Origin of the sequence: Streptomyces sp. Ru62 (genome assembly GCF_002920615.1) — a bacterium.
Classification (GTDB): Bacteria; Actinomycetota; Actinomycetes; order Streptomycetales; family Streptomycetaceae; genus Streptomyces.
The window spans coordinates 1-56,348 of record NZ_PQSU01000044.1 but is presented as its reverse complement, the minus strand read 5'-3'; the positions used below and the strand labels follow the sequence as shown (position 1 = coordinate 56,348).

The following is a 56,348-nucleotide window of genomic DNA, read 5'->3' as shown; positions in this document are numbered from 1 at the left end:
GGAGGCCGTCCTCGGGCACTACCGGGCCGGCAAGCGGCCGGGCAGCTGGGGCGTCGTCGGCGACTCCACGGGCGGCTACTGCGCCCTCAAGCTCGCCATGCACCACCCGAACGTGTACGCGGCCGGCGCGGGCCTCTCGCCGTACTACAAGGCGCTGATCGACCCGACCACCGGTGACCTCTTCCACGGCGACGGCAAACTGCGGAACCGCGCCGACCTGTTCTGGCTGCTGGAGCACGACGAGGCGCCGGACACCTCGTTGCTCGTCACCAGCAGCAAGGTCGGCGAGCACAACTACAAGTCCACCATGAAGTTCATCCGGCAGGTCCAGGCCACGAATCTGACCCGGATCTCGTCGATCATCCTCGGCAGCGGCGGGCACAACTTCAACACCTGGCGGCGCGAGATCCCGCCGACGCTCCAGTGGCTCAGCGGACGGCTCACCGACCGCTGAGCCGTCCTGGCCCTGACGTCCCGTGAAGCCCACGGTGTGGCCGTGTTTTTACGGGGCGGGGGCCCACGATTCGCCTACGCGCGGTAAGTTTCTGGCCATGCCACGTGGACGCCACCGCCATTCCCCGCCTCTGCACCGGCTGTTGCCCCCGTCGGCGATCGCCGGCGTCTCCGTCGCCTGCGCGCTGGGTCCGTGGGCGTTCTCCGAGGTCACCGTGTTGCGCGCGCTGGCCGCGGCGGCCGCCGCGACGGCGGTCCTCGGCGCGGTCGTGATGCGCCGCTGGGACGCGCAGGCGGGCAAGCAGGTCGCCGAACTCACACGCGCGCGTGCGGGCGACGAGTGGCGGTTCGAGGAACGGGTCGCCGAACTGGAGACCGACCTGGAGGAGTCCCGCGAGCTGCGCGCGAAGCTGGAGCAGCGGCTGCGCGCCAAGCGGGCGGAGCTGGCGGGCCTGCGCAACGAGCACGCGGCCCTGCTGCGCCGGTACGCCACGGCGGAGACCGAGCGCGCCAGCGCCCTGGAGGGACGGCGGCTGCTGGAGATCGAGGCGGCGGTGCCCGAGCCGGAGCCCGCGCCTTCGTCGTCGCCCGCGCTGCCGCCGGCGCGCAGCGCCGAGCCCGCGGCCGCCGCGGGTCAGGAGGCGTCCGGCACCGAGGAGCGGCCGGCGGTGTTCTCGCCCGGGGGCGCCGAGCTGTACCGGCGGGCGCTGACGGCCATGGCGCGGTTCGACAGCGAGGGTCCGGGACAGGGGGAGGCCGGGGTCGAGACCGACGCCGAGACCGGTGCCGGGAAGGACGCCGAGGGGGACGAGCCCGGGGTGGCGGAGGTCCGGGGTGCGCGGCTTGAGCCCGCGGAGTCCGCTGCCGCTGCGGAGTCCACTGCCTCCGCGGAGTCCGCTGACGCCACCGGGTCCGCTGACGCTGGTGAGGCGGCCGATTCCGCCGGGTCCGTTGCCGTCGCGTCGCAGACGTCCGAGCCGGAGGCTCACTCGGCTCCCGAGGATGCCGCCGCGGAGGCCGCGGTCGCCAAAGGAGAACCCGCAGCGGACGGCGTGAAGGAGGGCGCCGGTCCGGCGCCGGCCACCGAACTCGCGCGTCCCGTGGGCCGGCCGCCCGCCGGGCACTTCACCGTGCCGACCGCGGTGGCCGTCGTACCGGCGGCGCCCGTGCGGCGCCCGGTGGTCGAGGGCGGCTTCGACTTCTTCGGCACCCAGAAGGGCGCGCCGAAGGCCACGCTGGACTCCGTGCAGAACGAGGACCTCGCCGATGTCGTCGGCCCCGAGGCGCTCGCCGTGCACAAGGCCGAGTCCGAGGCCGGGTTCAAGGCCGCCGACGCGCGCTCCCGGGGGGTCGGCCAGGTCATCGACCTGACCGCGCACGACGAGACCGAGCAGATCGACATCCAGGGGCTGCGCAGCGCGGCCTCCTGAGCCGACGTCAGCCGTACGGACCGAGCACCGGGCCCGGCCTTCCCACGAGGGGAGCCGGGCCCGAAGCGTCGGCCGAGGGGCCGGACCTGTCAGCCGGTGCGTGGGTCCCACGGGGTCGCGCCAGGGCAGCTCGTGTGTCGGTCCCACAGGGTCGCGCCAGGGGAGCTCGTGTGTCGGTGCCACGGGGCGTATCGGTCAGCCGGTGTGCAGGTCCGGTGGGTTGCGCCGGTCAGCCGGTGTGTCGGTCGCACGGGGGGCGCGCCGGTCAGCCCGTGTGCAGGTCCGCGGGGTAGCGCCGGTCAACCCGTCTGTCGGTCCCACGGGGCAGCGCCGGGCAGCCCGTGTGCCGTTCCGGTGGACGGTGCCGGTCAGCCGGTGGTCATCCAGCGGTCCGGGAGGGCGTCCCGGCGGCCCGTGCGGGATCTCTCCGCCTGCTCGTCCAGGAGCCGTGCGGCCTCCTCCGCGCCCCGGAGCCGGGCCGTCACGGTCTTGTTCGCGCCGGTGTCCACGCGGACGTCGGCGAGCCCCCAGCACCGCTCCCAGGGCCCCTGGGTGAGCCGTACGCTCTGCACCTTGGCGTGCGGGACGAGCGAGAGCCGGCGGCACAGCAGGCCGCTCCGGGCGGCGAACACCGCGCCGGTGACCGCGAGCCCGTGCCCGCGCCACCACAACGGCACGCACCACCGGGCCCGGCGCGGCACCCGCGACAGCTCCCGGGGCACGGTCACACCGGGCAGCACGCGCGCGACGACGGTTTCGGCGACCGCGCGCGGGGCGACGGGGATCAGCACGGAGTTGGCGGATCCGGCCACGTCCAGTTCCACCCGCACCCAGCCCGGCCACCGCCACAGCAGCGGCTCCACGATCCGCACGGTCTGGACCCGGCCGGGCGGCACCGTCTCGTGCGTACGGTCGAGCAGCCCGTGGTCGATGCGGAGCCCGTCCGGGGACTCGCTCACCGTCCAGTCGAACTCCGCGACGAACCGGCCCACGCTGCTCGCCCCGGCCGCGCCGACCAGGGGCAGGGCGGTCCCGACGACCGTCCACGGGCTGTGGGTGATGAGCCACAGCACGGTCGGGACCACCAGGGCGGCGCACAGCGAGCCCCAGGTGGCGCCGGTCAGCACCAGGGAGCGTGCCAGCACGCGCGGGGGCACGCGCAGCAGTACGCGCGCCGGTGCCTCTCCGACCTCGTGCGCCGTCTCGGGCGCGAAACCCGCCGCACGCGCGAGCAGTTCCGCGCGTAGGGCGCGCGCCTCCCGCTCGCCCAGGAAGGCCAGCTCGTCCTTGCGCTCGGCACCGACGACGTCGATCCGCAGCTTCGCGACGCCCGCCACGCGCGCGAGGAGCGGACGCGAGACGTCCACGGCCTGGACGCGCTCCAGCCGGATGTGCGCGGTGCGCCGGAACAACAGCCCGGTGCGTATGCGCAGTTCGGTGTCGGTGACCGCGTAATGCGTGAACCACCAGGACAGGAAGCCGTAGAGCCCGGCCGCCGGAACCAGTACCGCGAGCCCCAGCAGGAGCACGGTGCCGGTCAGCCGGTCGAGCTGTTCCTGCGCGCCGTTCGGGTCGTGCGCGGCCCAGCCGGCCAGTACGGCGAGCGGCGCCCACGCCCGGCGGAAGGGCGTGACCGGGTGCAGCCGGCGCTCGGTGACGGGCGGGCGCCGCGGTGTGCCGTCGTGAGGTACGCCGTCGTGAGGCGTCGCGCTGTCCGGTGTGCCGCCGGCCGGTGTGCCGTCGCCAGGTATGCCGTCGGTGCCGTCGGGGGAGGTCACAGCCCCGCCGATCGTGCCTCGCCCAGCTCGGTCAGCCGGTCACGCAGGCGTTCCGCCTCGGCCGGGTCGAGGCCGGGGATGGTCGCGTCGGTCGCGGCGGCGGCCGTGTGCAACTGCACCGTGGCCAGCCCGAAGCGCCGCTCCAGCGGTCCCGAGGTCACCTCCACCAGCTGCATCCGCCCGTACGGCACAACCGTCTCCTCACGCCACAGGACACCCCGGCTGATCAGCAGGTCGTCGGCGCGCTCGGCGTACCGCCACGAGCGCCAGTTGCGCTCCAGCAGCCACCAGCACCAGGCGGCGCACGCCGGCGGCAGCAGTGCCCAGGCCGCCCAGGCGGGCCCCGCGAGAAGGCCCGGGAGGAGCCCCGCGGCGAGCGTGAGCACCGCCGTCCACACCACCAGCAGCAGCCGGCGCACCCGTAGCAGCCCGGGCCGCAGCCCGCGCCACACCGGCCAGCCCGCCGGCGCTCCGGTCCCTCGAAGACTCCCCGTTTCCATGAGCCCAGCGTACGTAGGGGAAACTGGGCCCATGACTCCTACGACGGAGACCACGGTCGGTATCGGCGGCGCGGCGGAGAGCACCGACATGGTGCTCAACATCGGGCCCCAGCACCCGTCCACGCACGGTGTGCTGCGGCTCAGGCTCGTGCTGGACGGGGAGCGCATCGTGCGCGCCGAGCCGGTGATCGGCTACATGCACCGGGGCGCCGAGAAGCTCTTCGAGGCGCGCGACTACCGGCAGATCATCGTGCTCGCCAACCGCCACGACTGGCTGTCGGCGTTCTCGAACGAGCTGGGTGTCGTCCTCGCGGTGGAGCGGATGCTCGGCATGGAGGTCCCCGGGCGGGCGGTGTGGACGCGCACGCTGCTCGCCGAGCTGAACCGGGTGCTGAACCACCTGATGTTCCTCGGCTCCTACCCGCTGGAGCTGGGCGGGATCACGCCGGTGTTCTACGCGTTCCGGGAGCGCGAGGTGCTCCAGAACGTGATGGAGGAGGTCTCCGGCGGGCGCATGCACTACATGTTCAACCGCGTCGGCGGCCTCAAGGAGGACCTGCCGGCCGGCTGGACCGCACGCGCGCGTGAGGCCGTCGGCGCCGTGCGCTCGCGCATGGACGTCTTCGACGACCTGGTGCTCGGCAACGAGATCTTCCGGGGGCGCACCCGCGGGGTGGGCGTGCTGACCCCGGAGGCGGTGCACGCCTACGGCGTGAGCGGGCCCATCGCGCGCGCCTCGGGCGTCGACTTCGACCTGCGCCGCGACGAGCCGTACCTGGCCTACGGCGATCTCCAGGACACCCTGGAGGTCGTCACCCGGAGCGAGGGCGACTGCCTCGCCCGGTTCGAGGTCCTGCTGGCGCAGACCCACAACGCGCTGGACCTCGCCGACGCCTGCCTGGACCGGCTCGCCGAGCTCCCGCCCGGGCCGATCAACCAGCGGCTGCCGAAGGTGCTGAAGGCGCCCGAGGGGCACACGTACGCGTGGACCGAGAACCCGCTCGGCATCAACGGCTACTACCTGGTCAGCAAGGGCGACAAGACCCCGTACCGGCTGAAGCTGCGCTCGGCCTCGTACAACAACATCCAGGCGCTGACCGAACTGCTGCCGGGAACGCTGGTGGCGGACATGGTGGCGATCCTGGGGTCGATGTTCTTCGTGGTCGGCGACATCGACAAGTAGCGACAAGTGGTCGGCGACGTCGGCGAGCCGGGCTTCACCGCCCGGGCGCGTCCGGCGGGTCCGGCTCCAGGGGGTCCGGGATGCCGACCGGCTGGAGCAGCCAGCCGAAGTCGCCGAGGCCGCCCGGTGCCGTCAGCTCGGCTGCCTCACCGGCGCTCGCGAGGGCGCGCACATAGGCGGAGGGATCCGAGGAGGCGAGCGCGAGCGGGGGGCGTGCGCCGGTGATGTCGAGGGCGCGCAGAGCCGCGCGTTGCGTGAGCAGACGCGCGCTGGGAAGCTCCCGAGCCCTTGCGCGGGTCACCTGCGCCGTGTCAGGGGGCGTCTGCGCCGTGTGCAGGGGCGTCCGCACCGCGTCCGAGGGCGCCGGCGCCGTGCCGGAGGGCGTGTGCGCCGTACGGGCCGCCTCGGCGCACGCGTCCAGGGCCACATGGGCCGTGATGTCGCAGGAACCGTCCGGAACGGGTGCCGTCTCCCGGCCCTCGCGGAAGCCGGTGAGGGTGCCGAACGGGGGGCGCGCGTCCACCGTGTGCGCGTAGTCCACGGCCACCGCGAGCCCTCGCGCCACCCGGTCCACGGCCGACGCCCAGGCCCGGTCCCGGGGCAGCCCGATCTCCGCCCGCAGCCCCTGCTCGGCCGGCAGCGGCCACCAGCGCGCGAGCCAGTCGGCCGGCGCGCCCGTCACGGGCTCCCCGAGCCGCTCGGAGCCGTCCCGCGCGACGAGCACCAGCCGGGGCACGCCCGCGCAGTCCACCTCCACGACGTCCACGGGCACGTTGTCCAGCCACTCGTTGGCGAACAGCAGCCCGGTGACCGCGCCCGGGAGTTCGCTCAGCCAGGTGATCCGTTCGTCCAGGCCGGCCGGGCGGTCGGCGATCTCCACGGCGAACGCACGCACGCGTGCGGCCACATCGGCCGGCAGGGCGGCGAGCACCCCGCCGACCAGCTCCCCCCGTCCGGCGCCCATGTCGACGAAGTCCAGCACCGGGGGCCGCCCGAGCGCCGCGTCGACCCGGCACAGCAGCCGGGCCACGGCCCGCGCGAACAGTGGGGAGGCGTGCACCGACGTGCGGAAGTGGCCCGCCGGGCCCTCCGGGCGCCGGTAGAAACCGCCGGGCCCGTACAGGGCCGCCCCGGCCGCCGCGCGCCAGCCGCGCGGGGTGCTATCCGCGCCGTTCCGGCGGGAGTCCTCCGCCGTCGTCCCATCCGTCACCGCACCAGACTAGGCACACCGGTGATCACGGCATCCACCTTGGGGAGTACGCGCGCCGGGCGCGGATCGGTCCTTCGGTTGACCCCTGCACGCATCTGGTTTCCCTACTCTGGGTTACGTGCAGCGCCTCTATGACTTCCTCCGCCGCCACCCGACCTGGGTCGACTCCTTCTGGGCCGTCGTCCTGCTCGGGCTGTCCGCGCTGAGCGTGGTCAATCTGGACGGGGTGCGGGGCCACCACGGGACGATCCCCGGCGGGATGGCCGTGTCCGCCGTCCTGTGCGTGGTCGTGGCGCTGCGCCGCCGTTTCCCGGAGCCGATGCTGCTGCTCGCCCTCGTGACCGGGCTGGTGCAGCTGATCCTGGACATCGAGACGACCGTCGCCGACTTCGCCATGCTGGTGATCACCTACACGGTCGCGACGGTCGGCGCGCGCTGGGCCTCCAGACTGGCGCTCGCCGTCAGCCTCTGCGCGGCGAGCGTGGCCCAGATCCGCTGGCCGGCCGAGGACACCGGCTTCCTCGGACAGGCCGCCATAGCGGTCTTCCAGACGGTGCCCTTCGCCCTCGCCTGGGTCCTCGGCGACTCCATGCGCACCCGGCGGGCCTACTTCGCCCAGCTGGAGGAGCGCGCGGCCCGCCTGGAGAAGGAGCGCGAGGCGCAGGCGAAGGTCGCGGTCGCCGCCGAGCGCGCCCGGATCGCGCGCGAGCTGCACGACGTCGTCGCGCACAACGTGTCGGTGATGGTGGTGCAGGCCGACGGCGCCGCCTACGTCATGGACACCGCGCCCGACCAGGCGAAGAAGGCCCTGGAGACGATCTCCTCCACCGGCCGTCAGGCCCTGGCCGAGATGCGCCGCCTGCTGGGCGTGCTGCGCACCGGCGAGCACCAGGAGAGCGGGGAGTACGTCCCGCAGCCCGACGTCGAGCAGATCGACGACCTCATCGAGCAGTGCCGCAGCTCCGGCCTGCCGGTCGACTTCAAGGTGGAGGGCACCCCGCGGCCGCTGCCCAGCGGCGTGGAGCTGACCGCGTACCGGATCGTGCAGGAGGCGCTCACGAACACCCGCAAGCACGGCGGACCCGACGCGGGTGCGAGCGTCCGCCTGGTCTACTTCGACGACGGTCTCGGCCTGCTGGTCGAGGACGACGGCAAGGGCGCCCCGCACGAGCTGTACGAGGAGGGCGGCGCCGACGGGCAGGGCCACGGCCTGATCGGCATGCGGGAGCGTGTCGGCATGGTCGGCGGCACGCTGGACGCCGGCCCGCGCCCGGGCGGAGGATTCCGCATCAGCGCCCTGCTGCCGCTCAAACCGGCACACTGACCGCCCGATGATCCCGAACGGAAGAGGCCCGATGACGATCCGCGTGATGCTCGTCGACGACCAGGTGCTGCTGCGCACCGGGTTCCGGATGGTGCTCGCCGCCCAGCCGGACATGGAGGTCGTCGCGGAGGCGGGCGACGGCGTCGAAGCCCTCCAGGCGCTGCGGTCCACCGCCGTCGACGTCGTCCTCATGGACGTCCGGATGCCGAAGCTGGACGGTGTGGAGGCCACCCGGCGGATCTGCGCGGAGCCGGACGCGCCCAAGGTCCTCATCCTGACCACGTTCGACCTGGACGAGTACGCCTTCTCCGGGTTGAAGGCGGGCGCCTCCGGCTTCATGCTCAAGGACGTGCCGCCCGGTGATCTCCTCGCCGCCATCCGCGCCGTGTACAGCGGCGACGCGGTCGTGGCACCCTCCACCACCCGGCGTCTGCTGGACCGGTTCGCGCCGATGCTGCCCTCCGTCGGCAAGGGGCCCCAGCACAAGGAGCTGGAACGGCTCACCGAGCGGGAGCGCGAGGTCATGGTGCTGGTCGCGCAGGGCCTGTCCAACGGCGAGATAGCGGCCCGGCTGGTGCTGAGCGAGGCGACCGTGAAGACCCATGTGGGCCGCATCCTGACCAAGCTCGGTCTGCGCGACCGGGTGCAGGTGGTCGTGCTGGCGTACGAGACGGGGCTGGTGCGCGCCGGCGGCCACGGCTGACGGCGACGGCCCGGGCCTGCTTCCTCGGTGCGGGCCGCAGGGCCGAGCCCGCTTCCTCGGCGGGGGGCCGCACGGCCGGCCCCGTCTCCTCGGCGCGGGCCGCCGGCCCCGGGTCCCGCTGGCTCAGCGCAGGACGCCCTCGATGAAGTCGCTGCCCAGCCGGGCCACCGCGGACAGGACCAGCTGGTGCTGGACGTACCGGCCGCGGCGGCAGTCGGTGATCAGGCCCGCCTTCTTCAGCACCGTCAGGTGCCGGGATATCTCGGGCGCCGTCATGCCGTGCGCGTCGGCCAGTTCGCTCGTGGTGTGCGGGGCGCGCGCCAGGTGCCGGCACAGCCGCATCCGCACGGGGTGGGCCAGCGCCTCCAGCCGGCGCGTGAGCTGTTCCACGGAGGGCGCCTGCGGCCGGGGACCGCTCGCGGGGTAGGTGATCGAGGGCTGCCAGCCGTACCGGTTCAGAACCATCACGTGCGGCCAGCCGAGGCTGGTCGGCACCAGCACCAGGCCGCCGTCGCCGGTGGCGGTACGGCCCACCAGCAGCTTGTCGACCGTGACGAGCCCGGCCTCCTCGTCCAGCGAGACGGCACCGGACAGGGACGCGAGGGCCTCGCCGAGTCCTTTGCGGCGCAGCAACTCGGTCTTGTGGCGGGCGTCGGCGGCGAGCTGGGGCTGGATGCGGGCCCAGGTGTCGGCGAAGAAGGCGTCGTCACAGTCGAGCATCAGCTGGCGGAACCAGGCGCGCACGGCCGGCGGGTCGGTCAGCAGGCGGCGCGTGAACCGCTCCTGCACGGCGCCGCGGGCGGCGGCCAGTTCCAGGGAGCGGCGGCGCAGCTCCGGGTCGTCGAGCGGGCCGGGCTCCTGGACGTCGTAGCGGAGCTGGCAGGTGAACTCCAGGGCGGCGTTGACGAACTGGGCGTCCGTCAGCTTGTCCAGCTGGTCCAGCTCTTCGGCGAGCGTCGCGCCGGGAAGGCCGCGCCCGCCCGGGAGGCCCGCGAACGGGGCGAAGACGTCCGAGAACGTCGTGTGCCACAGGAAGTCCGCCTCGCACAGCCGGTCGGCCAGGCAGGGCTCCAGCCGGGAGGAGACGGCGGCCACCCAGCCCCGCAGCTCCGGGTGGTGCCCGGGCTCCCTCAGCGCGTGCAGCGCCATCCCCAGCTCCGCCAGCGGAGAGGGCACGACGGAGACCCTCTCCAGGGGCAGTCCGGTGATGTCGATGGTCACGCTCATGCCCCCCATGGTGCACCGGGCCACTGACAGTGCCCCCGTGGATTGACGGCAGCCGTCAATCCACGGGACATCCGCGCCGGTCAGGGGCAGCGTTGAGGACACCGGGGCAGCCGCGGAGCCCGATCAGTCACCGATCATCCACGTCCCGAGAAGGCGATCAGCCATGAGCATCACCCAGCAGTACCTCCTCGACAGCTACCGCGCCCGTCTGCACGGCGAGCCCGAGCCGCCCGCGCCGGGCCTCCGCGACCTCGGCCTCCTCCGCGAGCTGCGCGACCACCGGCGCTTCCGCGCGGTCGTCGCCGGACGCCCGGCCCGCGGGCGGCTCCGGCGCACCTTGACCCGCCGACTGCGCACCCTGGCCCGCCGACTGCGCCCCCGCGCCCTCTAGGCCCCGCCCGGCAGGCGGTCCACGAAGTCCCGTACGGCCGCGCGGACGTCGTCCGCCGTCCACTCCAGCCCCGCGGCCTGGACGCCGACCTCCGTGAACGCGAGGCCGGGGCCGCCGGCGTTCCAGACGTTCGCGAAGAGCATCACCGAGGTCTCCTCGGCCTGGCGGAGGGCCGCCTCGGCGGCCACCTCCGGCTCGTACGGCAGCCAGACCTGGAACTGGTGGGTGTGCGGCTCCTCCGGGTGGACGCGGGCCCAGGGCACCCCGGCCGCCGTGAAGCCCTCGCGCAGCGCGGCGGCCACCACGCGCGCGTGCCGTACGTACTCGGGCAGCCGGGGCACTTCGCGGTCCAGGCCGATGAGCGCGGACAGGACGGTCGGGAACTGCTGGAAGACCATGCCGCCGTACCGGTGCCGCCAGGTCTTCGCCTCCTCCACCAGCGTCCTCGGACCGGCGAGCGCGGCGCCGCCGAAGCCGCCGACGGACTTGTAGAACGACACGTAGACGCTGTCGGCGAGGCCGGCGATCTCCGCCAGGGGACGCCCGAAGTGCTCGGTGCACTCCCACAGGCGCGCGCCGTCGAAGTGCACCACCGCGTCGCGCTCCCGCGCCGCCTCGACGACGCCGGTCAGCTCCTCCCAGGTGGGCAGCACGAAGCCGGCGTCCCGCAGGGGCAGCTCCAGCATCAGCGCCCCGAAGGGCTCTTCGAGTTCTCGAATCTCGGCCGCCGTGGGCAGTCGGCGCTCCCCGCCCACCCTCACCGGACGCAACCCGCTGACCTGGCTGAACGCCTGCCGTTCATGCACCTCCGGGTGGGCCAGAGGGTGCAGCGCCACCGTCGGGTCGCCGGTGCGGGCCGCCCAGCAGCGCAGGGCCACCTGCTGGGCCATGGTGCCCGTGGGGAAGAACGCGGCGGCCTCGGTGCCGAGCAGCGCGGCCACCCGCTCCTCCAGGGCGGCCACGATCCGGTCGCCGTAGACGTCGCCGGGCTCGTCCAGGTCGTACACCTCGGCGCCGACCTCCTGGAGCAGCGCGAGCCGTTCGCGGATCGAGTCCCGGGCGGTCGCGTGCGCGAGAATGCGCCGCGCCCCCCGCTGGGCGGCCCTGCGCCGCTCCCGCGAGCGTTCCTCCGCCGACTGTTCGTCGTCCTGCTCAGCCACATCAGTCATGCCGTGGATGATGCCCCGCACGGCCCCCCGCGCGGCAGCCGGGGTTTCCGGCGAGGAAGGGCGGGAGGGGGACGTGGTGAAACCCACAGCCTGTGGACAACCGGCCGCCGCCCCACCCGATAGCGTTAACATGACGAGAAATCGTCCGGTACCCAGAGCGGACTGGAACGGGAAGGCCGCCGTCGCGTGAGTACAGTCCACCAACCAGACCTCAAGGACCGCCCCGCGCGGCTCACCGTCGGCGTCGTCGGCGCCGGTCGCGTGGGCCCCGCACTGGCCGCGTCCCTCCAGCTAGCCGGGCACCGCCCGGTGGCCGTCTCCGGAGTCTCCGACGCCTCCCGCAGGCGCGCCGAGGCCATGCTCCCGGACGTCCCGCTGGTGCCGCCCGCCGAGGTGCTCCAGCGCGCCGACCTGGTGCTGCTCACCGTCCCCGACGACGTCCTGCCCGGCCTGGTCGCCGGCCTCGCCGAGACCGGCGCGGTACGCCCCGGGCAACTGCTCGTGCACACCTCCGGCCGGTACGGCGCGAAGGTGCTCGACCCGGCCCTGCGCGCGGGCGCGCTGCCGCTGGCGCTGCACCCGGCGATGACCTTCACCGGCACGCCGGTCGACGTCCAGCGGCTCGCGGGCTGCTCCTTCGGCGTCACCGCGCCCGAGGAGCTGCGGCTGGCCGCCGAGGCGCTGGTGATCGAGATGGGCGGCGAACCGGAGTGGATCAGCGAGCAGAACCGCCCGCTGTACCACGCGGCCCTCGCGCTCGGCGCCAACCACCTGGTGACCCTGGTGGCCCAGTCCATGGAACTGCTGCGCACCGCCGGTGTGGCGGCGCCCGACCGGATGCTCGGCCCGCTGCTCGGGGCCGCCCTGGACAACGCCCTGCGCTCCGGCGACGCCGCCCTGACCGGCCCGGTCGCGCGCGGGGACGCCGGTACGGTCGCCGCGCACGTCACCGAGCTGCGCAGGCACGCCCCGCAGACCGTGGCGGGCTATCTGGCGATGGCCCGCGCGACCGCCGACCGCGCGCTCGCCCACGGCCTGCTGAAGCCCGAACTCGCCGAGGACCTCCTCGGGGTACTCGCCGAGGGCGGCCACGCGAGCCAGGAAGGCCACGCGAGCCAGGGAGGCGAGGGAACCGACGGCACGAACGGCTCCGACGGCACGAACGGTAGCGAGGGGAACGACCGATGAGCACCGCCCTGCTGAGCACCGCCGACGAGCTGCACGCGCGTGTGCGCCACGGCCGCCGCGCCGTCGTGATGACCATGGGCGCCCTGCACGAGGGCCACGCGACGCTCATCCGCGCCGCGCGGGAGGCCGCCGGCCCCGACGGCGAGGTCGTCGTCACGGTCTTCGTCAACCCGTTGCAGTTCGGCGCGGGCGAGGACCTGGACCGCTACCCGCGCACCCTGGACGCCGATCTCAAGCTCGCCGAGCAGGCGGGCGCGGACGCCGTGTTCGCGCCCTCCGTGTACGAGGTCTACCCGGGTGGCGAACCCCAGGTGCGCGTCTCCGCGGGCCCCATGGGCGAGCGCCTTGAGGGTGCCTCGCGGCCCGGACACTTCGACGGGATGCTCACCGTCGTCGCCAAGCTGCTGCACCTCACCCGCCCCGACGTCGCCCTGTTCGGCCAGAAGGACGCCCAGCAGCTGGCCCTGATCCGGCGCATGGTGCGGGACCTCGACTTCGGCGTCGAGATCGTCGCCGTACCGACCGTCCGCGAGGAGGACGGGCTCGCCCTGTCCAGCCGCAACCGCTACCTCTCACCGGACGAGCGCCGTACCGCCCTCGCGCTGTCCCGCGCGCTGTTCGCCGGCCGGGACCGGCACGCGGCACAGGAGGCACTGCGCGCACGGGCCCGGGAGGTGCCCTCCACGCACGCGCGTGCCGAGGCGCTGAGCGCCATAGGGGAGTCCCGCGCTGCGGCCGACGCGCACGCGGTGGCCACCGCCGCGCCCGGCGGCCCGGCGGCCGTCCGCGCCGCCGCCCGCCAGGTCCTGGACGAGGCCGCCCGCTTCGACCCGCCCCTCCGGCTGGACTACCTGGCGCTGGTCGACCCCGCCGACTTCACCGAGATCGGCGACGACTTCACCGGCGAGGCCGTCCTCGCCGTCGCCGCCCGGGTCGGCACGACCCGGCTGATCGACAATCTTCCTCTCACCTTCGGAGCCGCCTCGTGACCAGCACAGGCATACGACTGCACGCGCCCGCCCCCGGGTGGAGCATCTCCGCGGACGTGGTCGTCGTCGGCTCCGGCGTGGCCGGCCTGACCGCGGCGCTGCGCTGCGAGGCCGCCGGGCTCACCACGGTCGTCGTCACCAAGGCCCGCCTGGACGACGGCTCCACGCGCTGGGCGCAGGGCGGCATCGCCGCGGCCCTCGGCGAGGGCGACACCCCCGAGCAGCACCTGGAGGACACCCTGGTGGCCGGCGCGGGCCTGTGCGACGAGGAGGCGGTGCGCATCCTCGTCACCGAGGGCCCCGACGCGGTCCGGCGGCTGATCTCCACCGGTGCCCACTTCGACACCGACGACGGGGGCGACATCCACCTCACCCGCGAGGGCGGCCACCACCGGCGCCGGATCGCGCACGCGGGCGGCGACGCGACCGGCGCGGAGGTCTCCCGTGCGCTGGTGGAGGCCGTACGCGCGCGCGGACTGCGCACGATCGAGAACGCGCTGGTCCTGGACCTGCTGACGGACGCCGAGGGCCGTACGGCCGGGGTCACCCTGCATGTGATGGGCGAGGGTCAGCACGACGGCGTGGGCGCCGTGCACGCCCCCGCCGTGGTCCTCGCGACCGGCGGCATGGGACAGGTGTTCTCGGCGACCACCAACCCGTCCGTGTCGACCGGTGACGGCGTTGCGCTGGCGCTGCGCGCGGGTGCCGAGGTCAGCGACCTGGAGTTCGTGCAGTTCCACCCGACCGTGCTGTTCCTCGGGGCGGACGCCGAGGGTCAGCAGCCGCTGGTCTCCGAGGCGGTGCGCGGCGAGGGCGCCCACCTGGTCGACGGGGACGGCGTGCGCTTCATGGTGGGCCAGCACGAACTGGCCGAGCTGGCGCCCCGGGACATCGTCGCCAAGGGCATCACGCGGCGGATGCTGGAGCAGGGGGCCGAACACATGTACCTCGACGCCCGGCACTTCGGCGCCGCCATGTGGGAGAACCGCTTCCCGACCATCCTGGCCGCCTGCCGCGCCAACGGCATCGACCCGGTCACCGAGCCCATCCCGATCGCCCCGGCCGCCCACTACGCCTCCGGCGGCGTCCGTACCGACGCGCAGGGGCGCACCACGGTCCCGGGCCTGTACGCGTGCGGCGAGGTCGCCTGCACCGGCGTGCACGGCGCCAACCGGCTCGCCTCCAACTCCCTCCTCGAAGGTCTCGTCTACGCCGAGCGGATCGCCGCCGACATCGCGGCCGCCCGCGCGGCTGACGGCCTGCACGCGCGCGTGCCCGTACCGGTCCCGGACCCCGAGAAGCCGGCCCACCCGCTGCTCACCCCCGAGACCCGGTTCGCCATCCAGCGGACCATGACCGAGGGCGCGGGCGTGCTGCGCTCCGAGGAGTCCCTCGCCAGGGCCGCGGACCGGCTCCAGAAGCTGCATGCCGAGGCCCGGGACGCGCTGGAGGAGAACGGCAAGACCGCCGAGCCCGGCGTGGACACCTGGGAGGCCACGAACCTCCTGTGCGTGGCCCGGGCCCTGGTCGCCGCCGCCCGGCTGCGCGAGGAGACCCGCGGCTGCCACTGGCGCGAGGACCGCGCCGAGCGCGACGACGCGAACTGGCGGCGCCACATCGTCGTACGGCTCGATCCGGACCGGTCGCTGGCCGTACGCACCACCGACACCGCAGACTTCCCCCCTGTCCGGTAACACCAGCGCCCCAGGAGCAGTGACAGACGTGAGCACCGACGACCTTCCCCTCGCCTCGACCGGCGGCTGCGGCGACGGCTGCACCTGCGGCGCCGAGGGCGACGAGGAATACCTGGAGTGCGGGCTGGACCCCGCGCTCGCCGAACTGCTGGCCGCTGCCGGACTCGACCCGGTCGAGGTCGAGGACATCGCCAACGTCGCCATCCAGGAGGACCTGGGCGGCGGTGTGGACGTGACGACCGTGTCGACCATCCCCGAGGACGCGGTGGCCACCGCCGACTTCGCCGCGCGCGAGGCGGGCGTCGTGGCCGGCCTGCGGGTCGCCGAGGCCGTGCTCTCCGTGGTCTGCACGGACGAGTTCGAGGTCGAGCGGCACGTCGAGGACGGCGACCGGATCGAGGCCGGGCAGAAGCTGCTGTCGGTCACCACGCGCACGCGTGACCTGCTCACCGCCGAGCGCAGCGCGCTGAACATCCTCTGCCGGCTGTCCGGCATCGCGACCGCCACGCGCGCGTGGGCGGACGCGCTGGAGGGGACCAAGGCGCGCGTGCGGGACACCCGCAAGACCACGCCGGGCCTGCGCTCGCTGGAGAAGTTCGCCGTCCGCTGCGGCGGGGGCGTCAACCACCGCATGTCGCTGTCCGACGCCGCCCTGGTGAAGGACAACCACGTGGTCGCCGCCGGTGGCGTCGCGCAGGCCTTCAAGGCCGTACGGGAGGCCTTCCCGGACGTGCCGATCGAGGTCGAGGTCGACACGCTGCACCAGCTGCGCGAGGTCGTGGACGCGGGCGCCGACCTGATCCTGCTGGACAACTTCACCCCCGGCGAGTGCGAGGAGGCCGTCGGCATCGTCGGCGGGCGGGCGCTGCTGGAGGCCTCCGGGCGGCTGACCCTCGCCAACGCGCGCGCGTACGCGGAGACCGGAGTGGACTTCCTGGCCGTCGGCGCGCTGACCCACTCCTCGCCGATCCTGGACATCGGCCTGGACCTGCGCGAGGCGGAGTAACGGCCATGCTCCTCACGATCGACGTCGGCAACACGCACACCGTCCTCGGGCTGTTCGACGGTGAGGACATCGTCGAGCACTGGCGCATCTCCACGGACGCGCGCCGCACGGCGGACGAGCTGGCGGTGCTGCTCCAGGGCCTGATGGGCATGCACCCGCTGCTCGGCGAGGAGCTGGGCGACGGCATCGACGGCATCGCGATCTGCGCGACCGTCCCGTCGGTGCTGCACGAACTGCGCGAGGTCACCCGGCGGTACTACGGCGACGTACCCGCCGTCCTGGTCGAGCCGGGCGTGAAGACGGGCGTGCCGATCCTCACCGACAACCCCAAGGAGGTCGGCGCCGACCGGATCATCAACGCGGTCGCGGCCGTCGACCTGTACGGCGGTCCGGCGATCGTCGTGGACTTCGGTACGGCGACGACCTTCGACGCGGTCTCCGCGCGGGGGGAGTACGTCGGCGGGGTGATCGCGCCTGGCATCGAGATCTCCGTGGAGGCGCTCGGCGTCAAGGGGGCGCAGCTGCGGAAGATCGAGGTCGCCCGGCCGCGCAGCGTGATCGGGAAGAACACGGTCGAGGCGATGCAGGCGGGCATCGTGTACGGGTTCGCCGGGCAGGTCGACGGGGTCGTCGGCCGGATGGCCCGGGAGCTCGCCGACGACCCGGACGACGTGACGGTGATCGCCACGGGCGGTCTGGCGCCGATGGTGCTGGGCGAGTCCTCGGTGATCGACGAGCACCAGCCGTGGCTGACCCTGATAGGCCTCCGCCTGGTGTACGAGCGGAACGTGTCTCGCAGCTAGGGCCGTACGGACCGCTCCCGTCGGTGCGGAATTCATACAACCTTCTGGTGGTGTTCGGGGTCGTCGTAGCCGGCGCGGGGTTCTCCCGGCGTCCGATCCACCAGAAGGGGTTCGTATGAGATCGATTCCGGTTCGTTCCGGCAGCCGGTGGGCGCGGCTGGCCGCGGGCGCCGCAGCCGCGGCGACGGCCTTGACGGGCGTGTCGACCGGATCGGCGGCGGGGGCTTCGGCCCCTGCCGGCACCAACGTCGTGCTGGACAGCCCGACGACCGCGGACGCCTACCCCTATGCGTCCAGCGGCGGCTCGCTGTACGTCAATGTGCTCAACAAGGGGACGACGACGGTCGACTCCTACACGGTCACCCTCGACGCCACGTCACTCAAAGGCATCGCCGACGTGACGTCGTGCCCGGAGAAGGCGGACCACGTCCTGGTCTGCGAGAAAAACAAGTGGCCGCTCGTGCCTCGCGGGTCCGCCCCGTTCCAGGTCGATCTGCGGCGCGCCAAGGGGGCGCTGGTCGGGGCCTCGGGCGAGATCCGCATGACCGTCGAGTCGCACGGCGTTCAGCTCGCATCGCGGACGGTCAAGGTGACGATTCCCGACGTGGGCCTGGTCCTGGACCGGCTGGAGCGCACCCCAAGCAGCGGGGAGGTGAAGCCGGGAACCTCCATGAAGGTGACGAGCGGGTTCACGAACTATGGCGCCACGCCTCGCGACCACACGGTCGTCCTCATGAACTATCAGGGCCTGACGACCGACGAGGAGTTCAGCAACTGCGAGTACGGCACCTACGGCGATCACACGCATGGTGGCGGACAGGTCCGCTGCGAGGTCGAGGGCCAGGTCGACGTCAACGGGTCGTACGACCTGGACCTGGGTTCGGTGACGGCCGACACCGCCGTGCTTTACGGCTACCTCAGGGTTTCGTACGGGCACGAGTACCACTGGGGAAACGACCAGCCTCACCACCGCGGCACCGGCCGTGAACTGAGGATGACGCCGCGTCCGGCGTCGGCACCCCCGGGCAAGCCGCAGGACATCGAGGGAATCAACGAGTTCTCCGTCGACAGCACAGCGGACATCCAGGCCGTGGGGACCACCGTGCGGCAGAAGAAGGCCGGGGACCTGGTCAAGGCCACGGTCGGCGTGCGCAACGACGGTCCCGCCGGGATGAAGGCGTGGACCGGCAGCGAGCCGGGCGAGGACCCGCCGTACGAGACGCGCGTGTACATCCCGGCCGGGACGGAGGCGGTCACCACACCCGATCACTGCGTCAAGTTCACCAAGAACGGCGCCCTCGACTACTACCTCTGTCACCAGGAGACCGACGACTTCTGGATCGACCCCGGGCAGGCCACGAACTGGACGTTCGACCTCCGTGTGGTCGATCCGGCCGCGCTGAAGCCGGGCAAGGTCAAGGTGACGTCGCTGCCGGAAGATCCCGACACCCGCAACAACACCGCGGCGATCGTGGTCCGCACGCCGGGCGACGACTCGGGAACCGGTGGTACGGGCGGTGGCCCGGGCGGTTCGGCGGGTTCCGGTGGCACGTCCGGCGGTGGACCCGGTGGTGGATCGGGCACCGCTGGTGGATCCGGCACCGGATCCACCACGGCGACGAGCGGCGCCGGGCACGGGGCCATGGCCGGCACCGGCGCCGGTCCTGCGGTGACGCTGGCGGCGTGGGCGTCGGTACTGGCCCTGGCCCTCGGTGGGGCGCTGTTCTTCGGCCTCCGCCGCCGCGGGCAGCAGTGAGCCGCCGGGATCCGTGTCGGCACCACACGGCGCCATAAGAGTGACATTCATCCAATTCATCGCAATTGGTGCGTATCGTCGCCTTATGCCCACGCCATACGGATCCCGCGGCGGCATGGCGTTCGGCGTGGAGGAGCTGCGTGTGCTCCGCCGCGCCCTCGCCCTCGCCCTTCACCCCGGCCACGCCTCCGCCGAGGACGTGCAGGACTGTTTCCGGCTCGCCGAGTCGCTCGACGAGGCGGTGTGCGAGGGGGCCAGGCTGCGTGCCTTCCTGGTGGCCGACCTGGGCCGCTACCGGGCCGCCCTGCCGGGTACCGCCGCCGGCTACCTCACCCTTCTGGAGGAGGCGCTCGGCGCCGGGCACCGGCCGACGCCGGACGATCTCGCCGCGCTCCGGGCGCTGCGCGGGACCCCCGCGGCGGCGGCGCTGCTGGACCGCTGTCAGGAGCTGGCTGAACAGGACGTGCGGGCGCGGTTTGCGCAGGGCGGGCGGAAGGTGCCCGCGCCCGCCGTGCCGCCCGCGAGGACGCGTCTGCTGGCGCTCGCGGGCGGCGCGGGGGAGTCCGGGGCGCCGCAGGGCGAAGGCGAGGCCGACACGCCCTCCAGGCCCCCGCAGGAGCCGGGACAGAAGCCGGCGCCCGGTCCCGCGGAGCGCCCGGCCCCGGAACCGGCCGCTCCCAAGCGGCCCATCCCGACGCCCGGGGAGGTCTTCCCGCGCCGCAAGCCGACACCTCCGGCGGAGTCCGCGCCGCACCAGCTCGCCGCGGGTTAGGGACGCCCCGCCCCTTTCGGGCGTTCCGGCATGGCTACTCTGGAGCCATGGACTACGTCTCCGCGCTCGTGCCCCCGGTCGTCATGGCCGTGTTCTTCATCGGTGTGGTCAGGGTGATCGTGAAGACCCAGGGCGGGGCCGCCAAGGCCAAGGAGGACGCGGCCGTCGACGCCGCCCTCGCCCGCGCGGAGGGCGGCCGCAAGGCCTCCGCCGCCGGCGACGCCTGAGCGGACCACGGCGGAGCACACCAGATCACCGCAGGTCACGGCCCTTCGGTACGGTCTACGGGGCCGCCCGGCGGGTCCACCGGACCTCCCCGGCCGACGCTGGCCGTCCCCCGGCGTACGACTCCCGCGCCCCGGCGCCACACGAGTCGTACGCCCTTTTTGTTCCTGTTTGTAGTCCTAGCGCACGTCCGGCACGCCATTGCCGGGATCTCCCACTATTGTTCTGAGTTGTGCCTCGCCCATTGGGAGAACTCGAAGACGCGGTCATGACGCGGGTGTGGAAGTGGAACCGCCCGGTGACCGTTCGAGAAGTCCTGGAAGACCTCCAGCGGGAACGCTCCATCGCGTACACCACCGTGATGACCGTTTTGGACAATCTCCATCAGAAGGGCTGGGTGCGTCGCGAGGCCGAAGGGCGGGCCTATCGATATGAGGCCGTGTCGACACGAGCCGCGTACGCCGCCGCCCTCATGAACGACGCCTGGTCGCAGAGTGACAACCCGGCAGCCGCTCTCGTCGCCTTCTTCGGCATGATGAGCGAGGAACAGCGCCAGGCCCTCAGGGACGCCGTACGCATCGTCCAGGGGCCGGAAGAAACCCGGGAAGCCCCCGGAGCCCGCCAACAGGAACCCGCCGAAGCCCGGCAAGAGGAGAACCCCGGCGCGCCGGAGGGCACCGACGGGCGATAGCGTCCGCTCATGTCAGCAGAGCGTCCCGAAGTCCCCGCAAAAGCCATCACTGTCCGCCGGGCCCGGACCAGCGATGTCCCCGCCGTGCGCCACCTCCTCGACGCCTACGTCCGCGACCGCATCCTGCTCGACAAAGCCACGGTCACGCTTTACGAGGACATCCAGGAGTTCTGGGTCGCCGAACGCGACGACAACGCCGAGGTGGTCGGCTGCGGAGCGCTGCACGTCATGTGGGAGGACCTCGCGGAAGTCCGCACACTGGCGGTGAAGCCCGGCCTCAAGGGCGCCGGCGTCGGTCATCAGTTGCTGGAGAAGTTGCTCCAGACCGCGCGCTGGCTCGGCGTTCGACGCGTTTTCTGCCTGACCTTCGAAGTCGACTTCTTCGGGAAGCACGGCTTCGTGGAGATCGGGGAGACGCCGGTCGACACCGATGTGTACGCGGAGCTGTTGCGTTCCTATGACGAGGGCGTCGCGGAGTTCCTCGGTCTCGAACGAGTGAAGCCGAACACCTTGGGCAACAGCCGGATGCTTCTGCATCTGTGATCGTCATTGCCCCGGTGGCCTATGTCCGAAACGCGCATGTTTCCGGACGGGGGTGGTCCGCTGAGTCACTCCCGAGGGTTTGTGTTTTTCCGGCAAAAGCGGTTTGCTTTCCGACGTACTGCAGTACTGCATATAACAGGGGCGGCGAAACGGCGGACGCCGCACACCCCTGGCCCTCAACGTTATCGATGAAAGGAAATGCGGTGGCACAGAAGGTTCAGGTCCTTCTTGTCGACGACCTCGACGGCGGCGAGGCGGACGAGACCGTGACGTTCGCGCTGGACGGCAAGACGTACGAGATCGATCTCACGACTGCCAATGCGGACAAGCTGCGCACGCTTCTTGACCCCTATGTGAAGGGCGGGCGTCGCACCGGCGGCCGTTCCTCCGGCGGACGTGGAAAGGCGCGCGCCGCCACCGGCGGCAACCAGGACACCGCGGCGATCCGCGCCTGGGCGAAGGAGAACGGTTACGAGGTCAACGACCGCGGCCGGGTCCCCGCGTCCATCCGCGAGGCCTACGAGAAGGCCAACGGCTGATCCCGCCGGCCGGCGGGATGCCCGGCGCACGCGCGCCGCAGCCGGACCCGGTGACACTGGGCTGCCACCGTGTCCACCAGTCGCACGAGATCGGGGGCGCTCCCCTCGCGCCCCACGGGGGGCGACGCCGGCACGGCCGGCATGGCGGGCAGCGAGGCCCCGGCCTCACGTTCCGGACCGGGGGGCCGCAACCACACGGCGGCCCCCTGCGCGGACGGCTCGCGCGCAACCCCGGCCCGTACGGATTCAGGCCGTGCGGCGGCGGGGCCCGCGGGCGGCGGCGGGGCCTCCATCGTGCCGCCCGCCCCGAGGGCGCGTAGGTCCAGGGCCACCGCGCCCCACTCCAGCCAGGTCAGCAGACCGGGCAGCTCCTCCGCGCTGCCCGCGGCCACCAACAGCTGCATCCGGTCGCCCCGCAGGGCCACCGGGGAGTGCGGCGCGAGATGCCGGAGCGCCTTCGCGCCCGCCTCGGCCGGTACGTCCAGCACGTCGAACCGCACCCCCGTGCGCAGCCGCAGCGGCCCGCCGGGCACGGTCGGCCACCCCAGATCGTTCTCGTACCAGTGCCGGGCCCGGGCCTCCGGGCCGGCGGGGAGACCGGCCGCCGGGGCGCCCGGATCGACGGGGCGGCGGGGAAGGGGGACCGTGGAGGTCATGGGGACCGAGCCAACCATGCCAGGAGCAACCGCCGGACCCCCTTCGAGTTACGCTGTGTGGCCTGTCGGCTGCGCACAGTGCCGGAAGAGGGGGCGCGTGGGGGCCCGGGGAGGCGCAAGGTTGTTCGCCCATAGCGGAGGGAACCGGTGCGCGCCGCATGGAGTGTCAGTCCCTGCGGGTAAGACATGCCTAGTGGGAGGGGGCGACACGCAGGAAAGGCCGTCTCACGTTCGCCATCGGCGTACTGGCGACTGGGGTAACTGTCTGGCCTGCGGGAACATCGTCTCGCACCATCGGGTTGGAGCAGATGTCGGCGTCACGGGTCAGGAGGCCATCGACGGTGTCGGCAGTTGGAATGAGCGGTCCCCGCTTGCGGGACTAAGCTGCGGAAGGACAGGGAGGGGAAGTTCCCCCCACTGCCTGACCGCTCTGAGGAGCGATTAACGATGTTCGAGAGGTTCACCGACCGCGCGCGGCGGGTTGTCGTCCTGGCTCAGGAAGAAGCCCGGATGCTCAACCACAACTACATCGGCACCGAGCACATCCTCCTGGGTCTCATCCACGAGGGCGAAGGTGTCGCCGCTAAGGCCCTGGAGAGCCTCGGCATTTCGCTTGAGGCGGTCCGCCAGCAGGTGGAGGAGATCATCGGTCAGGGCCAGCAGGCCCCGTCCGGGCACATCCCCTTCACCCCCCGTGCCAAGAAGGTCCTGGAGCTGTCGCTCCGCGAGGCCCTTCAGCTGGGCCACAACTACATCGGCACGGAGCACATCCTGCTCGGCCTGATCCGCGAGGGCGAGGGCGTCGCCGCCCAGGTCCTGGTCAAGCTGGGCGCAGACCTCAACCGGGTGCGGCAGCAGGTCATCCAGCTGCTCTCCGGCTACCAGGGCAAGGAGACCGCCGCCGCGGGCGGCCCGGCCGAGGGCACCCCCTCGACCTCTCTCGTCCTGGACCAGTTCGGCCGGAACCTCACCCAGGCCGCTCGTGAGTCCAAGCTCGACCCGGTCATCGGGCGCGAGAAGGAGATCGAGCGGGTCATGCAGGTGCTGTCCCGCCGTACCAAGAACAACCCGGTCCTGATCGGTGAGCCCGGCGTCGGCAAGACCGCCGTCGTCGAGGGCCTCGCCCAGGCCATCGTCAAGGGCGAGGTGCCCGAGACGCTCAAGGACAAGCACCTCTACACGCTGGACCTCGGCGCCCTGGTCGCCGGCTCCCGCTACCGCGGTGACTTCGAGGAGCGCCTCAAGAAGGTGCTCAAGGAGATCCGCACCCGCGGCGACATCATCCTGTTCATCGACGAGCTGCACACGCTGGTCGGTGCGGGTGCCGCCGAGGGCGCCATCGACGCCGCCTCCATCCTGAAGCCGATGCTGGCCCGCGGTGAGCTGCAGACCATCGGTGCGACCACCCTGGACGAGTACCGCAAGCACCTGGAGAAGGACGCGGCCCTGGAGCGCCGCTTCCAGCCCATCCAGGTCGCCGAGCCGTCCCTGCCGCACACGATCGAGATCCTCAAGGGCCTGCGCGACCGGTACGAGGCGCACCACCGCGTCTCCATCACGGACGAGGCCCTGGTCCAGGCGGCGACGCTGGCCGACCGGTACATCTCGGACCGCTTCCTGCCGGACAAGGCGATCGACCTGATCGACGAGGCCGGTTCCCGGATGCGCATCCGCCGGATGACCGCTCCGCCGGACCTGCGCGAGTTCGACGAGAAGATCGCCGCCGTCCGCCGGGACAAGGAGTCCGCGATCGACTCGCAGGACTTCGAGAAGGCCGCGTCCCTGCGCGACAAGGAGAAGCAGCTCCTGGCCGCCAAGGCGAAGCGGGAGAAGGAGTGGAAGGCCGGCGACATGGACGTCGTCGCCGAGGTCGACGGCGAGCTCATCGCCGAGGTCCTCGCCACGGCCACCGGCATCCCGGTCTTCAAGCTCACGGAGGAGGAGTCCTCCCGCCTGCTCCGCATGGAGGAGGAGCTCCACAAGCGGGTCATCGGCCAGAACGACGCCGTCAAGGCGCTGTCGAAGGCGATCCGTCGTACGCGTGCGGGCCTGAAGGACCCGAAGCGTCCGGGTGGTTCGTTCATCTTCGCCGGCCCGTCCGGTGTCGGTAAGACCGAGCTGTCCAAGGCGCTCGCCGAGTTCCTCTTCGGTGACGAGGACGCGCTGATCTCCCTCGACATGTCGGAGTTCAGCGAGAAGCACACGGTATCGCGTCTCTTCGGTTCGCCCCCCGGATACGTGGGCTACGAGGAGGGCGGCCAGCTGACGGAGAAGGTGCGCCGCAAGCCGTTCTCGGTCGTCCTCTTCGACGAGGTCGAGAAGGCCCACCCGGACATCTTCAACTCGCTGCTGCAGATCCTGGAGGACGGTCGCCTGACCGACTCCCAGGGCCGGGTCGTGGACTTCAAGAACACGGTCATCATCATGACGACCAACCTCGGCACCCGGGACATCTCCAAGGGCTTCAACCTGGGCTTCGCCGCCGCGGGTGACACGAAGACCAACTACGAACGCATGAAGAACAAGGTGTCGGACGAGCTCAAGCAGCACTTCCGCCCCGAGTTCCTCAACCGCGTCGACGACGTGGTCGTCTTCCCGCAGCTGACGCAGGAGGACATCCTGCGGATCGTCGACCTGATGATCAGCAAGGTGGACGAGCGCCTGAAGGACCGGGACATGGGCATCGAGCTCTCCCAGTCCGCGAAGGAACTGCTGTCCAAGAAGGGTTACGACCCGGTGCTGGGCGCCCGGCCGCTGCGCCGCACGATCCAGCGCGAGATCGAGGACACGCTCTCGGAGAAGATCCTCTTCGGCGAGCTGCGCCCCGGTCACATCGTGGTCGTGGACACCGAGGGCGAGGGCGACGCCGCCACCTTCACCTTCCGGGGTGAGGAGAAGTCGGCACTGCCGGACGTCCCGCCGATCGAGCAGGCCGCGGGTGGGGCTGGGCCCAACCTGAGCAAGGAGTAAGCGTCAGCCTCCGGCGGTTCAGCCGGACAGAGGGGCCGGTGCCTTCGGGCACCGGCCCCTTCGGCGTTCCCCGGCCCGGTTCCGCACTGATGACGCGGTCCGTGCCGGGCGCGTTCGGTCCTACGACAGCTGTCCGTCGTAGTCCGGCAGTTTGAAGGTCTTCTCGGCGTGACCGCCGGACAGGTCCGTGGCGCTGTTGCCGATGTTCGCGATGATCGTGTAGCCGTCGTTCTCGATGTCGACGCGCTGGGCGGTCTTGTAGGCGGCGACGTCCTTGAAGAGGTCGACCAGGCCGCGGACGCGGAGGCCGGAGACGTCGTAGCCGTCGTGTTCGAGGTTGTACTCGGTGGGCCAGTACAGGACGCCGGGGCGGGCGGTGACGAAGAAGAGGGAGACGCCGTGCTCCTGGGCGTAGCGGGCGACGTCCAGGACGGGCCGGTTGGCCGGCTGGGGGTAGCTGAAGCCGAAGTCGGTCTCCAGCGTGGTGTTGTCGACGTCGAAGACGATCGCCTGCTTCTCGCCGGGCCTGGCGGCGGCGATCCGCTCCTTCAGGTACGGGAGGGCCTGGTCCATGACCGCCTGGCAGTCCTTCTGCCAGGTGGCGTGGTCGACCTTGGCGGCGGAGGTGCTCGCGGTCGCGGCCCCGGCCGGGGCGGCCGTCGCCACCGGGGCGGCCAGCGCGGCCAGGGCGGCCACGGAGACGGTGGTCACGGAGATGCGGCGTGCCCAGGGGCGTCTGGTCATCGGTGGGGGTCCTCTCGCGTCTCTGAATGTCAGGGGCATGATCTGAGGCGAGGATGGCGCGAGGGGAACCGTAGGGTTACTGGAGGGTAGGCGCCTAGAGGTCTGCGTCACATTTCTGCATTCATCGACCGGGGGTGCCGGTGATATGCGGCACAGGCGAAATGTCCGGTACTAGCCGGGATAGTGGGATGCGCCAGATAGGCAAAACGGACAAAAAGGAAAGCTTTACCTTGCGGAGTCGCGCCCGGGAAGTGCGTCGTCAGGGCCGTGGGGGCCGGGGTGGGCGGCTGTCAAGAAAATGGGTGGTATTGGCTCCGTCTACTACCTGATGCCGTACTTAGGGCGTTTTGGGCCTGATGGGGTGCTCGGTTACCAAGGAATGGCCGCACCGGTGAGACGTCTCCATGGACGTCCGTACGCCGGGTGGCGGAAACGTCTCCGAGTTCACGAGGTCCAGATGTTCCAGCGCTTCACGTCCCGCTCTTCCCGTACGTCCTCGCTCCGTGCCCGTGTGACCGTCCTGGCTGCCGGACTCGGCGCCACGGCCGTACTGGGTACCGGGGTCGCGAGCGCCGCCACCGCGTCCGCCGGCTCCTGGGTCGACCCAGTCAAGAAGTACGCGCTCTCGGCGGGCTTCGCGCAGGCCGGCAACCACTGGGCGCACAAGCACAGCGGCCAGGACTTCGCCGTGCCGACCGGCACCGAGGTCGTCGCCGCGCACGGCGGCACCGTCGTCAAGGCCGGCCCCAACGGCGCCGGTGACGGCCCGGCGTACGGCAACGCCATCGTCATCAAGCACGGCAACGGCACCTACTCGCAGTACGCGCACCTGTCCCGGGTCGACGTCCGGATCGGCCAGGTCGTCGCGACCGGCCAGCACATCGCGCTGTCCGGCTCCACCGGCAACTCCACCGGTCCGCACCTGCACTTCGAGATCCGTACGACCCCGAACTACGGCTCCGGCATCGACCCGGTCGCGTTCCTGCGCGCCCAGGGTGTGAAGGTCTGACCTAGTCCTTCTCGCGGGCGTGCTCGTGCGCCTGCGCGACGAGGTCCAAGGCGACTTCGAGAACGGCCTCGCGCTTCTTCTCGGAGTCGCCTTCGAGGTCCTGCATCACGAACATCCCGGCGTGCAGCGTGAACATCGCGCTGACCGAGCGGACCTGGTCGACCAGCTCCGCCTCCGGGTCGATGAGGATGTCCCGCAGGCCGCGCATCCGGTCCTTGAAGGTGTCGCCGATGCGCAGTTCCCGAACCGTCGCCTGGTTCTCCTGCATGAAGCGGAACAGCGGTTCCGCGCCGGCCAGCGCCTCGCTGTAGCGGCGGACGATCTCCTGCTTGGTCTCCAGGGTGTGCGGCTGCTGCCCGCCCCACTCGATCAGGTCCTCGATCGGCTTCGTCAGATCCGCGAAGAGACTGACGATGATCTCTTCCTTCGTCTTGAAGTGGTAGTACAGGGCCGCCTTCGTGACGTCGAGACGCTCGGCGATCTCCCGCAGGGAGGTCTTCTCGTAGCCCTGCTCCGCGAAGAGTTCGAGCGCCACGTCCTGGATGCGCTGGCGGGTGTTGCCGCGGCGCTGCTGCTTGGTGCCGTCCATGGTGAGGCCCATCCTCGTACTCCTCGCGCTCCCGCGAAAACTTACTTGACGCCCGGCTAGTAGCGGGTCTACCTTCCGCAGTGTAGTAACTAGCCGGGCGGCAAGTAAGTATCTGCCGCAGGGGGAATGGGAAGACGATGGCGGACACGGTCGAAAGTGTCGTAGCAGGGGGCGGACAGCCCCAGAGTGCGGCCGAGGGCAAACAGCCCCGGAGTGTGCGGGTGGTGCTGCTCGCACTGATGATCGCGATGATGCTCGCGATGCTGGACAACATGATCGTCGGCACGGCGATGCCCACGATCGTGGGTGAACTGGGCGGACTGGAGCACCTCTCCTGGGTCGTCACCGGCTACACCCTGGCCACCGCGGCCTCCACCCCCGTCTGGGGCAAGATCGGCGACATGTACGGGCGCAAGGGCGCCTTCCTCAGCTCGATCGTGATCTTCCTCCTCGGCTCGGCCCTGAGCGGCATGGCCCAGGACATGGGCCAGCTGATCGGGTTCCGGGCCGTGCAGGGACTGGGAGCCGGCGGTCTGATGGTCGGCGTCATGGCGATCATCGGTGACCTGATCCCACCGCGGGAACGGGGCAAGTACCAGGGCATGATGGCCGGCGTGATGGCGCTGGCGATGATCGGCGGCCCGCTGGTCGGCGGCACCATCACCGACAACTGGGGCTGGCGCTGGGCCTTCTACATCAACCTGCCGCTCGGTGCGGTCGCACTCGCGCTCGTCACCGCCGTACTGCACCTGCCGAAGAAGCGCTCCAAGGCGGGCATCGACTACCTCGGCGTGCTGCTGCTGACCGTCGGCATCACCTCCATCGTGCTGGTCACCACCTGGGGCGGCACCGAGTACGCCTGGACCTCCGCGCGGATCATGGAACTGACCGGCATCGGCGTGGCCGCGCTCGTCGGGTTCGTGTTCTGGCAGACCAAGGCCGCCGAGCCGGTCGTGCCGCTGCACATCTTCCGCAGCCGCAACTTCACCCTGATGTCGGTCATCGGCTTCATCACCGGCTTCGTGATGTTCGGCGCCACCCTGTTCCTTCCGCTGTACCAGCAGGCCGTGCAGGGCGCCTCCGCCACCAACTCCGGACTGCTGCTCCTGCCGATGCTCGGCGCGATGCTCGTGACCTCGATGGTCGCCGGGCGGGTCACCACCAACAGCGGCCGGTACAAGATCTTCCCGATCGTCGGCGGCGTCCTGATGACCGTCGGCCTGTACCTGCTGTCCCTCATGGACACCGACACGACCCGCCTGACCTCCGGTGTCTACATGGCCGTGGTCGGCGCGGGCATGGGCTGCCTGATGCAGATCACCATGCTGGTCGCGCAGAACAGCGTCCAGATGAAGGACATGGGCGTGGCGTCCTCCTCGACGACCCTGTTCCGTACGCTCGGCTCCTCCTTCGGCGTGGCCATCATGGGCGCCCTGTTCAACCACCGGGTCCAGGACGTCATGGCCGAGCGGGCCGGCGCGCTGGGCAAGAACATCACGGAGAAGTCGGCGCAGATCGACGCGAAGGGCCTGGAGAAGCTCCCGGCGATGGCCCGCGAGGCGTACCAGTACGCGGTGTCCTCGGGCACGCACTCGGCGTTCCTGCTCGGCGCCGCGGTCTCGGTGCTGGTGCTGATCGCGGCGCTGTTCGTCAAGGAGGTGCCGCTCAAGGGCGGTCCGAAGGCCGCCACCGAGGGTGCCGACGCGGCGCCGGTGGCCGTGGTCGAGGCCGTCTGAGATCTGCCTGAGCCCGAAGGCCCCGGTGCGTGTCCGCAGCGCCGGGGCCTTCGGCCGTTCCCGCACCGGCCCCGATGTCAGACCCCCGTGTCACCATCGGCTCATGGACAAGATCCGCCGCCTCCGTCTGGCCAAGGACGCCATGGACCGGGACTGGGCCGACCCGGACCTGGACCTGGACGTGGTGGCGGCGCACGCCGGGTACTCGCGGTACCACTTCCTGCGCGCCTTCAAGGAGGCGTACGGCGAGACGCCCGGCCAGTACCTCACCCACCGGCGGATCGAGCGCGCCGAGGAGATGCTGCGCACGGCCAACCTCACGGTGACCGAGATCTGCACCCTGGTCGGCTTCAGCAGCCTCGGCACGTTCTCCGCCCGTTTCAAGGCCCGCACCGGCCTCACCCCGAGCGAGTACCGGGCGCGGCACGTCGGTCGCGGTGCCGCCCTCATACCCGGCTGCTACGCCATGCTCTGGGCCGGCGGTTTCAACACCGCAACATCGAAGAAGCGCGCCGCGCCCGGCCCTGCCTACGGTGACGAGCAGGAACAGCAGCCTCGCGACAGGAGAGCGCAGTCATGATCAAGGGCCTGGCCATCAGCACCGTGTGGACCACCGACCAGCAGCGGACGAAGGCCTTCTTCACCGAGAAGCTGGGCTTCGAGGTGCGCAGCGACCTCGCCCTGGGCCATATGCACTGGGTCACCGTCGGCGCCAAGGACCAGCCCGGTCTGGAGCTGGCGCTGATGAGCCTGGACGGTCTGGACCCCGAGTCCGCCGAGGCGATGAAGAAGCTGGTCGCCAAGGGAGTGCTCGGCGCGGGGGCGTTCCACACGGACGACTGCCGGGGCGACTACGCGGCCTTCAAGGCACGTGGGGTGGAGTTCATCCAGGAGCCGAAGGAGCGGCCGTACGGCATCGAGGCGATCTTCCGCGACGACAGCGGCAACTGGTACTCGCTGACCGAGCGCAGCGAGGAGCTGGACTTCTCCAAGGACTTCGGGTGACCGTACGGCCTGCCGTGCTGCCGGACCACACGGCGGTGCGGGTCGCCCTGTGGCGGGCGCTGCACGTCCATGCCGATCCGCCGCCGCACGTCATCGAGGACGAGATCGGGCTGCGCCTGGCGGATCCCGGCGACGACTGGCGGTCCCGCCCCGACATGGACGAGCGGGCCACCCGGCCCGTGCGGGCGTCCATCGCGGCCCGCGCCCGGTTCGTGGAGGACCTCGTCGTGGAGCAGGCCGCGCGGGGCGTCGGCCAGTACGTCGTCCTCGGCGCCGGTCTGGACACGTTCGCCCAGCGCCGGCCGGAGATCGCCGCGCGGCTGCGGGTGTTCGAGGCGGACCGGCCCGGGCCGCAGGAATGGAAGCGGCGCCGGCTCGCCGCACTCGGCCACGAGGTGCCCGACTGGCTGCGGCTGGTGCCGGTCGACTTCGAGGGGGACTGGTGGGGGAGGCTGCTCGCGGCGGGTCTCGACCCGGACCGCCCGGCGGTCGTGGCCTGCACCGGCGTGACCATGTACCTCACGCGCGAGGCCATCACCGCGAGCTTCCGGCAGGTCGCGACGCTCGCGCCGGGCTCCACGCTCGCCACCACGTTCCTGCGACCGGCCGAGGACGTCGAGCCCGAGCTGCGGCCGTTCCAGGAAGCGGCGGAGCGCGGTGCGCGCGCGTCCGGCACCCCGTTCCTCAGCCACTTCACGCCCCAGCGGATGATGGCCCTGACCCGTGAGGCCGGCTTCCGCGACGCCCGTCACATACCGGCGGAGGAACTCACCCGCCGCTACTTCGCCGGCCGGCCGGACGGGCTCAGGCCGTCGCGAGCGGAGGAACTGGTGGTGGCGACCACCTGAGCACCCCGAGGCGGTGACGGAGGGGGCGCCGGGGCCGACGCCGCGCTCGGTCGGAGATGCGGCGCCGGGCCATCGACGTGCTCGACCGATACGGCAGGAGACGGAACACGCCGGGCCGGCCGGGCCTCAGCGCTGAGCCTGGACATCGGCCTCACGTTCCACGACATAGGTCAGGCGATCACTTCGGCCCGGTCCTCTCGGCGAGCGGTGCACCCTCACATGTCCCGGGCCGCGCGGCGAACGGGGCCTGCCTGCGGCACCGGGGCGCTGCCGGACGCGGGCAGCATCGGATAGCTGCCCGTGTTGGTCGGGGCGTGCTCCGGCAGCCACAGGACGGCCACCGCACCCTCCGCGGGAACGCCGGCGGGCGCCCCCGCGGGCCGTACGTTGCGGAACGTCAGCCGGGCGCCCAGCACCCGCGCCTGGCCCGCCGCGATGGTCAGGCCGAGGCCGTGACCCTGCCCGGCGCGGTCCTTGCTCCCGGTGCGGAACCGGCTCGGCCCCTCGGCGAGCAGCTCGTCCGGGAAGCCGGGGCCGTGGTCGCGGACCCGGATGACCCGCCCCTCCACGGTGACCTCGATCGGTGGCCGGCCGTGCCGGGCGGCGTTGGTGAGCAGGTTGAACAGCACCCGTTCCAGCCGCCGGGGGTCGGTGGTGACCTCCGACTCGTGCACCACCCGTACGGCGATGTCCGGATCCTTGGCCGCCACCCGGCGCGCGACGAACTCGCCGAGCATGATGTCCTGCAACTCCGCCCGCTCCGAGGCCCCGTCCAGCCGGGCCACCTCCAGGACGTCCTCGACCAGGGTGCGCATGGCCTTGGCCCGGTCCAGGACCAGCTCCGTGGGCCGGCCGGGCGGCAGCAGTTCGGCGGCGGTCAGCAGACCCGTCACCGGGGTGCGCAGCTCGTGCGCGATGTCGGCGGTGACCCGCCGCTCGGCCTCCAGGCGCTGCCGCAGCGCGTCCGCCATGGCGTCCACCGCGCGCGCGAGTTCGTCGGTCTCGTCCCGTACGACCCCGCCGATGGCCTCCTGCACCCGGACGTCGGTCTCGCCGGCCGCGGCCTGGTTCGCGGCGGCCGCGGCCTTGCGCAGCCGGCGGGACAGCTGCCCGCCGATCAGCACGCCCAGCGCGCTGCCGCCGAGCACGACCGCGACCGAGCCGATGATCAGGGCCTGGTCCAGGTCCTGCAGCATGTCGGTGCTGCGGTCGGGCAGATGGCTGTGCAGGGACAGCACATGCCCGTCCTTCACGGGGACGGCCGCCCAGATGTCCGCCACCCCGTGGTGCTCGGAGACATCGCTCGCCCGGCGGCCCCGCTCGACCCTCTCGCGCAGCGCGGCCGGCAGCTCCGGGTCGTCGACCTTGACGTAGGGGAAGACCGGCCCCCGGTTCAGCTCGTAGTTGCGCTGGGCCATCAGGACCCGGTCGTTGGCCAGCTCGCGCGCGTTGTCCAGCATCGAGACGCGGGCCGCGTTGTGCACGACCAGGCTCAGGACGATCGCCACCAGCCCGGCCACCAGGGCGATGGCCGCGCTGACCTTCCATCTGAGCCCGGTGCGCAGGCCCGCGCGCTCCATGCGCCGGACCGGGTGCCGAAGAATCCCCCGCATCACGCCGCTCCGCTCAGGCCTTCAGCTTGTAGCCGAAGCCGCGGACCGTCTCGATCCGGTCCTGGCCGATCTTCTGCCGCAGCCGCTGCACATGCACGTCCACGACCCGGGTGTCACCGCCCCAGCCGTAGTCCCACACCCGTTCCAGCAGCTTGTCGCGGGAGAGCACGGTGCCCGGCGCGGCGGAGAACTCCAGCAGCAGCCGCATCTCGGTCGGGGTCAGCGCCACCGGCTGCCCTGCCCGGCGCACCTCCATGCCGTCGGTGTCGATCTCCAGGTCCCCGAAGGCGAGTGTGCCGCCGTCCGCCGACGCGGCCTCCTCGGCCTGCGCGGATCCGCCGGCGTGCCCGAAGCGGCGCAGCACCGCGCGGATCCGGGCGACCAGCACGGCACCGTCGAAGGGCTTGGTCACGTAGTCGTCGGCGCCCGCTTCCAGGCCCAGGACGACGTCGATGGAGTCGGCACGCGCCGACAGCATGATCACCGGCACGGTCGACTCGTCCCGGATCCGGCGGCACAGGCTGACGCCGTCCAGGCCCGGCACCATGACGTCCAGCAGCGCGATGTCGGGGCGGTTCGCCCGGAACGCCTCCAGGCCCGACAGGCCGTCGGGCATCGCGGTGACCGCGAAGCCGTCCCGCTCCAGGGCGAGCTGGGTGGCCTCGCGGATGACGTCGTCGTCCTCGACGAACAGGACGTGGGTCTGCTCTGCCATCCCGGTGCTCTCAGTCCTCGTGGGGTAGGTGTGGCGGTCAGGTGTGCGGGGCGTGGGGCGGTGTCAGCTGTCCGGTGCGGGCGCCGGGCCCCCGCCGGCGGACTTGCTGTACTCGTTGCGCGTGGGCTTGCCCTGGGCGAACCGTCCCGCCTTCCAGGTGTACGGGGTCACGATCTCACCGGACGGGCTGGAGATCGGGTCGCCCTTCTCGTAGTACTGCCTGGTCACCGACAGGACACCCTGGTCGATCTCCGCGTAGACCGGGGACTCCTCGCTCTTGAAGACGTTCCTGAAGGAGCCGTCGTCGTCCCGGTACACGTACGAGCCGATGCCGACCGCGTCGGCGCAGGTCAGCACGTTGATGACGACATCGTCCACCGGGGCCCCGGTCAGATTGCCGTAGGAGACGTCGACCGGGTACTCATCGCCGTTGCACGGTTTCAGCTCCCGCTTGACCGCTGACGACACCTCGGGATCGCTCTTGACCAGCGCGACGGGGTCCACCCGCCGGTAGTTCTCGGAAGGGCCCGGGGAGGGGGAGGCGACGGCCCCGGCCACCGCCGAGGCGTGTGCCGGGCCCTCGTCCCGCGCGCCCGTGCCCCCGCTGCCGCACGCGGCGAGCAAAAGGGCGGGGGCGGCGAGCACGGTCCCCACCGCGATCACCGCCTGTGTACTGCCTCGGACCCGGTCGGGCCCGGCCCCGGTCAGGCCGCGCAACGCTCCCGCTCCTCACGCTCCAGAGCGCGTGCGTCCAGATCGCGGGCCTCCAGCTCCTCACGGAGCCGGGCGAGCGCCCGGTGCAGCGTGCTCTTGACCGTACCGGCCGACATGCCGAGGGCAGCGGCCGTCTCCTCAGTGGACATCTGCTCCCAGTGTCGCAGCACCACGACACTGCGCTGCTTCGGTGCGAGCACCTTCATCACGTCCATCAGCAGAGCCCGGTCGGCGTGCTGCTCGGTGGAGTCCTCGACGGAGGCGTCCGGAAGCTGCTCGGTCGGCACCTCCTCCAGCTTGCGCGCCCGCCACCACTCCGTCCGCGTGTTGATCATGACCCGCCGCAGATAGGCGTCGGCGAGCCGCTTGTCGGCGATGCCCTCCCACCGGCCGTACGTCCGCACCAGCGCCGTCTGCAGCAGGTCCTGGGCGTCGACCGGGTCCGGTACCAGCCGACGGGCGCTGCGCAGCAGCGCGTCCTGCCGGCTGCGGACGTACTCCTCGAATTCGAGCACCTCGCCCTGCGCCATGATCAACCGCCTCCGTTCCCCGTTGTGCTTCCGGCCCTCGCCCGAAGTCCCGCTCTCCCCGCGCCCGGTGGTCTCCCGGGCACGGAGAAGAAGCTACGGAGTGGTTGTCACGAGGCTGTGCGGACCAGCCTGCGGCTGGCAATCGGCTATCCGTCGGTTGTGTAACGGACGGAGGAACGGGGTAGAGATGACGGGGTATTTGTGGCGCTGTGGGGCGATTTGTCCGCCTGGGATCTCCGTAACGGATACCGGGCCGTTGTGACTTGGCTGTGCGTCAGCCGAGCGGCAGCCGATAAAGGCCACCCGGAAGCGGCTCCACCAGACCGTCCGCGACCAGCCCGTCGAGCGCGCGCGCCCGCTGCACCGGCTCGTGCCACACCCGGTCCAGCACCGCCTGCGGCACCGGCGCGTGCGCCTCCCGCAGCACGGCCAGCAGCTTGCCGCGCACCTGCCGGTCTGTACCGGCGTACGTCTGCCCGCGACGCGGCGGACCCGCGTGCTCCGGCTTGCCCGCGAGCCGCCAGGCGCACTGCGCGGCGATCGGGCACCGGGGGCAGCCCTCGTTCTTCGCCGTGCACACCAGCGCGCCCAGCTCCATGGAGGCGGCGGCCCACCGCGCGGCGGTCCGCTCGTCCTGCGGCAGCAGCTCCCGTGCCAGGCGCCGCTCGGCGGCCGTGGTCGCGTTCGGCGGGTACTGCACCCCGGTCACCGCCCGCGCGAGCACCCGGCGCACATTGGTGTCCAGCACCGCGTGCCGCTGCCCGTACGCGAACGAGGCCACCGCGGCGGCCGTGTACTCGCCGATGCCGGGCAGCGCGAGCAGTTTCGCGTGGTCCGTCGGTACGTCACCGCCGTGCCGCTCCGTTATGGCGACCGCGGCGCCGTGCAGGCGCAGGGCCCGGCGCGGATAGCCGAGCCGGCCCCAGGCGCGCACCGCCTCACCGGGCGCCTCCTTCGCCAGGTCGGCGGGACGCGGCCAGCGGGCCAGCCACTCCTCGTAGACGGGCAGCACCCGGTTCACCGGGGTCTGCTGGAGCATGAACTCGCTGACCATCACGCCCCAGGGGCCCGCCTCCGGGCGGCGCCAGGGGAGGTCGCGGGCGTGGGTCTCGAACCAGGCGATCACGGGGGCGTGCAGCATCTCAGTCATGGCCCTTCCGATCCTGCCACGGGTTGGCGGGCCCGATGGGTGACGGCGCGGTCACCGAGCGTGGCGGAATGCGAAGAACCGCGGCGCCTGCGGCAGTTGCCGGGATGATGATCCGGAAAAGTTGGCGCCGGCGCGGCGGGTGGCGCGAGCGAGCGCGGCGATCTCTCGTACAGTTTGCGCCGTGGGATCTCTGCGCAATCCGGTCGGGCCGCTTCCCTCCTCCATCTACTGGCGTCGGAGGGCCGTACTGCTGTCCATGCTCGCCCTGTTGGCGCTGGTGATCACATGGATCGTCACCGCCGGCGGCGGAGGCGGCAAGAAGAACGCCGACGGGTCCAACGGCAAGAATCCCACGCACACCATCACGCCCGGGCCGAGCCCGTCCGGTTCCGCCATCAGCCAACACCCCGGCGGCCGCGACGAGTCGGGCGGCGGGGACTCCAGCGGCTCCGGTTCGGGTTCCGGCTCCGGTTCCGCCTCTGGCGGGGACGGCGGGGACGGTGGGGACGGCGGTTCGGCCGACGGCTCCTCGGGAGCGGGTGCCGGCTCGGGTACGGCGTCCGGTGGCGGCGGCGTCGGTACGGGCGACACGCTCCCGGCGTCCTCCACGCTGCCCAACTGCACGGCCGGAGCCGTGGCGTTGAGCCTGCGCAGCGTGCACAACTCCTACTCGCCGGACCAGACGCCGACGTTCGAACTCACCGCGAAGAACAGCTCGTCGGCCGACTGCAAGGTCGATCTCGGTCCCAGGAACGCGGTGTTGACGGTCACACCGGCGGACGGCGACGACACCTTCTGGTCGTCGGCCGACTGCCCCGGGGGCGCGGGCAGCCTGGTGTTCCGGGTGCCCGCCGGCCAGAGCATCACCTACACCGTGAAGTGGGACCGCAAGCCGAGCGCGGCCCACTGCGCGACCCCCTCCGGGGGTGCCGCGAAGCCGGGCACGTACCTGCTGGAGGCCAAGACCCCGGGCTTCGGCAAGGCCCAGGCGTCGTTCGTGCTGTCGGCCGACTGAGGACGGGGGCGGCGCGGGTGCGTCGTCGAGTGCCGCCCGGTGTGGCTGACCGCGCAGTTCCCCGCGCCCCTTGGGCGGGCGATGCGCAGCTTGCTTGAGGGGCGCGGGGACCCTGCGCGAACGCCCCCCACGGACCCGCAGTCATACGGCATCCGGCACCGAGTTCATAGGCGCCCGGCCCCGGAATCAGACGTAGCGCTCCAGGATCGACGACTCCGCCAGGCGCGACAGCCCCTCCCGCACGCTCCGCGCGCGGGCCTCGCCGACCCCGTCCACCGTCTGCAGGTCGTCGACGCTCGCGGCGAGCAGCTTCTGCAGGCCCCCGAAATGCTCCACGAGCCGGTCGATGATGGCGCCCGGCAGCCGCGGCACCTTGGCCAGCAGCCGGAACCCCCGCGGGGACACCGCCGAGTCGAGCGTCTCGGGAGATCCCGTGTAGCCCAGCGCCCGCGCCACCGTGCCGAGTTCGAGCAGCTCCGCGTGGGTCAGCGCGTCCAGCTCGGCCAGCGCCTCGTCGACCGTGCGGGACCGCTTCGCCGTCGGCTCGGGCACGTAGTCGCGGACGACCAGCGAGCGGTCGGGCTCGACCCCGGCGATCAACTCCTCCAGCTGGAGGGCGAGAAGACGGCCGTCCGTGCCCAGCTCGACCACGTACTCGGCGATTTCGGTGGCGATACGGCGGACCATCTCCAGCCGCTGCGCGACCGCCGACACGTCCCGGACCGTGACCAGGTCCTCGATCTCCAGCGCCGACAGCGTGCCCGCGACCTCGTCCAGCCGGAGCTTGTACCGCTCCAGCGTCGCCAGCGCCTGGTTCGCGCGGGACAGGATCGCCGCCGAGTCCTCCAGAACGCGCCGCTGACCGTCCACGTACAGAGCGATCAGCCGCATCGACTGGGAGACCGAGACCACCGGGAAGCCGACCTGCTTGCTCACGCGGTCCGCCGTGCGGTGCCGCGTGCCCGTCTCCTCCGTCGGGATCGTCGCGTCCGGCACGAACTGCACGCCCGCCCGGAGGATCTTGGACAGGTCCGACGACAGCACGATGCCGCCGTCCAGCTTGCACAGCTCCCGCAGCCGGGTCGCGGTGAACTCGACGTCCAGCACGAAACCGCCCGTGCACATCGCCTCGACCGTTTTGTCCGAGCCGAGGACGATGAGCCCGCCGGTGTTGCCGCGCAGGACGCGCTCCAGGCCGTCACGCAAGGCCGTACCGGGTGCCACGGCGCTCAGCGAGGCGCGCATCAGACCATCGGAACCGGCACTCCCACCGGACTTGCCGGGAGCTGCTGCCCGGTCGTTGGCTGCCACTGCACTCCTCCGGTCGCAGGTTCTGACGCGCTCCCGCACCCGCACTCGGTTCGTACGGACGGGCGAGACCTGGGCAAAGTCTACCGGCGCTCCTCCGCCTCCCGTGGGGCCTCTCGGCGACGGGAGCGCGGCAGGACCCGGAGCGCGTCGCCCATGTCGGCGACTTCCAGGACCTTCATGCCGGGCGGCACCTTCCCCGGATCGGCCGGTACGAGCGCGTGCGTGAAGCCCAGCCGGTGCGCCTCGGCGAGCCTGCGCTGCACGCCCGTGACCCGTCTGACCTCGCCCGCGAGCCCGACCTCGCCGATCGCCACCAGGTTCTTCGGCAGCGGGGTGTCGCTGGCGGCCGAGGCGAGGGCGAGCGCGATGGCGAGGTCGGCGGCCGGCTCCGACAGCTTCACGCCGCCGACCGTCGCCGAGTAGATGTCCCGCTTGCCCAGCGCGCTGATCCGGCCCCGCTGCTCCAGGACGGCCAGCATCATCGACACCCGGGAGGTCTCCAGGCCGGACGTCGTACGGCGCGGGGAGGGGATCTGGGAGTCGACGGTCAGCGCCTGCACCTCGGCCACCAGCGGACGGCGGCCCTCCAGGGTGACGGTCAGGCAGGTGCCCGGGACCGGCTCGGCCCGGCGGGTCAGGAACAGGCCGCTGGGGTCGGCGAGGCCCGTGATGCCCTCGTCGTGCAGCTCGAAGCAGCCGACCTCGTCCGTCGCGCCGTAGCGGTTCTTCACGCCCCGCACCAGACGCAGGCGCGCGTGCCGGTCGCCCTCGAAGTGCAGGACGACGTCCACCAGGTGCTCCAGCAGGCGGGGCCCGGCGATGGCGCCGTCCTTCGTGACGTGGCCCACGAGCAGCGTGGACATGCCCCGTTCCTTGGACGCCCGGATCAGCGCCCCCGCCACCTCGCGGACCTGGGCCATGCCGCCGGGGGCGCCCTCGATCTCCGGGGAGGCCACCGTCTGCACCGAGTCGAGGATCAGCAGGGACGGCTTGACCTCGTCCAGGTGGCCGAGGACCGCGGACAGGTCGGTCTCGGCGGCCAGGTAGAGGTGGTCGTGGAGCGCGCCGATGCGGTCGGCGCGCAGCCGCACCTGGCTCGCCGACTCCTCGCCGGTCACATAGAGGGTGGGGTGCTCGGCGCCGGCCGCCTTGGCGGCCACGTCCAGCAGCAGGGTGGACTTGCCGACGCCGGGCTCGCCCGCGAGCAGGACGACCGCGCCCGGCACGAGACCGCCGCCGAGGACCCGGTCCAGCTCCGGCACGCCGGTCGAGCGGGCGGTGGCCTGCCGGCCGTCGACCTGGCCGATGGGCAGCGCGGAGGTGGTCACCCGGCCCGGTGCGGTGGTCCGGACCGCGGGCGCGCCGTACTCCTCGACCGTGCCCCAGGCCTGGCACTCCGGGCAGCGGCCGAGCCACTTGGCCGTCTGCCAGCCGCACTCGGTGCAGCGGTAGGACGGGCGGTCCTTGGTCGTCTTGGTACGGGCAGCCATGCGGAAACCGTAGCCCGGAGCACTGACAACGGGACCGGCAGTCGGGTGCTGAGGAGCGGGGAGCACGTGTGGGTGAACCGTTATCGGCCGGCGCCCACCGGGATCCAGCCGCGGAATCAAAGGTTCCTGTCCCCTTATGAGGGATCGTTTCACCCGTACGGATTAAAAGTGCTCAAGGTTCCAGAAGGGGCACTCCGCAGCCGCCTACGGTCGCACGGGTGATGAGCAGCAGTCCGGAGACGACCACCCGCACGACAGGCGCGCACCGGGCGCATCGCGGGACACGTGAGGCCCGTGACGCACGACGCGAAGCGCGCGAGAACCGTGAGGAGAAAGAGGCGCGCGACCGCGCCGCCGCGCGCACCGTCGCCCAGCGCACGCCCGCGCGCTTCGAGCCGTACCTGGACGGCCTGTTCACCTACTGCCTGTCCGTCCTGTGCGACCACGACACGGCCACCGCCGCCCTCGGCGACGCGCTGGCCCTGGCCGAACGGCGCGGCCACCGCGCCCCCGGGGCCCCCGGCGACCAGCGGGCCTGGCTGTACGCCCTGGCCCGCTGGGCCTGCCTCCGCAAGCTCGCCGAGGCCAAGCAGAAACGTCAGGCCACACACGCGGCGGGACGTGGCGGGGCGGGGGGCACGGGCAAGGGGGCGGACGGGGGCGCCGGGAGAAGGTCCGGCGCTGCCGGGAAGAGGAGCGCCGGGGGCGGGGGCGGCGCCGGGGGCCGGAATGGCGCCGGGAGCGCGAGCGCGGCCGGGGGCGGCGCCGGGGCAGCCGGAACTGCCTGGGGCGACGGGGTCGCTGGGGCGGCGGGGGCTGAAAGGACTGCGGGGGCCGATGGGACTGCCGGGGCCGTCGGGACCTCACGGGCAGAAGGAACTTCTTGGGGCCAGGGCACTGATGGTCCACTCGGGTCTTCCGGAGCCACCGGTTCCGCCGAGCCCTCCGCCGGAGCTCAGTGGCCCTCTGGAGCCCCCGGGAGTTCCCGGGCTCCCGGGGGCACCGGCAAAGAGCCCCCCTCGTCAGCCGCCTCCCCCCGGACATCCAAGAGCAGCGGCGACGCGAGCTCGCGCTGCTGGCCTGGCCGGAAGCCGCCGGTACCACGCCCGAGCAGCGCGAGGCCCTGGAACTCGCCGTCCGGCACCACCTCGCCACGCACGAGGTCGCCGCCGTCCTCGGCATGGAGCCCGCCGCCGCGCGGGAACTGCTCGCCTCCGCCGCCTGCGAAGTGGAACGCACACGCGCGGCCCTCGCCGTGGTCGAGACGGGCGGCTGCCCGAGCGTGGCCCACCTCACCGGCGACAACCGGCTGGTCCTCAGCGCTGCCCTTCGCCGCGAGCTGGTCCGGCACGTCGACGACTGTCCGCGCTGCCGCCGCACCGCCGAGCGCGCGGTCCCCGGCCGCTGGCCCGGCGCCACGGTCACCCCCGCCGAGCTGCCCGTGCTGGAAGCGCCGCGCGCGGCCCTGGCACGCCACCCGCGCGCGCGAGGCGCCGCCGGACCCCGCTTCGACCGGCGCGGCTTCCCGATGGACCCCAAGGACCGCGCGGCCCGCCGCGACCGCATCCGCGCGCGGGCCGTCACGACGACGGTCGTGGCCACTGTGGTCGCCGCACCGGTCCTCGCCCTCTGGGCCGCCTATCGGGGCGGGCCGGCAGGGGAGGACGACGGCCGCTCGGCGACCGCGCGGGAGGCGCAAGGTCCCGAGGCGCTCGGCGGCGACACGTCCGGCGGCTACGAGAACGCGGGGAACGCGAGAGTGAAGCCGGGCGTCCGCATGGGAAAGAACGGCAAGGCGGACGTCTCGGTGGAGGTCGTCAGCGTCAGCGGCAAGGGCGGGAAGGGCGCGGGACAGCTCGAAGTCAGCGCCGCCAACGACGGCGACACCACCCTGATCACCCTCACGGCGTCCGGCGAGTCCGAGGTCCGCTGGTCGGTGTCCACGACGGCCGGCTGGCTCTACTTCAGCCAGTCCTCGGGAACCCTCGGACCCGGCCGGACCTTGACGATCAAGGTGTACGTCGACCATCTGCGCGAGCCGTCCGGCCACTGGCACGCGCAGGTGGCGGTGGCACCGGCGGGCGCGGTCGTCTCGATCGACGGATACGGCACGGCACCCAGCCGTCCGACCCCACCCCACGCCTCACCGACACCCTCGTCGCCCCCGCCGAGCACACCGCCGACCGAGCCCCCCGCCACGCAGTCCCCACCGCCCACGGACCCGACGCCGAGCCCGACGACCCCGCCCCCCTCCGACTCCCCGACGCCGACTCCCATGCCGACCGACACCGAGACCCCGACCCCGACGGACAGCTAGGCAGGAGCCGGGAAGACGGGGGCTTCCAGCCGAGCGAGCCGGGTGGGCGGGAGGAGCGAGCGGGAAAGGCCGTTACGAGGCTTCCGGGTCGGCCGGGTGGGGCGCCAGCAGGGGCAACTGTGAAGCCAGCCGCGCTTCGCACAGCTCGACCAGACGGTCGTACCCCGCCTTGCCCATCAGCTCCGTCAGCTCGGCCCGGTAGGACACGTACACCGGCTCACCCGCGCCGTGCGCCGACGTCGCCGAGGTGCACCACCAGTGCAGGTCGTGCCCGCCCGGCCCCCAGCCCCGGCGGTCGTACTCCCCGATGGACACCTGGAGCACCCGTGTGTCGTCCGGCCGGTCGATCCAGTCGTACGTCCGCCGGATCGGCAGCTGCCAGCACACGTCCGGCTTGGTCTCCAGCGGTTCCCGGCCCTCCTTCAGCGCCAGGATGTGCAGCGAGCAGCCGGCCCCGCCCGCGAACCCCGGCCGGTTCTGGAAGATGCACGACCCCTGGAACGGCCGCGTCTGCCGGGAACCCTCCTCGTCCTCGGAGACCCACCCGCCCCGCGTGCCCTCGTCATGGTGCTGCCAGATCTCCGGCGTGAGCCGCGCCACGTGCTCGGCGACCCGCTTCTCGTCGTCCTCGTCGGAGAAGTGCGCCCCCAGCGTGCAGCACCCGTCGTCCGCGCGGCCCGCCTGAATGCCCTGGCAGCCACTGCCGAAGATGCAGTTCCAGCGAGAGGTCAGCCATGTCAGATCGCAGCGGAAGACCTGCTCGTCGTCCGCCGGGTCAGGAAACTCCACCCAGGCACGGGCGAAATCGAGCCCCTTCTCGTCGCCCATCAACGCCTCCGTGGTGGTCTTGGCGGCCTTACGGCCTTTGCCCGCCTTGTCGGCTTTGTCAGCCTTCGCCTTTTTCGTCTTTGGCACCCGTCCAGGGTAAGTGGCCGGGTGCCGCACGCGGGACCGAGGACGGACGTTCTGGCAGTAGCGTTCCGTACATGAGACTCGGTGTCCTGGACGTGGGTTCGAACACGGTGCATCTGCTGGTGGTGGACGCGCACCCCGGCGCGCGCCCGCTGCCCGCGCATTCGCACAAGGCCGAACTCCGGCTCGCCCAGCTCCTCGACGACAGCGGTGCCATCGGCGAGGAAGGCATCGACCAGCTGATCGCCGTTGTGCGGGACGCGCTCCAGGCCGCCGAGGACAAGGGCGTCGAGGACCTGCTGCCGTTCGCCACCTCCGCCGTCCGCGAGGCCACCAACGCCGACGACGTCCTCGCGCGCGTGGCCGACGAGACCGGCGTACGACTCCAGGTCCTCGCCGGGGCCGAGGAGGCCCGGCTCACCTTCCTCGCCGTACGCCGCTGGTTCGGCTGGTCCGCCGGGAAGCTGCTGGTCCTGGACATCGGCGGCGGTTCCCTGGAGATCGCCTTCGGCATGGACGAGGAACCGGACGCGGCCGTCTCCCTCCCGCTCGGCGCCGGCCGCCTCACCGCCGGCTGGCTGCCCGGCGACCCGCCCGACCCGGAGGACGTCCGCGCCCTGCGCCGCCACGTCCGCACGGAGATCGCCCGCACGGTCGGCGAATTCAGCCGCTTCGGCGCCCCGGACCACGTGGTCGCCACCTCCAAGACCTTCAGGCAGCTCGCCCGCATCGCCGGCGCCGCCCGCAGCGCCGAGGGCCTCTACGTCCAGCGGGAACTCAAACGCGAGTCCCTGGAGGCCTGGGTCCCGCGCCTGGCCGGCATGACGACGGAACAGCGCGCGGAACTGCCCGGCGTCTCGGACGGCAGGGCAGGTCAGCTCCTCGCCGGCGCCCTGGTGGCGGAGGGCGCGATGGACCTCTTCGGCGTGGAGAAACTGGAGATCTGCCCCTGGGCCCTGAGGGAGGGCGTCATCCTCCGCCGCCTCGACCACATGGGCTCGGACTAGCGCCCCCGAAGGCGCGCGGGGAACTGCGCGAGGGGCGACCACGCACCCGCGGCCGCGCAAATGGCAAACCTCACAACGGCGAACAGGCACCCAACACCCGAGCCCCTCGGCGCCGTATGGTGACGGACGTGGCTGAACCAAGGGACGCAGACGTGCGCATCGCGCTCTCGACCGCCTCCGTCTACCCCGAGTCGACGGCGACGGCCTTCGAGATCGCCGCGCGCCTCGGTTACGACGGCGTCGAGGTCATGGTGTGGACCGACCCGGTCAGCCAGGACATCGAGGCCCTGCGTCGCCTCTCGGACTACCACGGCATCCCGATCCTGGCCGTCCACGCCCCCTGCCTGCTGATCACCCAGCGCGTCTGGTCCACCGACCCCTGGGTCAAGCTCCAGCGGGCCCGGGCGGCGGCGGAGAAGCTGGACGCCTCCACCGTCGTCGTCCACCCGCCCTTCCGCTGGCAGCGGCAGTACGCCCGGGAGTTCGTCGACGGGATCTGGCGGATGGCGAACGAGACGGACGTACGGTTCGCCGTCGAGAACATGTACCCCTGGCGCTACCGCGACCGCGAGATGCTCGCCTACGCCCCCGACTGGGACGTCACCCACGACGACTACCGGCACTTCACGATCGACCTCAGCCACACGGCGACGGCCCGCACCGACGCCCTGGGCATGATCGACCGCATGGGGGACCGGCTCGGGCACGTCCACCTCGCCGACGGCCGGGGCTCCGCCAAGGACGAGCACCTGGTGCCCGGCCGGGGCACCCAGCCCTGCGCCGAACTGCTGGAGCGCCTGGTGCACACCGGCTTCGACGGCCACGTCGTGATCGAGGTCAACACCCGGCGGGCGATGTCCGGCGCCGAGCGCGAGGCCGACCTCGCCGAGGCCCTGGAGTACACGCGCAAGCACCTCGCCGCGGCGGCCGTGCGGGTGACCCGCCGATGACCGCCACCCCGCCGGCGAACGACACGGTCCCCGAGCCGCCCGCCCGGCGCCGGGGCCGGCCCCCGCGCACCGAGTCCGCCGGCACCCGGGACCGCATCCTCGCCGCCGCCCGCGAGGAGTTCTCCGCGCGCGGCTACGAGAAGACGTCCGTACGCGGCATCGCCAAGGCCGCCGGCGTGGACTCCGCGCTCGTCCACCACTACTTCGGCACCAAGGAGCAGGTCTTCGAAGCGGCCATCGAGGTCGCCTTCGCCCCCGCGCTGAACGCGCCGGGGGCGGTCGCCGAGGGCCCCCCGGACGCCGTCGGCGAGCGGCTGACCCGGTTCATCTTCGGCATCTGGGAGAACCCCACCACCCGCACCCCGCTGCTCGCCATCGTGCGCTCCGCCGTCAACAACGACACGGCCGCCGCCGTCTTCCGCCGCCTGGTCGCCACCCAACTGCTGCGCCGCATCGCCGCCCAGCTGGAGCTGCCGGACGCCGAGCTGCGCGCCGAGCTGGCGGCCGCCCAGCTGGTGGGCTGTGCCATGCTCCGTTACGTGATCAAGGTGGAGCCGCTGGCGTCGGCGGACCTGGAGCGCATCATCGCCCGGGTCGCCCCCGTCGTACAGGGGCACCTGACTGCTCCATGAAACGCGCGTCCCGCGATTCGGACACCTTGTCCCGCCCACTGGATGACCGGCGTACGCTCGATGACAGCCACATCCGTCTGAAGGAGCGAGCGACGATGCCCGAGCTGAGGTCCCGCACAGTCACCCACGGCCGCAACATGGCGGGCGCCCGCGCCCTTATGCGCGCCTCCGGTGTACCCGGTGCGGACATCGGCCGGAAGCCGATCATCGCCGTCGCCAACTCCTTCACCGAATTCGTGCCGGGCCACACCCACCTCCAGCCGGTCGGCCGGATCGTCAGCGAGGCGATCAAGGAGGCGGGCGGCATCCCGCGCGAGTTCAACACCATCGCCGTCGACGACGGCATCGCCATGGGCCACGGCGGCATGCTGTACTCCCTGCCCTCCCGCGACCTGATCGCGGACTCGGTCGAGTACATGGTCGAGGCGCACTGCGCCGACGCCCTGGTCTGCATCTCCAACTGCGACAAGATCACTCCGGGCATGCTGATGGCGGCCCTGCGCCTGAACATCCCGACGGTCTTCGTCTCCGGCGGCCCCATGGAGTCCGGCCGCGCCACCCTCGTGGACGGCACGGTCCGCACGCTCGACCTGGTCGACGCGATCTCCGACGCCGTCAACGACAAGATCTCCGACGAGGACATCCTCCGCATCGAGGAGAACGCCTGCCCCACCTGCGGCAGCTGTTCCGGCATGTTCACCGCCAACTCGATGAACTGCCTGACCGAGGCCATCGGCCTCTCCCTGCCCGGCAACGGCTCGGTCCTCGCCACCCACACCGCGCGCCGCGCCCTGTACGAGAACGCGGCCCGCACGGTCATGGACCTCACCCGCCGCTACTACGAGCAGGACGACGACACCGTCCTGCCCCGCAACATCGCCACCTTCCAGGCCTTCGAGAACGCCATGGCCCTGGACATCGCGATGGGCGGCTCCACCAACACGATCCTGCACCTGCTGGCCGCCGCGCAGGAGGCGGGCGTCCCGTTCGGCCTGGACCAGATCGACGCCGTCTCGCGCCGCGTGCCCTGTCTGGCGAAGGTGGCCCCCAACGTCGCCAAGAACCGCACGTACTACATGGAGGACGTGCACCGCGCCGGCGGCATCCCGGCCCTCCTCGGCGAACTGCACCGCGCCGGCCTGCTCAACGAGGACGTGCACGCCGTGCACAGCCCCTCCCTCGCCGACTGGCTGAAGACCTGGGACGTCCGCGGCGGTTCCCCGTCGCAGGAGGCGGTCGAGCTGTGGCACGCGGCCCCCGGATGCGTCCGCTCCGCCGAGGCGTTCTCCCAGTCCGAGCGCTGGGAGGCCCTGGACGAGGACGCCGAGAACGGCTGCATCCGCTCCGTCGAGCACGCCTACTCCAAGGACGGCGGCCTCGCGGTCCTGCGCGGCAACCTCGCCGTCGACGGCTGCGTGGTCAAGACGGCCGGCGTGGACGAGTCGATCTGGACCTTCGAGGGCCCGGCCGTCGTCTGCGAGTCCCAGGAGGAGGCCGTCCAGCGCATCCTGACCCAGGAGGTCAAGGACGGCGACGTCGTCGTCATCCGCTACGAGGGCCCCAAGGGCGGCCCCGGCATGCAGGAGATGCTGTACCCGACCTCGTACCTGAAGGGCCGTGGCCTCGGCAAGAGCTGCGCCCTGATCACCGACGGCCGCTTCTCCGGCGGCACCTCGGGCCTCTCCATCGGCCACGCCTCGCCCGAGGCGGCCTCCGGCGGCACGATCGCCCTCGTCCAGGACGGCGACCGCATCCGCATCGACATCCCGGGCCGCACGATCGAGCTGCTGGTCGACGAGGCCGAGCTGGCCCGCCGGGAGCAGGCCCTGAACGGCGTCTACGCCCCCAAGAACCGCGAACGCAAGGTCTCCGCCGCCCTGCGCGCCTACGCGGCGATGGCGACGAGCGCGGACAAGGGCGCCGTGCGCGACGTGTCCCGCCTGGGCTGAGCCACGACAGCAGGGGCCGCTCCCGACCGGGGCGGCCCTTCGCCGTTCCACGGGCGGTCGCCGTTCGCCGTTCCACGGGCGGCCGGCCCTTCGCCGTTCGGTGGCCGGCCCTTCGCCGTTCCGGGCGGCCTTCGCCGGGTCACGGACGGCCCCTGGGTGGATCACCGGACCGCTCGCCGTCCCCAGCCCCACCGGGCCGTCCGCTGTCCCCGCACCGCCCGGCCTCTTCCCGGGTCCGGGGTCACCAGGCCGACGGGTTCCCGCTGTCCACGGTGAAGACCGTGCCGTCGGGCGCGGCGGCGAGGACGCGGGTGTCGACCGGCACCGGTGCGGGCGGGGTGCTCATGACCTCGGCCGAGTTCGCGCCCAGCCGCGCCGGCGTCTGCCCGACGAGCCTGCCGTTCCCGGCGTCGACGGCGAGCAGCCGGCCGTCGCTCGCGGTGAGGTACACCCGACCGCGCCGCACGACGGGTGCCGAACCACGGCTCACCGACGTCTCCAGGTGCCACAGGTGCTTGCCCGACCGCCCCGATTCCAGGTCCACGGCGTCCAGGGAGCCACCGGTGGCCAGCACGTACACCACGTTCCCGCGCACCGTCGCGTGCGCGCCGTCGAGGACGGCGGGCAGCGCGACGCGCCGGGTCGCGCCCGTGCCGGGGCTGTAGCGGACGATCTCCGTGGCGCCGTACGCGCTGTCCACGGCCAGGAAGAACACCGAACCGTCCTGCGCCGCGAACGGCTTGAGCCAGCCACCGAGCCGTACGTCCCACCGCACCCGGCCGGTGCCCGGGTCCACGGCGGTCACCCGTGTGCTCGTCCCGTCGGCGGACGTACGCGTCGCGAAGGCCGTCGAGGCGCCGGGGAAGGCGTCGAGGGCCGGCATGCCCTGACCGGGTACCGCGCTCCGCCAGCGGGTGGCGCCGTTCGCGCCGTCCACGCCGGTGACCCTGCCGTCGGCGCTGGCGAGCAGGGCCGTGTCACCGGCGTACCGCACGGTCGTCCCAGCCGGCAGCCGTCGCTGCCACACCTGTCTGCCCGTGGCCGGATCCAGGCCGGCGAGCCGTGAGCCGCCGTCCGTGTACGGCTGGACCAGCCCACCGGAGAGGACCGGGGGCCCGCTCGTGGACCGGGTGTCGACCGAACGCCGCCACAGCAGGGCGCCGTCGCTCGCGGAGAGCGCGAAGACGACACCCGGCCGCGCGCAGAACACCTTCCCGGCCCCGTACGCGCAGTGCGGCATGCCCTCGCCGCCGACCGCCGGCCGGGCCGTCCACGCGCTGCCGGAAGCCGCCGTCAGCGTCGGCTCGCCCTTCCTCGTGGGTGACTGATCGTTTCCGCCGGACGCCCACACCGAGACGAGCGCACCGAGCAACGCCAGCCCCAGGCTGCCGGCCGTCAGCGCCACCACTCGCCGACGCCCCGGGCCTCGGCCCGTACGCCGACCGGCACCGTCGGAACGACCGGCTCCAGCGGAAGCGCCCCCTGCCTCCGCCCCTTCCCCTTCCCCTGCCTCCGCCCCGGCTTCCGCAGGAGCCCGGTCCTCGCCCGCCCGTTGCTCCGCACCCGTCCGCTGCGCCGGTATGAACGCCTGGGTGTCGTACGAGGCCGCCACCGAGCGCAGTTCCCGCATCAGTTCGTCCGGCGTGGGCCGGTCCTCAGGCTCCTTGGCGAGACACCGGCGTACCAGCGGGGCGAGCCCTTCCGGTACGCCGGTCAGGTCGGGTTCGTCGTGGACCACCTGGTAGGCGACGACGTACGGACTGTCGGAGTCGAACGGCCCGCGCCCGGTGGCCGCGTGCACCATCACCGAACCGAGCGCGAAGATGTCGGCGGCCGGGCCGACCTCCCGGGGCCGCCGGAACTGCTCGGGCGCCATGAACGGCGGAGTGCCGATCAACTTCCCGGTCTCGGTGCGCAGTTCGCTGTCCTTCGGCCGGGAGATGCCGAAGTCGATGACTTTCGGCCCGTCCTCGGCGAGCAGCACGTTGCTGGGCTTGAGATCCCGGTGCACGACCCCGACCCGGTGGATGTCCCGCAGCGCCTCGGCGAGCCCCGCCATCAGCCGGCGCAGCTGCTCCGTGGGCATGGGGCCCTTCCGCTTCACATGGTCGGAGAGGGTCGGCCCGGGGATGAACAGGGTGGCCATCCAGGGGCGTGCGGCCTCTGGATCGGCGTCCACGACGGGTGCCGTGAAGGCCCCGCTGACCCTGCGCGCGGCGGCCACCTCCTGCCGGAAACGGCCCCTGAACTCCGGATCCCGCGCGAACTCGGCGTGTACGACCTTCACCGCGAGCCGCATCCCGGAGGTGCTCCGGGCGAGGTGTACGACCCCCATGCCGCCGGAGCCCAGGCAGGACTCCAGCCGATAGTGCCCGGCGTACTCGGGAAGTTCCGGTTCCGCGCCCGCTCCGGTGTTGCGCTGTGGCGCCATGGACCACCCCCGTGCTCTTCGTCCGCGCGCGCGACGCACGGAGCCTAGTCGATGACTCGTACGAGACAGAGGCGGCTTGCTAGCGTCTGGGTGGCGAGTCGCGCACCTGCGTTTCGCGCCGAGTTCCAGGAAAACGACGGGGGAGGACCATTTTCATGTCAGTCGACCGCGCACAAGAGGCCGAGGCCATCGGGAACGGCACCGGCGGTGCCGAGGACGTGGTGACGGAGGCGGCGGCAGCCGTCCGCACCTACGCCGTCGCACCCGGCGTCCGCCTGAACGTCCGCAGCGGACCGGGCACCCAGTACAACCTGGTCCGCGTCCTGCCGGAGGGCGTCCGGGTGCCGATCTACTGCCAGACGCCCGGCACGACGGTGACGGGCACCTACGGCACGACGAACATCTGGGACCTCATCGACAGCGGCGAGTACGTCTCGGACGCCTACGTCCACACAGGCACCGACGGCTACATCGCCCCACGCTGCGGCTGACACCGGCTAGCACGCGCTGCGCCCGGCCGGGCCGTGCTGGGCCCGGCCGGGAACTGCCGGCACCCGGCACGACCGGGCCTGACCGCCGCCGACCGGCACCCGGCACGGCCGGCACCGCGAGCCATCCCGCCCCGCGGGGTCATGCTTCTGCGGAGTGGGGGGCGTCGGGGGGTGCTTCGGCGGGGCCGGGGGCGTGGGGGCCGCGGGACCATGCCTCAGGGGAGTCGGGGCCGCCAACGCGGAACCACCCAGCCGGCACCGCCCCCCGGCCCGGCAGGCGCCTCGCCGGAACCCGCCCGGCCCGGGAGCCACCCCTATCCCCAACCGGCCCCCGCTCCACCACGAGCCCACCCACCCCCGCAGCCCACCCACCTCAGCAGCCCCCCGCCCAGACCCCGCCCCGCCCGGAAGCCCGTCCGCCGTCGGCGCCATAATCGTGCTGTGAGCGACGAAACCGGCACCCCGGACACCTCGGCGGACTCCGTCGGCCGCGCGGCCGAGGGCGACGGCGCGCCGCCGCAGGCCGGTGGCCCCCGCCCCGAGCCCCTGCGCTTCTTCGGCACCTCCTGGGTGAACCACGACAACGGCTACGCGGCCCGCCGCGCCGGTGTCGCCGTCGGCTCCCTCGCCGCCGCCGCGGTCTCCTGCCTGGTGCTGCGCCTCGCCTACGAGGGCATCCAGATCGCCGAGTCCGGCTCCTTCGTGACCGTGCTGGTCGTCGCCATGTTCGCGATCTGCAGCGCGCTCGCCTTCCGCAACACCTGGGAGGGCTTCGGCAGGCGCCACGACCCGCAGCGCCAGGCATCCCTGCGCGGTCTGCTCGCCATCGGCTTCGTCGGCACCCTCCTCGCCTACTTCTTCCGCTCCCTCACGGAGGCACCGGGCGAGAAGCTGCACCGCGAGGAGTACGAACAGGCCCGCGAGGCCCACGCGCGCCGCACCACCCGCCGCACCGGCAACCCGTCGAAGAAGAAGCGCCGCCGGTAGCACGGCGCCGGCGGAACGGCGGCGGTGGAACCGCGTCGGCACGACGGAGAAGGGGGTACGGCAGGCGCGCGGCGATGCCGTAGACAGGACCCCATGACCGTCACCGAGCCGTCACCCGCCGACCCGCACGCCTCCCACGCGGCCCGCGCCGCGTCCTTCAACTCCGCCGCCGCCCAGTACGCCGCGAACCGCCCCTCCTACCCGCCCGCCCTCTTCGACGCCGTCGAGGAACTGTCCGGCCGCCCCCTCCGGGGCGCCAGGACGGTGGACGTCGGCGCGGGCACCGGCATCGCCACCGCCCTCCTGCACGCCCGGGGCGCCGACGTCCTCGCCGTCGAACCCGGAGCGGGCATGGCCGCCGAGTTCCGCCGCGCGCTCCCGCACATCCCGCTCGTCCGGGGCAACGGCAACGCCCTGCCCGTCACCGACGCCCACGCCGACCTCATCACCTGTGCCCAGGCCTGGCACTGGACCGACCCGGCCCACTCGGTGCCGGAGGCGCTGCGCGTGCTGCGCCCAGGCGGTGCGCTGGCGCTGTGGTGGAACACCGAGGCGCTGGACGTCGGATGGATCGCCGACGCCGCCCGCCGCGTCGGCCGTTTCCTGGGCCTCGACGCCGCCGCCGAGGCGCGCAAGGTCGGTGACCGCATCGAGCTGGCCGACCCCAGCGGACGTCTGGACTTCATCCGCCACACGGTCCGCTGGAGCCGCCGCGTCCCGGTCGACACCCATCTCGCCAACATCGGCAGCCACTCGGCCTTCCTCATCAGCCCCGAGGAGCGCACGGCCGCCTTCCTCGCCGAGGAGCGCGCCCACCTCCTGGAGGTCTTCCCGGACGGCATGGTCGAGGAGACCTACGACGTCCTCCTCCTGGTCGCCCGCAAGCCCTGACCCGGCATCCCGGCTCTCCCGCGCCCCTCCCCCGCTCCCACCCCCTTCGCATCGACCCTTGACGTCCAGCCTCTCCAGCCCAATTATTCATCACATGATGAATTCTGAGCCGGACCGTTCACCCCCCGCTGTCCCCACCCCCGCCATCCACGCCGACGACCTCACCGTCACCCGCGGTCCCCGCACGGTCCTGCACCACCTCCGCTTCACCGTCCCCCGCGGCCGGATCACCGGCCTGCTCGGCCCCTCCGGCTGCGGAAAATCCACCCTCATGCGCTCGATCGTCGGCACCCAGGACAAGGTCACCGGCACCCTCGACGTCCTCGGCCACCCGGCCGGCCACCCCACCCTGCGCAGCCGCATCGGCTACGTCACCCAAGCCCCCTCCGTCTACGACGACCTCACCGTCCGTCAGAACCTCGACTACTTCGCCGCGATCCTCGACCCCGGCCGCGCCGCCGCCGACCGCCGCGACCAGCACGTCACCCAGGCCATCACCGACGTCGACCTCACCAGCCACGCCGACGCCCTCGCCGGCAACCTCTCCGGCGGCCAGCGGGGCCGCGTCTCCCTCGCCGTCGCCCTCCTCGGCACCCCCGAACTCCTCGTCCTCGACGAACCGACCGTCGGCCTCGACCCCGTCCTGCGCCGGGACCTGTGGCACCTCTTCCACGACCTCGCCGCCACCCGCGGCACCACCCTCCTCGTCTCCTCCCACGTCATGGACGAGGCCGAGCGCTGCCACCGCCTCCTCCTCATGCGCGAGGGCGAGGTGCTGGCTGGGGGAGAAACCCCCGACGCCCTGCGCACCCGCACCGGCACCGACACCGTCGAGGCCGCCTTCCTGCGCCTGGTCGACGAAGCCGCAGGCCGCACGAAAGAGAGCACCCGATGAACCCGAGCTTCCTGACCACGGTGCGCACGACGATCCCGCCGGCCCCCGCCACGCGGCCCCGCGCCCTCAACGCCGCCCGCACCACCGCCACCGCGGCCCGGGTCCTGCGCCAGCTCCGCCACGACCCGCGCACCATCGCGCTGATGGTGCTGATCCCCTGCCTGATGCTGATCCTGCTGCGCTACGTCTTCGACGCCAGCCCACGCACCTTCGACAACATCGGCGCCTCGCTGCTCGGCATCTTCCCGCTGATCACGATGTTCCTGGTCACCTCCATCGCCACCCTGCGCGAACGCACCTCCGGCACCCTCGAACGCCTCCTCGCCCTGCCCCTCGGCAAGGCCGACCTCATCGCCGGCTACGCCCTCGCCTTCGGCGCCCTCGCCCTCGTCCAGTCCGCCCTCGCCACCGGACTCGCGGTCTGGCTCCTCGGCCTCGACGTCACCGGCTCCCCCTGGCTGCTCCTCCTCGTCGCCCTCCTCGACGCCCTGCTCGGCACGGCCCTCGGTCTCTTCGTCTCGGCCTTCGCGGCCTCGGAGTTCCAGGCGGTCCAGTTCATGCCCGCGGTGATCTTTCCCCAGCTCCTCCTGTGCGGCCTGTTCACCCCCCGCTCCGACATGCACCCCGTCCTGGAAACCGTCTCCGACGTCCTGCCGATGTCCTACGCCGTCGACGGCATGAACCAGGTCCTCCACCACACCGACATGACGGCGACCTTCGTCCGCGACGTCCTGATCGTGGCCGGCTGCGCCCTGCTCGTCCTGGCCCTGGGCGCGGCGACGCTACGACGGCGTACGGCGTGACCCAGGGCCCCACCAGCTGACGTTCCGCCCACCGGACAACCCGCCCGCGCACCCCACCCCGGTGCCAGACTGAACCGCATGAGCCAGAAAGTCGCAGTCCTCGGCACCGGCAAGATCGGCGAAGCCCTGCTCAGCGGAATGATCCGGGCCGGCTGGGCCCCCGACGACCTCCTGGTCACCGCCCGCCGCCCCGAACGAGCCGAAGAACTCCGCACCCGCTACGGAGTCACCCCGGTCACCAACACCGAGGCCGCCAAGACCGCCGACACCCTGATCCTCACGGTCAAGCCGCAGGACATGGGCACCCTCCTGGACGAACTCGCCCCGCACGTCCCCGCCGACCGCCTGGTCATCAGCGGAGCCGCCGGCATCCCCACCTCCTTCTTCGAGGAGCGCCTCGCCGCGGGCACCCCCGTCGTCCGAGTCATGACCAACACGCCCGCCCTCGTCGACGAGGCCATGTCGGTCATCTCCGCCGGCAGCCACGCCACCGAACAGCACCTCGCACACGCCGAGGAGATCTTCGGTGGCGTCGGCAAGACCCTCCGCGTCCCCGAGAGCCAGCAGGACGCCTGCACCGCACTGTCCGGCTCCGGCCCGGCGTACTTCTTCTACCTGGTCGAAGCCATGACCGACGCCGGCATCCTGCTCGGTCTCCCGCGCGACAAGGCCCACGACCTCATCGTCCAGTCCGCGATCGGCGCCGCCGTGATGCTCCGGGACAGTGGCGAACACCCCGTCAAGCTCCGGGAGAACGTCACCTCCCCGGCCGGCACCACCATCAACGCCATCCGCGAACTGGAGAACCACGGCGTACGAGCCGCCCTCATCGCCGCCCTCGAAGCCGCCCGCGACCGCAGCCGCGAACTCGCCTCCGGCAAGAAGGACTGAACCGGCCGACCCCGCTGGAGCGCCGCCCGGCTAACGCGCGGCGCTCAGCGAAGGCTCGGCCACGGGCGGCAGCATCCCGATCGCCCTGTAGGCCGTATCGACCGTCGGCCGGGCCAACGCCCGCGCCTTCTCCGCACCATCCCGCAGCACCCCCTCGACATACGCCGGATCAGCGCACAGCTCCCGGTGCCTGGCCTGCACCGGCCGCAGCACCTCCACCACCGCCTCCGCGGTGTCCTTCTTCAAAGAGCCGTACGAGTCGTAAACGTCTGCCAGTGACTCAGGGTTCCCACCCGTGCACGCAGCGAGAACATCCAGCAGGTTCGATAGGCCCGGCCGCGCCGCCCGGTCGTAGACGACGTCCCGCCCGCTGTCCGTCACGGCCCGCAGCACCTTCTTGCGCACCACGTCCGGCTCGTCCAGCAGATAGACGATCCCCGCCCCCGACTCGTCCGACTTCCCCATCTTCCTCGTCGGGTCCTGGAGGTTCATCACCCGTGCCGCCACCTGCGGAATCGTCGCCCTCGGCACCACGAACGCCTGCCCGTAGCGCTGGTTGAACCGCACCGCCAGGTCCCGGGTCAGCTCCACGTGCTGCGCCTGGTCCTCGCCGACCGGAACCTCGTCCGTGCCGTACGCCAGGATGTCCGCCGCCATCAGGACCGGATACGTCAGCAGCGACAGCCGCACACTCCCACCACGGTCCCGCTCCTTCGCGGCCTTCTCCTTGTACTGGATCATCCGCCGCATCTCACCGTCGGTCGCCACGCACTCCAGCAGGTATGACAGCCGCGTGTGCTCGTCGACATGGCTCTGCAGGAACACCGTGCACACCGCGGGGTCGAGCCCGGCCGCCAGCAACAGGGTCGCCGTCTGCCGACTGAGCCTGCGTACGCGCGCCGGATCGTGGTCCATGGTCAGCGCGTGCAGATCCACCACACAGAACAGCGAGTCCGCCCGGTGCTGGTCCACCTCCGCCCAGCGCCGCATGGCCCCCAGGTAGTTGCCCAGGGTCAGGTGCCCGGTCGGCTGAATCCCGCTGAAGACCCGAGTCATCTCCACTCCACCTTCTGGTCGGGACCGCCGCCCCTGCGGCCGGCCCCCCGAGACCCGGAGGGAGATACGAGAACGGCCGCCGAGGCGGCGGCCGTTGAGTGCATACGTGAGTCGGCCGCCGTCAGGCGGCCCACCAGAGCTGGGTACACGTACGCGTCATCACGCAGTCCACAGTACGCCGCCGGAGTGCCCCGCGGCGGCGAGTTGACACACCCCGCGCCCATACGTAGTGTTCTCCGAGTTGTCCGACGTGAGCGCCGACTCCGGTCGGTCCCCGGGCAGCCATTCCGCAGTACCACCCACTCAATCGACGCCCTCAGCGTCGGCTGCTTTGGCGTGCGTATTTGCGAAATGAGGAATCCGCGTTCGAAAGGGCGCCGGCCCCCGATTAGCTCGGGAGCCAGGAATCCGCTAAAGTCTCACTCGTCGGAACGGCCCAACGGCCGGGAAGACAAACCCCGCTGACC

General features: G+C 72.3%; 53 protein-coding genes (1 of these 53 running past the window's edge). 35 read left to right on the top strand and 18 right to left on the bottom strand.

Annotated elements, in window-relative coordinates; translation table 11 throughout:
* A protein-coding gene (locus tag C3492_RS39030) for an esterase family protein (RefSeq protein ID WP_103817352.1) crosses the window boundary here: on the top strand, positions 1-454 show its 3' end. 674 nt of this gene lie to the left of the window's left edge; the window shows 454 of its 1,128 coding nt (coding positions 675-1,128); its start codon lies off the left edge, out of view; it ends in the stop codon at positions 452-454.
* A gap of 97 nt (positions 455-551) precedes the next feature.
* A complete protein-coding gene (locus C3492_RS39025; protein ID WP_181140775.1) occupies positions 552-1,883 on the top strand; it encodes a hypothetical protein in 1,332 nt (443 codons plus the stop codon).
* A gap of 368 nt (positions 1,884-2,251) precedes the next feature.
* Here C3492_RS39025 and C3492_RS39020 read toward each other — a convergent pair whose 3' ends face one another.
* Both C3492_RS39020 and C3492_RS39015 read right to left on the bottom strand, forming a co-directional pair.
* Positions 2,252-3,661 carry a PH domain-containing protein gene (locus tag C3492_RS39020; protein ID WP_103817351.1) on the bottom strand — a complete coding sequence of 470 codons (1,410 nt, stop codon included), beginning with the start codon at positions 3,659-3,661 and terminating at the stop codon, positions 2,252-2,254.
* Complete coding sequence (locus C3492_RS39015) at positions 3,658-4,161, bottom strand: PH domain-containing protein (RefSeq protein WP_103817350.1); 504 nt, start codon at positions 4,159-4,161, stop codon at positions 3,658-3,660. The genes C3492_RS39020 and C3492_RS39015 overlap by 4 nt, the downstream gene beginning before the upstream one ends.
* Before the next feature lie 31 nt (positions 4,162-4,192).
* Between C3492_RS39015 and C3492_RS39010 the strand changes: the two genes are divergently transcribed.
* A complete protein-coding gene (locus tag C3492_RS39010) occupies positions 4,193-5,344 on the top strand; it encodes an NADH-quinone oxidoreductase subunit D (protein ID WP_103817349.1) in 1,152 nt (383 codons plus the stop codon).
* 34 nt (positions 5,345-5,378) lie between these two features.
* Here the strand turns inward: C3492_RS39010 and C3492_RS39005 are convergent, their stop codons facing one another.
* Positions 5,379-6,554 carry an SAM-dependent methyltransferase gene (locus C3492_RS39005; RefSeq protein WP_181140774.1) on the bottom strand — a complete coding sequence of 392 codons (1,176 nt, stop codon included), beginning with the start codon at positions 6,552-6,554 and terminating at the stop codon, positions 5,379-5,381.
* A 118-nt stretch (positions 6,555-6,672) separates the two neighbouring features.
* On the opposite strand from C3492_RS39005, the gene C3492_RS39000 reads away from it, so the two are divergent.
* Both C3492_RS39000 and C3492_RS38995 read left to right on the top strand, forming a co-directional pair.
* The gene (locus C3492_RS39000) at positions 6,673-7,878 is read left to right on the top strand and encodes a sensor histidine kinase (protein WP_103817348.1); all 1,206 of its coding nucleotides are present in this window, start codon (positions 6,673-6,675) and stop codon (positions 7,876-7,878) included.
* Positions 7,879-7,909: 31 nt separating this feature from the next.
* Complete coding sequence (locus C3492_RS38995; protein WP_103817347.1) at positions 7,910-8,581, top strand: response regulator transcription factor; 672 nt, start codon at positions 7,910-7,912, stop codon at positions 8,579-8,581.
* Positions 8,582-8,704: 123 nt separating this feature from the next.
* On the opposite strand, the gene C3492_RS38990 is transcribed toward C3492_RS38995, so the two are convergent.
* Complete coding sequence (locus C3492_RS38990; RefSeq protein ID WP_103817346.1) at positions 8,705-9,808, bottom strand: DUF5937 family protein; 1,104 nt, start codon at positions 9,806-9,808, stop codon at positions 8,705-8,707.
* Between the two features lie 163 nt (positions 9,809-9,971).
* On the opposite strand from C3492_RS38990, the gene C3492_RS38985 reads away from it, so the two are divergent.
* Positions 9,972-10,199: a hypothetical protein gene (locus C3492_RS38985; RefSeq protein ID WP_103817345.1), complete on the top strand. Its 228-nt coding sequence runs from the start codon at positions 9,972-9,974 to the stop codon at positions 10,197-10,199.
* On the opposite strand, the gene C3492_RS38980 is transcribed toward C3492_RS38985, so the two are convergent.
* Complete coding sequence (locus C3492_RS38980) at positions 10,196-11,368, bottom strand: low specificity L-threonine aldolase (RefSeq protein ID WP_181140773.1); 1,173 nt, start codon at positions 11,366-11,368, stop codon at positions 10,196-10,198. The genes C3492_RS38985 and C3492_RS38980 overlap by 4 nt on opposite strands.
* 186 nt (positions 11,369-11,554) lie before the next feature.
* Between C3492_RS38980 and C3492_RS38975 the strand changes: the two genes are divergently transcribed.
* The 11 genes from C3492_RS38975 to C3492_RS38925 all read left to right on the top strand — a co-directional run bounded on the left by C3492_RS38975 (position 11,555) and on the right by C3492_RS38925 (position 21,574).
* The gene (locus tag C3492_RS38975) at positions 11,555-12,556 is read left to right on the top strand and encodes a Rossmann-like and DUF2520 domain-containing protein (RefSeq protein ID WP_103817343.1); all 1,002 of its coding nucleotides are present in this window, start codon (positions 11,555-11,557) and stop codon (positions 12,554-12,556) included.
* The gene (gene panC, locus C3492_RS38970; RefSeq protein WP_103817342.1) at positions 12,553-13,545 is read left to right on the top strand and encodes a pantoate--beta-alanine ligase; all 993 of its coding nucleotides are present in this window, start codon (positions 12,553-12,555) and stop codon (positions 13,543-13,545) included. The genes C3492_RS38975 and panC overlap by 4 nt, the downstream gene beginning before the upstream one ends.
* Positions 13,542-15,239 carry an L-aspartate oxidase gene (locus C3492_RS38965; protein ID WP_103817341.1) on the top strand — a complete coding sequence of 566 codons (1,698 nt, stop codon included), beginning with the start codon at positions 13,542-13,544 and terminating at the stop codon, positions 15,237-15,239. Before panC ends, C3492_RS38965 begins: the two co-directional genes overlap by 4 nt.
* 28 nt (positions 15,240-15,267) lie before the next feature.
* Positions 15,268-16,245 carry a carboxylating nicotinate-nucleotide diphosphorylase gene (gene nadC / locus C3492_RS38960; RefSeq protein ID WP_103817340.1) on the top strand — a complete coding sequence of 326 codons (978 nt, stop codon included), beginning with the start codon at positions 15,268-15,270 and terminating at the stop codon, positions 16,243-16,245.
* Between the two features lie 5 nt (positions 16,246-16,250).
* Positions 16,251-17,048, top strand: coding sequence for a type III pantothenate kinase (locus C3492_RS38955; protein ID WP_103817339.1), 798 nt, complete (start codon positions 16,251-16,253; stop codon positions 17,046-17,048).
* 115 nt (positions 17,049-17,163) lie between these two features.
* Positions 17,164-18,804 carry a hypothetical protein gene (locus C3492_RS38950; RefSeq protein WP_146075781.1) on the top strand — a complete coding sequence of 547 codons (1,641 nt, stop codon included), beginning with the start codon at positions 17,164-17,166 and terminating at the stop codon, positions 18,802-18,804.
* A gap of 115 nt (positions 18,805-18,919) precedes the next feature.
* Positions 18,920-19,576 carry a hypothetical protein gene (locus tag C3492_RS38945; RefSeq protein WP_103817337.1) on the top strand — a complete coding sequence of 219 codons (657 nt, stop codon included), beginning with the start codon at positions 18,920-18,922 and terminating at the stop codon, positions 19,574-19,576.
* A 47-nt stretch (positions 19,577-19,623) separates the two neighbouring features.
* Positions 19,624-19,803: a hypothetical protein gene (locus tag C3492_RS38940; RefSeq protein WP_103817336.1), complete on the top strand. Its 180-nt coding sequence runs from the start codon at positions 19,624-19,626 to the stop codon at positions 19,801-19,803.
* Between the two features lie 230 nt (positions 19,804-20,033).
* Positions 20,034-20,492, top strand: coding sequence for a BlaI/MecI/CopY family transcriptional regulator (locus tag C3492_RS38935; RefSeq protein WP_258056166.1), 459 nt, complete (start codon positions 20,034-20,036; stop codon positions 20,490-20,492).
* Between the two features lie 9 nt (positions 20,493-20,501).
* Positions 20,502-21,035 carry an amino-acid N-acetyltransferase gene (locus tag C3492_RS38930; RefSeq protein ID WP_103817334.1) on the top strand — a complete coding sequence of 178 codons (534 nt, stop codon included), beginning with the start codon at positions 20,502-20,504 and terminating at the stop codon, positions 21,033-21,035.
* A 203-nt stretch (positions 21,036-21,238) separates the two neighbouring features.
* Complete coding sequence (locus C3492_RS38925) at positions 21,239-21,574, top strand: Lsr2 family protein (RefSeq protein ID WP_103817333.1); 336 nt, start codon at positions 21,239-21,241, stop codon at positions 21,572-21,574.
* Here the strand turns inward: C3492_RS38925 and C3492_RS38920 are convergent.
* Positions 21,553-22,230, bottom strand: a complete 678-nt coding sequence (locus C3492_RS38920) for an SCO3374 family protein (protein ID WP_181140772.1) — start codon at positions 22,228-22,230, stop codon at positions 21,553-21,555. The genes C3492_RS38925 and C3492_RS38920 overlap by 22 nt on opposite strands.
* Positions 22,231-22,677: 447 nt before the next feature.
* Between C3492_RS38920 and C3492_RS38910 the strand changes: the two genes are divergently transcribed.
* A complete protein-coding gene (locus tag C3492_RS38910) occupies positions 22,678-25,200 on the top strand; it encodes an ATP-dependent Clp protease ATP-binding subunit (RefSeq protein ID WP_014674145.1) in 2,523 nt (840 codons plus the stop codon).
* Between the two features lie 120 nt (positions 25,201-25,320).
* Here the strand turns inward: C3492_RS38910 and C3492_RS38905 are convergent, their stop codons facing one another.
* Positions 25,321-25,944: an HAD family acid phosphatase gene (locus C3492_RS38905; RefSeq protein ID WP_103817332.1), complete on the bottom strand. Its 624-nt coding sequence runs from the start codon at positions 25,942-25,944 to the stop codon at positions 25,321-25,323.
* A 457-nt stretch (positions 25,945-26,401) separates the two neighbouring features.
* On the opposite strand from C3492_RS38905, the gene C3492_RS38900 reads away from it, so the two are divergent.
* On the top strand, positions 26,402-26,953 hold the full coding sequence (locus C3492_RS38900) for a M23 family metallopeptidase (RefSeq protein ID WP_014674147.1): 552 nt from the start codon (positions 26,402-26,404) through the stop codon (positions 26,951-26,953).
* Between the two features lies 1 nt (position 26,954).
* Here the strand turns inward: C3492_RS38900 and C3492_RS38895 are convergent, their stop codons facing one another.
* Positions 26,955-27,554, bottom strand: coding sequence for a TetR/AcrR family transcriptional regulator (locus tag C3492_RS38895; RefSeq protein WP_103817331.1), 600 nt, complete (start codon positions 27,552-27,554; stop codon positions 26,955-26,957).
* Between the two features lie 125 nt (positions 27,555-27,679).
* On the opposite strand from C3492_RS38895, the gene C3492_RS38890 reads away from it, so the two are divergent.
* From C3492_RS38890 to C3492_RS38875, 4 genes are all read left to right on the top strand, one after another.
* On the top strand, positions 27,680-29,278 hold the full coding sequence (locus tag C3492_RS38890; RefSeq protein ID WP_181140771.1) for an MDR family MFS transporter: 1,599 nt from the start codon (positions 27,680-27,682) through the stop codon (positions 29,276-29,278).
* Between the two features lie 103 nt (positions 29,279-29,381).
* Entirely contained in the window at positions 29,382-29,858 is a 477-nt protein-coding gene (locus C3492_RS38885) for a helix-turn-helix transcriptional regulator (RefSeq protein WP_103817329.1), read from the top strand.
* Positions 29,855-30,283, top strand: coding sequence for a VOC family protein (locus C3492_RS38880; protein WP_103817328.1), 429 nt, complete (start codon positions 29,855-29,857; stop codon positions 30,281-30,283). Before C3492_RS38885 ends, C3492_RS38880 begins: the two co-directional genes overlap by 4 nt.
* Positions 30,280-31,131, top strand: coding sequence for a class I SAM-dependent methyltransferase (locus C3492_RS38875; protein WP_103817327.1), 852 nt, complete (start codon positions 30,280-30,282; stop codon positions 31,129-31,131). Before C3492_RS38880 ends, C3492_RS38875 begins: the two co-directional genes overlap by 4 nt.
* Positions 31,132-31,346: 215 nt before the next feature.
* Here the strand turns inward: C3492_RS38875 and cseC are convergent, their stop codons facing one another.
* The 5 genes from cseC to C3492_RS38850 form a co-directional block, all read right to left on the bottom strand.
* Positions 31,347-32,744: a two-component system sensor histidine kinase CseC gene (gene cseC, locus C3492_RS38870; RefSeq protein WP_103817326.1), complete on the bottom strand. Its 1,398-nt coding sequence runs from the start codon at positions 32,742-32,744 to the stop codon at positions 31,347-31,349.
* Positions 32,745-32,757: 13 nt separating this feature from the next.
* Complete coding sequence (cseB, locus tag C3492_RS38865) at positions 32,758-33,459, bottom strand: two-component system response regulator CseB (RefSeq protein ID WP_103817325.1); 702 nt, start codon at positions 33,457-33,459, stop codon at positions 32,758-32,760.
* A 63-nt stretch (positions 33,460-33,522) separates the two neighbouring features.
* Entirely contained in the window at positions 33,523-34,176 is a 654-nt protein-coding gene (locus tag C3492_RS38860; RefSeq protein WP_374938422.1) for a hypothetical protein, read from the bottom strand.
* On the bottom strand, positions 34,164-34,703 hold the full coding sequence (locus tag C3492_RS38855) for a SigE family RNA polymerase sigma factor (RefSeq protein ID WP_014674153.1): 540 nt from the start codon (positions 34,701-34,703) through the stop codon (positions 34,164-34,166). The genes C3492_RS38860 and C3492_RS38855 overlap by 13 nt, the downstream gene beginning before the upstream one ends.
* A gap of 274 nt (positions 34,704-34,977) precedes the next feature.
* Positions 34,978-35,853, bottom strand: a complete 876-nt coding sequence (locus tag C3492_RS38850; protein WP_103817324.1) for an A/G-specific adenine glycosylase — start codon at positions 35,851-35,853, stop codon at positions 34,978-34,980.
* 181 nt (positions 35,854-36,034) lie between these two features.
* Between C3492_RS38850 and C3492_RS38845 the strand changes: the two genes are divergently transcribed.
* On the top strand, positions 36,035-36,868 hold the full coding sequence (locus tag C3492_RS38845) for a hypothetical protein (RefSeq protein WP_181140770.1): 834 nt from the start codon (positions 36,035-36,037) through the stop codon (positions 36,866-36,868).
* Between the two features lie 186 nt (positions 36,869-37,054).
* On the opposite strand, the gene disA is transcribed toward C3492_RS38845, so the two are convergent.
* Together disA and radA are read right to left on the bottom strand one after the other, a co-directional pair.
* On the bottom strand, positions 37,055-38,179 hold the full coding sequence (gene disA / locus C3492_RS38840; protein ID WP_015493313.1) for a DNA integrity scanning diadenylate cyclase DisA: 1,125 nt from the start codon (positions 38,177-38,179) through the stop codon (positions 37,055-37,057).
* An 80-nt stretch (positions 38,180-38,259) separates the two neighbouring features.
* A complete protein-coding gene (gene radA, locus C3492_RS38835; protein ID WP_103817322.1) occupies positions 38,260-39,669 on the bottom strand; it encodes a DNA repair protein RadA in 1,410 nt (469 codons plus the stop codon).
* A 958-nt stretch (positions 39,670-40,627) separates the two neighbouring features.
* Between radA and C3492_RS38820 the strand changes: the two genes are divergently transcribed.
* Complete coding sequence (locus C3492_RS38820; RefSeq protein WP_258056165.1) at positions 40,628-41,986, top strand: hypothetical protein; 1,359 nt, start codon at positions 40,628-40,630, stop codon at positions 41,984-41,986.
* A 72-nt stretch (positions 41,987-42,058) separates the two neighbouring features.
* Here C3492_RS38820 and C3492_RS38815 read toward each other — a convergent pair whose 3' ends face one another.
* A complete protein-coding gene (locus C3492_RS38815; RefSeq protein ID WP_181140769.1) occupies positions 42,059-42,901 on the bottom strand; it encodes a hypothetical protein in 843 nt (280 codons plus the stop codon).
* A gap of 71 nt (positions 42,902-42,972) precedes the next feature.
* On the opposite strand from C3492_RS38815, the gene C3492_RS38810 reads away from it, so the two are divergent.
* The 4 genes from C3492_RS38810 (at position 42,973) to ilvD (ending at position 47,436) form a co-directional block, all read left to right on the top strand.
* Positions 42,973-43,905 carry a Ppx/GppA phosphatase family protein gene (locus tag C3492_RS38810; RefSeq protein ID WP_103817319.1) on the top strand — a complete coding sequence of 311 codons (933 nt, stop codon included), beginning with the start codon at positions 42,973-42,975 and terminating at the stop codon, positions 43,903-43,905.
* A 128-nt stretch (positions 43,906-44,033) separates the two neighbouring features.
* Positions 44,034-44,855 (top strand): sugar phosphate isomerase/epimerase, encoded by an 822-nt coding sequence (locus C3492_RS38805; protein ID WP_165951822.1) that lies wholly within the window; start codon positions 44,034-44,036, stop codon positions 44,853-44,855.
* A complete protein-coding gene (locus C3492_RS38800) occupies positions 44,852-45,487 on the top strand; it encodes a TetR/AcrR family transcriptional regulator (RefSeq protein ID WP_103817317.1) in 636 nt (211 codons plus the stop codon). Before C3492_RS38805 ends, C3492_RS38800 begins: the two co-directional genes overlap by 4 nt.
* Before the next feature lie 95 nt (positions 45,488-45,582).
* On the top strand, positions 45,583-47,436 hold the full coding sequence (ilvD, locus tag C3492_RS38795) for a dihydroxy-acid dehydratase (protein WP_103817316.1): 1,854 nt from the start codon (positions 45,583-45,585) through the stop codon (positions 47,434-47,436).
* Positions 47,437-47,677: 241 nt separating this feature from the next.
* On the opposite strand, the gene C3492_RS38790 is transcribed toward ilvD, so the two are convergent.
* Positions 47,678-49,867, bottom strand: a complete 2,190-nt coding sequence (locus C3492_RS38790) for a serine/threonine-protein kinase (RefSeq protein ID WP_103817315.1) — start codon at positions 49,865-49,867, stop codon at positions 47,678-47,680.
* Between the two features lie 155 nt (positions 49,868-50,022).
* Here C3492_RS38790 and C3492_RS38785 point away from each other — a divergent pair, with 155 nt between their 5' ends.
* The 6 genes from C3492_RS38785 to proC all read left to right on the top strand — a co-directional run bounded on the left by C3492_RS38785 (position 50,023) and on the right by proC (position 54,825).
* Positions 50,023-50,358, top strand: a complete 336-nt coding sequence (locus C3492_RS38785) for an SH3 domain-containing protein (protein ID WP_103817314.1) — start codon at positions 50,023-50,025, stop codon at positions 50,356-50,358.
* A 441-nt stretch (positions 50,359-50,799) separates the two neighbouring features.
* Entirely contained in the window at positions 50,800-51,345 is a 546-nt protein-coding gene (locus C3492_RS38780; RefSeq protein WP_103817313.1) for a hypothetical protein, read from the top strand.
* Positions 51,346-51,438: 93 nt separating this feature from the next.
* Positions 51,439-52,236 carry a class I SAM-dependent methyltransferase gene (locus C3492_RS38775; RefSeq protein ID WP_103817312.1) on the top strand — a complete coding sequence of 266 codons (798 nt, stop codon included), beginning with the start codon at positions 51,439-51,441 and terminating at the stop codon, positions 52,234-52,236.
* 94 nt (positions 52,237-52,330) lie between these two features.
* On the top strand, positions 52,331-53,131 hold the full coding sequence (locus tag C3492_RS38770; RefSeq protein ID WP_103817311.1) for an ABC transporter ATP-binding protein: 801 nt from the start codon (positions 52,331-52,333) through the stop codon (positions 53,129-53,131).
* Positions 53,128-53,934, top strand: a complete 807-nt coding sequence (locus C3492_RS38765) for an ABC transporter permease (RefSeq protein WP_103817310.1) — start codon at positions 53,128-53,130, stop codon at positions 53,932-53,934. The genes C3492_RS38770 and C3492_RS38765 overlap by 4 nt, the downstream gene beginning before the upstream one ends.
* Before the next feature lie 78 nt (positions 53,935-54,012).
* Positions 54,013-54,825, top strand: a complete 813-nt coding sequence (proC, locus tag C3492_RS38760; RefSeq protein ID WP_103817309.1) for a pyrroline-5-carboxylate reductase — start codon at positions 54,013-54,015, stop codon at positions 54,823-54,825.
* 30 nt (positions 54,826-54,855) lie between these two features.
* Here the strand turns inward: proC and trpS are convergent, their stop codons facing one another.
* A complete protein-coding gene (trpS, locus tag C3492_RS38755; RefSeq protein ID WP_103817308.1) occupies positions 54,856-55,881 on the bottom strand; it encodes a tryptophan--tRNA ligase in 1,026 nt (341 codons plus the stop codon).
* Between the last annotated feature and the right edge of the window lie 467 nt (positions 55,882-56,348).

What these genes read in the sequence shown, in the direction of transcription:
- C3492_RS38810 (WP_103817319.1), top strand. Translation starts at nt 42,973, where the DNA reads ATGAGACTCGGTGTCCTGGACGTGGGTTCGAACACGGTGCATCTGCTG.
- C3492_RS38910 (WP_014674145.1), top strand. Translation starts at nt 22,678, where the DNA reads ATGTTCGAGAGGTTCACCGACCGCGCGCGGCGGGTTGTCGTCCTGGCT.
- C3492_RS38955 (WP_103817339.1), top strand. Translation starts at nt 16,251, where the DNA reads ATGCTCCTCACGATCGACGTCGGCAACACGCACACCGTCCTCGGGCTG.
- C3492_RS38785 (WP_103817314.1), top strand. Translation starts at nt 50,023, where the DNA reads ATGTCAGTCGACCGCGCACAAGAGGCCGAGGCCATCGGGAACGGCACC.
- C3492_RS38990 (WP_103817346.1), bottom strand. Translation starts at nt 9,808, where the DNA reads ATGAGCGTGACCATCGACATCACCGGACTGCCCCTGGAGAGGGTCTCC.
- trpS (WP_103817308.1), bottom strand. Translation starts at nt 55,881, where the DNA reads ATGACTCGGGTCTTCAGCGGGATTCAGCCGACCGGGCACCTGACCCTG.
- C3492_RS38890 (WP_181140771.1), top strand. Translation starts at nt 27,680, where the DNA reads ATGGCGGACACGGTCGAAAGTGTCGTAGCAGGGGGCGGACAGCCCCAG.
- C3492_RS38765 (WP_103817310.1), top strand. Translation starts at nt 53,128, where the DNA reads ATGAACCCGAGCTTCCTGACCACGGTGCGCACGACGATCCCGCCGGCC.
- C3492_RS38985 (WP_103817345.1), top strand. Translation starts at nt 9,972, where the DNA reads ATGAGCATCACCCAGCAGTACCTCCTCGACAGCTACCGCGCCCGTCTG.
- C3492_RS39010 (WP_103817349.1), top strand. Translation starts at nt 4,193, where the DNA reads ATGACTCCTACGACGGAGACCACGGTCGGTATCGGCGGCGCGGCGGAG.
- C3492_RS38790 (WP_103817315.1), bottom strand. Translation starts at nt 49,867, where the DNA reads ATGGCGCCACAGCGCAACACCGGAGCGGGCGCGGAACCGGAACTTCCC.
- C3492_RS38895 (WP_103817331.1), bottom strand. Translation starts at nt 27,554, where the DNA reads ATGGGCCTCACCATGGACGGCACCAAGCAGCAGCGCCGCGGCAACACC.
- C3492_RS38855 (WP_014674153.1), bottom strand. Translation starts at nt 34,703, where the DNA reads ATGGCGCAGGGCGAGGTGCTCGAATTCGAGGAGTACGTCCGCAGCCGG.
- C3492_RS38920 (WP_181140772.1), bottom strand. Translation starts at nt 22,230, where the DNA reads ATGACCTCCACGGTCCCCCTTCCCCGCCGCCCCGTCGATCCGGGCGCC.
- C3492_RS38900 (WP_014674147.1), top strand. Translation starts at nt 26,402, where the DNA reads ATGTTCCAGCGCTTCACGTCCCGCTCTTCCCGTACGTCCTCGCTCCGT.
- radA (WP_103817322.1), bottom strand. Translation starts at nt 39,669, where the DNA reads ATGGCTGCCCGTACCAAGACGACCAAGGACCGCCCGTCCTACCGCTGC.
- C3492_RS38850 (WP_103817324.1), bottom strand. Translation starts at nt 35,853, where the DNA reads ATGACTGAGATGCTGCACGCCCCCGTGATCGCCTGGTTCGAGACCCAC.
- C3492_RS38950 (WP_146075781.1), top strand. Translation starts at nt 17,164, where the DNA reads ATGAGATCGATTCCGGTTCGTTCCGGCAGCCGGTGGGCGCGGCTGGCC.
- C3492_RS38880 (WP_103817328.1), top strand. Translation starts at nt 29,855, where the DNA reads ATGATCAAGGGCCTGGCCATCAGCACCGTGTGGACCACCGACCAGCAG.
- C3492_RS39015 (WP_103817350.1), bottom strand. Translation starts at nt 4,161, where the DNA reads ATGGAAACGGGGAGTCTTCGAGGGACCGGAGCGCCGGCGGGCTGGCCG.
- cseC (WP_103817326.1), bottom strand. Translation starts at nt 32,744, where the DNA reads ATGCGGGGGATTCTTCGGCACCCGGTCCGGCGCATGGAGCGCGCGGGC.
- C3492_RS38775 (WP_103817312.1), top strand. Translation starts at nt 51,439, where the DNA reads ATGACCGTCACCGAGCCGTCACCCGCCGACCCGCACGCCTCCCACGCG.
- C3492_RS38995 (WP_103817347.1), top strand. Translation starts at nt 7,910, where the DNA reads ATGACGATCCGCGTGATGCTCGTCGACGACCAGGTGCTGCTGCGCACC.
- C3492_RS38980 (WP_181140773.1), bottom strand. Translation starts at nt 11,368, where the DNA reads ATGACTGATGTGGCTGAGCAGGACGACGAACAGTCGGCGGAGGAACGC.
- C3492_RS38770 (WP_103817311.1), top strand. Translation starts at nt 52,331, where the DNA reads ATGATGAATTCTGAGCCGGACCGTTCACCCCCCGCTGTCCCCACCCCC.
- C3492_RS38885 (WP_103817329.1), top strand. Translation starts at nt 29,382, where the DNA reads ATGGACAAGATCCGCCGCCTCCGTCTGGCCAAGGACGCCATGGACCGG.
- C3492_RS38905 (WP_103817332.1), bottom strand. Translation starts at nt 25,944, where the DNA reads ATGACCAGACGCCCCTGGGCACGCCGCATCTCCGTGACCACCGTCTCC.
- C3492_RS38945 (WP_103817337.1), top strand. Translation starts at nt 18,920, where the DNA reads ATGGCGTTCGGCGTGGAGGAGCTGCGTGTGCTCCGCCGCGCCCTCGCC.
- C3492_RS38800 (WP_103817317.1), top strand. Translation starts at nt 44,852, where the DNA reads ATGACCGCCACCCCGCCGGCGAACGACACGGTCCCCGAGCCGCCCGCC.
- C3492_RS38940 (WP_103817336.1), top strand. Translation starts at nt 19,624, where the DNA reads ATGGACTACGTCTCCGCGCTCGTGCCCCCGGTCGTCATGGCCGTGTTC.
- panC (WP_103817342.1), top strand. Translation starts at nt 12,553, where the DNA reads ATGAGCACCGCCCTGCTGAGCACCGCCGACGAGCTGCACGCGCGTGTG.
- ilvD (WP_103817316.1), top strand. Translation starts at nt 45,583, where the DNA reads ATGCCCGAGCTGAGGTCCCGCACAGTCACCCACGGCCGCAACATGGCG.
- proC (WP_103817309.1), top strand. Translation starts at nt 54,013, where the DNA reads ATGAGCCAGAAAGTCGCAGTCCTCGGCACCGGCAAGATCGGCGAAGCC.
- C3492_RS39025 (WP_181140775.1), top strand. Translation starts at nt 552, where the DNA reads ATGCCACGTGGACGCCACCGCCATTCCCCGCCTCTGCACCGGCTGTTG.
- cseB (WP_103817325.1), bottom strand. Translation starts at nt 33,459, where the DNA reads ATGGCAGAGCAGACCCACGTCCTGTTCGTCGAGGACGACGACGTCATC.
- C3492_RS38930 (WP_103817334.1), top strand. Translation starts at nt 20,502, where the DNA reads ATGTCAGCAGAGCGTCCCGAAGTCCCCGCAAAAGCCATCACTGTCCGC.